We start from the raw sequence: 57,421 nt of genomic DNA, 5'->3' as shown, positions 1-57,421 counted from the left end.
CAGGCCGGAAGCTCCGACAGCGGTGCGCACCAGGTCGGCGAGCGGCCCGCTGCCCAGGACCGCGACTCCGAGCTGATCCACGAGCGCCAAGTCGCCGCGGGTGCGGCGGTGCACGGCCTCGGCAGGCACCCGACCGCTGGCGACGCCGACGCCCGCGCACCACTCGTGGAACGCCCCGGCGTCGGCACCGAAGGGATCGGGGTAGTCGCGGCGGAGGAGGTCGTCGTCCGCCCAGACAGCCGCTGTCCAGCGGGATCCGCCCGCGGTGCGCTGCCGGTCGTCGGCCGGGGCGCAGGCCCACTCCTTGAACGCCGAGGCTCCGTCGGGTTCGAACGGGCTCGGCGGTGCTTCCCCGTCGCCGAGCCAGACGTCGAGGTACTGGCTGCGGAGGCTGTCGGGCAGCAGGACACCGTCGGCCAAGGCTTCGAAGGGGTGCGGCTGTTCGCGGCCGTACCCGGCGTCGACCAAGGCGTTGCGGTAGCTCGCGCACAGCCCGGCCAGGACCGGGTTCTCCGACAGCAGCAGTCGCGGGTTGTCGGCGTAGTCGGTCGACAGCAGCCAGGGTCGCTGCGGCTGGAAGCCGTCGAAGTGCACGCTGCGCAGCACCGATCCGTCCACGACGTGCTCGCCGTCGGCGACGTCCAGTTCGCGCTGCGCGGCGTTGAACACCGACAGGCCGACGCCCGGATCGCGGATCACCTCGTGGTCGACGAGCGCGGGAGCGCCGTCGAGGAGGGGCGCGGTCATCGTGGGGTCGTGGCGCAGCTGCTCGATCCAGGTGGTCAGCAGGTCCTCGGCACCGGGACGGACCGCGAATGCGCTGGAGTCGAAGGTGCCGGATTCGACGAGGTCAGCCGGGCCGGGTCGAAGTCCGTCGGCGGCCAGCGGATGCAGCACGCGGGGAACCAGGGCGACCGGGCGTTCGGCGGTCAGCCCGGTGAGGAGTTCGGTGAACGGGCCGAAGACCTGCACCCACGGTTCGAAGTGCAGCACCGTCGAGCCCGACCGGAGCAGGTGCTTGAGCAGTCGCGGACGAAGCACGCCGCGCAGCTGCTCGGCGGTGCAGCCGATGGCCAGCCTGGCGAATTCTTGCGGGTCCACGCCGATGTCGGTGATCGACAGCGCGTCGGGCTCCTCGCGGACGGCGCCGGGATCGTCGACGACCAGCACGACGAACCCGGATCCGGGGTGGTGCTCGCGGAAGCTCTTGCGCAGCACGCGCGCCGCGGGCAGCTGGTCGCGACAGGCGAGTGTGCAGCCGAGCAGGGTGAGCGCGGAGGACCGGTCCGCGGACGGCTGCTCGGCGGGCCACTCCGGTTCGACGGACTCCGACGACTGCTCCGAAACGCCCGACTGGAGCTCGACGGCGGACTCGCCGGAGCGCGTTTCGTCGTGCTCGGGGTGCGGCTGCGAATCAGTCACATCCGCAACCTATCGCCCCACCCTCCTCAGGAGACTCTGCGGTCCCTTCGCTTGGCAGTGCGAGGTGGGCAACCCTGAGCGGCGCTGTGGGCGAGGCGTGCTCGCGCACAGCGCCGGTCAGAACCCAGCGGTGCGAGTTGCTCGGGTGGAGCGAGGAGGAACCGGCTTCGCCGGTCGCCTCACAGGCTGCCCTCCTACAGGACCGGGAGCATCGAGGAGAGCTCGTATGGCGTGACTCGGCTTCGGTAGCTGTTCCACTCCTCGCGCTTGTTGCGGAGGAAGAAGTTGAACACCTCCTCGCCGAGGGTTTCGGCGACCAGTTCGGAGTTCTCCATCTCGCCGAGCGCCTCGGTGAGGTTCTGCGGCAGGTTGGCGTAGCCGGCGGCCTTGCGCTCGTGCTCGGTGAGGCTCCAGACGTCGTCCTCGGTGGCGGGCGGCAGCTCGTAGCCCTTCTCCACCCCACGCAGGCCGGCGGCGAGGATCACCGCGTACGCGAGGTACGGGTTGCAGGCCGAGTCGGGGTTGCGGACCTCGACGCGACGGGACGAGGACTTGCCGGGCGAGTACATCGGCACTCTGACCAGCGCGGAACGGTTCGCGTGGCCCCAGCAGACCGCGGTCGGGGCTTCACCCCCGACGACGAGCCGCTTGTAGGAGTTCACCCATTGGTTGGTCACGGCGCTGATCTCGCGCGCGTGGTGCAGGATGCCCGCGAGGAACGCCCGGCCCGTCTCGGACAGCTCGTAGGGGTCCTCGGGGTGGTAGAAGGCGTTCTGGTCGCCTTCGAAGAGGCTGAAGTGGGTGTGCATGCCCGAGCCCGGCTGGTTGCTGAAGGGCTTGGGCATGAACGAGGCGCGCACGCCCTGGGTGATCGCGACTTCCTTGACCACGTAGCGGAAGGTCATCACGTTGTCGGCCATCGTGAGCGCGTCGGCGTAGCGCAGGTCGATCTCCTGCTGGCCGGGGGCGCCCTCGTGGTGGCTGAACTCCACGGAGATGCCCATCGCTTCGAGGGTTTCGATGGCGTTGCGGCGGAAGTGCGGGGCGGCGTCGTGGCTGGACTGGTCGAAGTAGCCGCCGGAGTCGGCAGGCTCGGGTTCGCTGCCGTCACCGGGAAGCCCCTTGAGCAGGAAGAACTCGATCTCGGGGTGCACGTAGCAGGTGAAGCCGGATTCGGTGGCGCGCGACAGGGTCCGGCGCAGGACGTGTCGCGGATCCGACCAGCAGGGCGATCCGTCGGGCATCTGGATGTCGCAGAACATCCGGGCCGAGTAGTGCTCGCCGTCGGCGGTCTCCCAGGGAAGCACCTGGAACGTGCTCGGATCGGGCTTGGCGACCATGTCCGACTCGTAGACGCGGGCGAAGCCCTCGATCGCCGAGCCGTCGAACCCGATGCCCTCGGCGAAGGCGCCCTCCAGTTCCGCGGGCGAGATCGCCACTGACTTGAGCATGCCGAGGACGTCGGTGAACCACAGCCGCACGAAGCGGATGTCACGTTCCTCCAGGGTGCGGAGCACGAACTCCTGCTGGCGGTTCATAGCCGCACTCTAACTTCCTGGCCCTGGGAACGTCTTGAGCGGCGTGGCCGGTACCGGAGGCGTTCACCAGAGCCCGGTCGCGACGGCCGTCAGCCCGTGCAGCGGGTCCCCTCGGGCGGCACTTCGAGGTCGACCAGGTACTTCGTCCCGGCGTCGTCCACGCAACTCACTCCCTGCAGGTACACGGTGTGCTGGGTGCCCTCGTAGGTCAGCAGCCTGCCGTGCAGCGCCTGCACGAGCTGCACACCGGCTTGGTACGGCGTGGCCGGGTCGGCGGTGGTGGAGATGACCAGCACCGGCGGCAGCTCTCCGACCTGCGGCTGGGTGGGCTCGCCGGTCACCGGGACCGGCCAGAACGCGCACATGTCGCGGGCCGAGCTCGGCGGGTTGCCGTCGTCGAGGAACGGCGCGGCCTCCCGGTAGCGGCGGTCGGCCTTCCGGACCTCCTCGGGATCCGTGACCCGCTTGTCGTCGACGCAGTGGATCGCGTCGAAGGCGTCGGTGGTGTTGCTGTAGCGGCCGCTGGAGTCCCGGCCGAAGTAGCTGTCGGCCAGGCTCAGCATGGTCTGGCCGCGGCCTTGCTGGAGTTCGGCGAGCCCGGTGTCGAGGGTCTCCCACAGCGTCGGCGCGTAGAGCGCTTGGATCGCCGCCATGGTGGCGTCCTGATAGGACAGCTCGCGGCCCTGGCCCGCCTGCACCGGGTCGTCGACCAGCGGGCGGGTCAGCTGCTGGAACCGGTGGACCGCCTGCTTCGGGTCGTTGCCGAGCGCGCACTGCGAGCGGTCCGCGCACCAGTCGGCGAAGTCGTCGAAGGCGCGCTGGAAGCCTGCGCCCTGCGCCACCAGTGCCTCCACCGTGGTCTGGCCGGGATCGATCGCGCCGTCGAGCACCATCGCTCGGACGTTGCCGGGGAAGCTCTCGGCGTACTCCGAGCCGATCCGGGTTCCGTAGGAGTAACCGAGGTAGTTCAGCTTCGGTTCGCCCAGCGCGGAACGCAGCACGTCCAGGTCTCGCACGACCTCGCGGGTTCCGACGTTGGCGAGCATGTCCACGCCCGTGCGCTCGGCGCACTTGCTCGCGTACTCGCGCTCCTCCTGCTCGGACTCGGCGACGCCGGGCGGGGAGGTGTCGGCATCGGAGTCGAGGCGTTCGGCGTCGCGCTCGGAGTCGCTCAAGCAACGCACCGCCGGTTCGGAGGCGCCGATGCCGCGCGGGTCGAAGCCGACCAGGTCGAAGCGCTCCCCGAGCTCGTTGTCGCTGACGCTCGTGGTCAGGCTCGCCGCCGCGCTCATCCCCGACGCGCCGGGGCCGCCCGGGTTGACCATCAGGGCTCCGATGCGCGACTGCTGGTCGGTGGCCGGTTTGCGCAGGACACCGATCCGGATCGTCTTGGCTTCCGGATGCGCGTAGTCCATCGGCACTTCCAGCCGCGCGCACTCCAGAGCCGGGTCCTGGAACGCGGACCGGTCGGCGGAGGTGGTCGCGTAGCCGGAGCACGGGCCCCACGCGAGTTCTTGGCCGTAGAACCGGTCCAGTCCGGTGGGGATCGGGCCGACCGGCCCCTTGCGCTCGTTGTGCGGTTGCAAGGCCTGATCGCCTTGGACGCCGCAACCTCCGGCGACCAGCACGAGCAGGGCCATCGCGGTGAGCACTCGGTGTGGTCGGGCCATTCCGAGATCGTGACATGAACATGCCCATGTGATTCATGTCGGGCAGGGGCACACCACCTTGGTGGGTGCGCGAAGATGGGCGCATGCCCCAGTTGCGGATCGCACTCGCACAGGTCAACACGTGTGTCGGCGACGTCGCCGGCAACAGCTCGATGGTCCGGGACTGGACGCGGCGGGCTGTGCAGGACGGCGCCCACGTGGTGGCGTTCCCGGAGATGACGCTGTCCGGTTACCCGATCGAAGACCTGACGCTGCGCAAGTCGTTCGCCGCCGCGAACCGCGACGCGCTCGAGCAGCTGGCTCGCGATCTCCAGGCCGACGGCTGCGGTGACGCGCTGGTCGTCGTCGGTCACCTCGGGCGGGACGACGAGGGGCCGCGCAACTCCGCGTCGATGCTCTACAGCGGCGAGGTCGTGGCCACCTACGACAAGCACCACCTGCCCAACTACGGCGTCTTCGACGAGGCGCGCAACTTCGCTCCGGGCTTCGAACTGCCGATCGTCAAGCTGCACGGCGTCGACGTCGGTGTCGTGATCTGCGAGGACATCTGGCAGAACGGCGGTCCGGTGGCGGCACTGGGCAAGGTCGGCGTGGACATGGTCGTGTGCATCAACGCCTCGCCGTACGAGCGCTCCAAGGACGACCAGCGGGTGCCGCTGGTGTCGGCCCGCGCGGTCGAGGCGGGTGCTCCGCTGGCCTACGTGAACCTGGTGGGCGCGCAGGACGAGCTGGTCTTCGACGGCGATTCGCTGATCGCCGACGCCGAGGGGCGGATCATCGCGCGGGCGCCGCAGTTCGCCGAGCACCTGCTGGTCGCCGATCTGGAGCTGACCTCGGGCGGGCACACCTCGACGACGGTTCCGGCCGAGCCGGGTCCGATCCGGATGCCCGCCTTCGACGTGAACCGGACCGTGCTGCAGCCCGAGCCGGTGCCGAGCTACGAGCCGCGTCCGCTGCCGGTGCCCGCCGAACCGCTGTCCGACGAGGCCGAGGTGTGGGGCGCGCTGGTCACGGGCCTGCGCGACTACGTGCACAAGAACGGTGCGCGGACGGTGACGTTCGGGTTCTCGGGCGGTATCGATTCCGCGGTGTGCGCGGCCCTGGCCGTGGACGCGCTGGGTCCCGATTCGGTCTACGGCGTGTCGATGCCGTCGGTGTACTCCTCGGAGCACTCGCGCTCGGACGCCGCCGACCTGGCTCGACGGCTCGGCTGCCACTTCGAGACCCACGCGGTCGCCGACATGGTCGAGGTCTACGTGCGGCAGCTGGACCTGACCGGGCTCGCCGAGGAGAACGTGCAGGCCCGGGTGCGCGGCGTGCTGCTGATGGCGCTGTCGAACCAGCACGGACACCTGGTGCTGGCCACCGGCAACAAGACCGAGCTGGCGGTGGGCTACTCAACGATCTACGGCGATGCGGTGGGCGCGTTCGCGCCGATCAAGGACGTGCCGAAGACGCTGGTGTGGAAGCTCGCCCGGTGGCGCAACGACGCCGCCGAGAAGCGTGGCGAGGTGGCGCCGATCCCGGAGAACTCGATCAGCAAGGTCCCCTCGGCCGAGCTGCGCCCGGATCAGACCGACCAGGACTCGCTGCCCGAGTACGACGTGCTGGACGTGGTCCTGGACGGCTACGTGGAGGGCGACAAGGGCTACCAGGACCTGGTGTCGGACGGTTTCGACGCGGAGCTGGTCGAGCGGGTGCTGCGGATGGTCGACGGGGCGGAGTTCAAGCGTCGGCAGTACCCGCCGGGCACCAAGATCACGTTGAAGGCGTTCGGCCGCGACCGCCGGCTGCCCATCACCAACCGCTGGCGCGAGATCGCGCCGTAGGCGCCTCGCCTCGGGTGGTGGCGGTTCTGGTACGAACTGACCGGTTCAGCCCAGAACTCCCTGCTCCCGCAGCCGCCACCCGAACTTGAGGGCAAGCGCGGACCCTAGACTCGCGAGAACTCGTTTCGGGGAGCCGCTGGGCGGCTGACCGTGTTCGTCCGAGCATTGGGGGCCGGTTGTGTGGGTTGTGCATGCGCTGTGCGACTCCCCTGACCGGCTGCTGGTGTGGGCGGAGGACTCGGAGCTGCCCGCCCGGTTGCCCGGCCGGGCTCCTGCCGGGGTCCTGGCGCATCCGTTCGCGGTCCCCGCGGACGAGCTGCTCGAGGCGCTTGCGGTGGAGGGCGTCGCCGCCGACGGCGCTGAGCTGGCGCTCCCGTCGTTCGCCGCCGCGCCGGTGGCGTCTCCGGAGCTGGTCCGGGATCCGCTGACCGCCGACGCCGCACCGCGCGGGAAGTTGCGGTTGCGGCACTGGCAGGTGCCCGTCGTGGCGATCCGGCCCTCCGCACTGCCCGAACTGCTCGCCGCCGAACTGCCCGGATGTCGGATCGGATCGGACGCGCGGTTCCTGCGCGAGCTCGCCGACTTCGCCGAAGCCCTGGTCGCGGGTGGGCGGGTGCTGCCCTCGCTGACCTCCGAAGACGAGCGGCCCGCGGCGCGCTGGACTCCAGCGCTGTCGGGTTCCGACTCGGCGCGGTTCGTCGCGCTCCGCGAGTCCATGCCGCACGCCCTGCGCGCAGCCGGCGGCGGCGCCCCGGAGGAGGTCCTGCACGCGGCGCTCAACGCGCTGGTCGACAGCATCGCGCGCAGCAGGCTCGCGGGTGAGCTCACCGACGGCAGGGGTGTCGCGGCGGGCTGGCTGAACGCGCTGTCCGGTGAACCGCACTTCGACGGCGACCGCGCTCAACTGCGAGAACTCGCCCATCAGCTGGAGTCCTGGCGCAGCGGGCTCGCCGGGCAGAGCCCGCTGCGCACCTGCTTCCGGCTGCACGCACCGGACGACGACGATCCCGATTGGATCGTGGAGTTCATGCTGCAGGCCGTCGACGACCCGGGCGTGCTCATCTCCGCGCAGGACGTGTGGGCCGACAACACCCAGGTGCTGCGGCGCTGGGTGGACCAACCGCAGGAACTGCTGCTCGCCGAACTCGGCCGGGCCAGCCGGATTTGCCCTGAGCTCGACACCGCGCTGCGCTCCTCGCACCCGACCGAGCTGGTGCTCGACACCGAGGGCGCCTACGAGTTCCTCAGCCGCGCCGCCCAGCTCGACCAGGCCGGATTCGCCGTCCTGCTGCCGTCCTGGTGGGGGCGCAGTCAGCGCCGGCTCGGCCTGAAGCTCAACGCCACCAGTTCCGGAACCGCGGGCACGGTCACCAAGGAATCCGGCATCGACAAGAACGCCTTGATCGACTACCGCTGGGAAATGGCGCTGGGCAACGAGACCCTGACCAAGGACGAGCTCGCGGAACTGGCCGCCGCCAAGGTCCCGCTGGTGCGGATGCGCGGCCGCTGGGTGCAGGTCGACCGCAAGCGGCTCGCCGCGGGGCTGGCGATGCTGGAGCGGGACGCGACCGGCCAGATGACCGCCCTCGACCTGCTCAAGCAGGCCGGTGGCGAGGGCGAGGAGCAGCGACCGCTGCCGGTGGTGGAGGTCAACGCCACCGGGTGGCTCGGCGAGCTGATGTCCGGCCTCGCCGACCAGCACCTCGAACCCGTCGACCCACCCGCCGGTTTCGGCGCGGCGCTGCGCCCGTACCAGCGGCGCGGGCTGGCGTGGCTGGCGTTCCTGAACCGCCTCGGCCTCGGCGGGTGCCTGGCCGACGACATGGGCCTGGGCAAGACCGTGCAGCTGCTCGCGCTGGAAGCCCTCGCCCGCCAGGAGGAGCCCCGCCCTCCGACGCTGCTCGTCTGCCCGATGTCGGTGGTCGGGAACTGGCAACGCGAGGCGGAGCGCTTCGCGCCCGGCCTGCGGGTGCACGTCCACCACGGCGGCCGGAGGCTCAGCGGCGAGGACCTGCGCGAGGAAGTGGAGCGCTACGACTTGGTGATCACCACTTATCCGCTCGCCGCGCGGGACTCCGACGCGCTGCGCGAGATCCGCTGGGAACGGGTGGTCCTGGACGAGGCGCAGAACATCAAGAACAGCGCTTCCCGCCAGGCCAGAGCGGTTCGCGGCCTGTCGGCCCGGCAGCGGATCGCGCTGACCGGCACGCCCGTGGAGAACCGGCTGGCCGAGCTCTGGTCCATCATGGACTTCGCGAACCCGGGAATCCTCGGTTCGCTGAGCACCTTCCGCGCCCGCTACGCCGTGCCGGTCGAGCGCGACGGCGACACCGACGCGGCGGCCAGGCTGCGCAGGGTCACCGGCCCGTTCGTGCTGCGGAGGGTCAAGACCGATCCCGCGGTCATCAGCGACCTCCCGGACAAGATCGAGGTGAAGCAGCTGTGCAACCTCACCTCCGAGCAGGCCACGCTCTACCAGGCGGTGGTGGACGACATGCTCGCGCGCATCGCCGAGAGCGAGGGCATGGAGCGACGGGGGCTGGTGCTGGCGACCATGTCCAAGCTCAAGCAGGTCTGCAACCACCCCGCCCAGCTGCTCAGCGACGGCTCGGCGCTGCCCGGCCGTTCCGGCAAGCTGGCGCGGCTGGAGGAACTGCTCGAATCCGTGCTCGCCGAAGGTGACAAGGCCCTGGTGTTCACCCAGTTCGCCGAGTTCGGCGGGCACCTCGTGCCGCACCTGTCGGCGCGCTTCGACACCGAGGTGCCGTTCCTGCACGGCGGGACGCCGAAGAAGGCACGCGACACCATGGTCGAACGGTTCCAGGATCCCGACGGGCCGAAGATCTTCTTGCTGTCGTTGAAGGCGGGCGGTACCGGGCTGACGCTGACCGCCGCCAACCACGTCATCCACCTCGACCGCTGGTGGAATCCGGCCGTCGAGGACCAGGCCACCGACCGGGCGTTCCGCATCGGGCAGCGCCAGGACGTGCAGGTGCGCAAGCTGACCTGCATCGGGACCCTGGAGGAGAAGATCGACAAGATGATCGAGGACAAGAAGGCGCTGGCGCAGCTGGTGGTGGGCAGCGGCGAGAACTGGCTGACCGAGCTGTCCACCCAGCAGCTGCGCGAGCTCGTCACGCTGGACGCGGAGGCGACCGGTGCCTGAGCAGTGGAAATTCGAGGCCCGCGGACCGATCCGGGTCACCGATGGCATCAAAGCGCGCAGCAAGCGCGGCACGATCGCGCAGACCTGGTGGTCGCAGCGGTTCATCGAGGTGCTGGAGTCCTTCGGCATGGGCGGCCGGCTGCAGCGCGGCAAGAACTACGCGCGCTCCGGCCAGGTGCTGAACATGACCTTGTCGACCAGCGTCGTGGTCGGCCTGGTGCAGGGCTCTCGGGAGGAGCCGTACCGGGCGCGGATCGGCATCAAGGCGTTCACCTCGCAGCAGTGGGCGCACATCGAGCGGGAGCTGGCGGGCCAAGCGCTGTACGCGGCCAAGCTGCTGGCCGGGGAGATGCCGACCGACCTGGAGGAGGTGTTCGCCGAGCTCGGGCTGGAACTGTTCCCGTCGACGATGCGCGAGCTGACCATGGACTGCACGTGCCCGGACTGGGAGATCCCGTGCAAGCACCTGGCCGCGACCTGCTACCTGCTCGCGGAGTCCTTCGACGAGGACCCGTTCCAGATCCTGGCGTGGCGCGGCCGCCGCCGGGAGGAGCTGCTCGACCGGCTGCGCGCCTCGCGCGGCACCCAGCAGGTCATACCCGAGGAGACCTCGGAGGAGGCGCCGCTGTCGGATCACCTGCACGACTTCTGGACCAGCCCCTCCCCCGCCGGAACTCCCGAATCCGCCACGAGCGGGACGCCCGTGCTCGACGAGCTGGAGCCGCTGCCGCTGAAGGTGAACGGCACCGCGGTCACCGACCTGCTGCGGCCCGCGTACCGGGCGTTCACCGGTTGAGCGGTGCGGGGAGGGGAGTACCCCCAGGTGGCTCCCCTCCCCGCCTCGGCACGACTCCCACGCGCTCCAACCGTTAGACGCCTCCCCGAGCACGAGGTTGCCTGCCGGAATTTCCCGTTATTGCCGAACCTCGCAGCCCCGGGGCTGGCCCTCGCGGCGTCGACGGGTTATGCCTTGTCCTGCACGAAGATCGGGAGGTCGCATGCGTTGGGTGGAGTTCAGCATCGGGTTGGTCATGGCCACGGCGGTGACGGCGGGGTGTTCCGCACCGCCGCCTGCACCGCCGCCTGCACCGCAACCGGCGCCGAACCGGCTGCAGGAGGTGGAGCAGCGCGGTGAGCTGCGGGTGTGCAGCACCGGCGACTACCGGCCGTTCACCTACCGCGACGCCGCCGGGGCGTGGAGCGGCATCGACATCGACATCGCCCGCGACATGGCCGCCAAGCTCGGCGTGCGCGCCACCATCGTGCCCACCACGTGGAAGACGCTGCTGGACGACTTCGTCCAGCACTGCGACCTCGCCGTCGGCGGTGTGTCGGTGACGTTGGAGCGGGCGCAGCAGGCGTTCTTCAGCACGTCGTTCGGGGTGGACGGCAAGACGCCGATCACGCGCTGCGAGAACGTCTCCCGCTTCCAAACGGTGGAGCAGATCGACCAGCCCGGTGTGCGCGCCGTGGTCAACCCGGGTGGCACGAACGAGAAGTTCGCCAAGCAGAACCTCGAGCGGGCCACCGTCGTCGATCACCCGGACAACAACACGATCTTCCAGCAGATCATCGACGGCCACGCGGACCTGATGATGACCGACGCCTCGGAGACCCGCTGGCAGGCGCGGCAGCACCCGGAGCTGTGCGCGGTGCACCCGGATCAGCCGTTCACCTTCGCCGAGAAGGCCTACCTGCTGCCGCAAGGGGACGTGGCCTTCCAGCAGTGGGTCAACCACTACCTCGACATCGCCCGCAACGACGGCACGTACCAGCGCTTCTCCGCGCCCTGGATCGGTTGACCGGCTGTGATGTGAGGCAGCAGTCATCGCCTCCCCGGGGTCCGCGTGCGACGCTGGCGAGTACAACCATCCGCAACGACCCGGGTACCCGTTTCGGGCCTCGAGGGAAAAGGACGGTCAACGATGAACGCTGCCCACAACCAGGGCGAGACCGCGGCCCCGTACGGATCGGGACCGACCCGGCGCAAGGTGCGCATCCACCACCTCCAGCAGCTCAAGGAGCGCGGCGAGCCGTGGCCCATGCTCACCTCCTACGACATGTACAGCGCCCGCATCTTCGACCAGGCCGGCATCCCGGTCCTGCTGGTCGGTGACTCGGCGGCCAACAACGTCTACGGCTACGAGACCTCGCTTCCGGTGACCGTCGACGAACTGCTGCCGCTCACCCGCGCCGTGACCGGCTCCGCCGAGCGCGCGCTGGTGGTCGCCGACCTGCCGTTCGGCTCCTACCAGGCCTCCCCCCAGCAGGCGCTGGAGACCGCGACCCGGTTCATGAAGGAAGGCCGCGCGCACGCGGTGAAGCTGGAGGGCGGTCGCCGCTTCGCCCCGCAGATCGAGGCGCTGACGTCGTCGGGCGTCCCGGTGATGGCCCACATCGGCTTCACCCCGCAGCACGAGCACGGCCTCGGCGGCTACCGCGTGCAGGCCCGCGGCGACCAAGCCGAACAGCTGCTCCACGACGCCCTGGCCGTGCAGGAGGCCGGCGCGTTCTCGGTGGTGCTGGAGATGGTCACCGCCGAAGCCGCCAAGCGCGTCACCAGCGAGCTGCGCATCCCCACCGTGGGCATCGGCGCCGGCCCGGACTGCGACGCCCAGGTCCTGGTCTGGACCGACATGGCAGGCATGAACACCGGCCGCACGGCCAAGTTCGTCAAGAAGTACGCCGACCTCGGCGGCATCCTCTCCGGCGCAGCCGAGCAGTTCGCCGAAGAGGTCAAGAGCCGCAGCTTCCCCGGCCCCGAGCACTCGTTCCACTGACCCGCTGGAGCCGGGGTGGGCTCGGCACGCCCCGGCTCCAGCCCTCAACGCGCCCGGTGGGCGAGGACGTCCGCGTGGCAGGCCCTGGGGGCGCACCAGCAGCCCAGCGCCCTGCCTGAGAGCTCTCCTCCGCGGAGGCGTTCGAGGAGGTCCGGTTGGCCGTCGAGCCATTGCTCGTAGTGCCGGACCATGGCTTCGCGGTCGGTCTTGGCCTCGGAGACGAACGGGCTGGCGAAATCCGACTGCGGCCACGAGTGCCTCGGGCCGGAATGTCCCACGTAGGTCAGCACGTCCTGCTCGAGGAGCCACGGGACCAGGTGCTTGTGCGGTCCGTCCTTGCGGACGTTGACCACCACCGCGTGCCCGTCGAGCAGAGCGTCCGCCCGCTCGCGCTCGTCATCGCTCCAACTGCTCGCTTCCTCCGGCAGCACCCGAACCACCTCCGCCTCCAGCCTGCCCTCCGTCACCGCCAACACCGATCACGGCCGCCACCACCACCCGGGGCGCCGCCGTGATCGGGTCGTCCCGGTCCTCGGGGGAGGTCTTGGTCCCGGTCCTTCCTCCGGCTCCGGGGGTGGCGTTAGACGTCTGTGATGCGGAGACCTGCGTGAGCCTTGTAGCGGCGGTTGATGGCGATGAGGTTGGCCGTGAACGCCTCGACCTGGTGGGCGTTGCGGAGGCGGCCGCCGTAGATGCCGCGGACGCCGGGGATGACGCCGGCCAGTTCGCGGACGGCGTCCGTGGCCTCGCGGTCGTCGCCCAGCACCAGGACGTCGAGGTCGACGTGGTCGACCGCGAGGTCGGCGAGGGTGACCGCGGAGACGTGGTGGAACGCCGCGGTGACGCGGGACTCGGGCAGGATCTGCTCCGCCTGCTGGGCAGCGCTCCCCTCCTCGACCGGCAGCGCGTAGGGGCCCTTCTCGTCGAATCCGAGCGGGTTCACGCAGTCGATGACGATCTTGCCCGCCAGTTCGGTCCGCAGAACCTTGAGCGTGTCGGCGTGGCCCTCCCACGGCAGGGCCGCCAGCACCAGGTCCGAGGTCGCTGCGCAACCCGCGTTGTCGGCGCCGGTGACGTCGCCGCCCGCGATCTCCTCGATCTCATCGGCGGCCTGCTGAGCGCGCTCCGCGTTGCGGGACCCGATCACGACCTTCAGCCCGGCCTTGGCCCAGCGGATCGCCAGCCCCCGGCCCTGAGCTCCGGTACCGCCCAACACCCCGACGGTCATCTCCCGCACGCCAGCCACCTTCACGGCCCCTCTCGTCGCCATCGACCTTCACGATCCACAATCGACCCACTGGCCACGAGAATGCCACGAGGTGTGCCTCAGGCCACTTCGAACTCGACGTCGCGACGCTCCGGGTCGGCGGTCACCAGCCGCACTCGAACCTGCTGCCCCTCGCCCAGGCCGCTGCCGGTGCAGCGGGCGATGATCGGCGGATCGGCGACGAAGACCTCGCCCGCGACGCCGTTGGGCACCCGCAGCACCGTCGCCGGGAACTCCTCACCGAGGCGGGAGACCAGCGACCACGCCTGCGTCTGGGCGATGCAGGCCCGCTCGACCTGCGCGGCGACCCGGTCCGAACCGCCCATCGCCGACGGGAGTTCGCCCAGCGCCTCGGTGACCCACTCCGGGATCTCGCGCCCGGCCGTCACGGCCAGGCAGATCTCCGCGCAGTACCGGTCCACCAAGCGCCGGATCGGCGCGGTCACGTGCGCGTACGAGGCGCCGATGCCCGCGTGCCCGGACTTGGCGGGCGCACCGGAGTCGAACGCCGTGTAGCCGGCGCCGCGCAGCAGCCTGGTGGCCGCCACGTGCACCGCGAGCGCTTCCGGGCGTGCCGGGTCGAGCTCGGCGAGCGCTTCGGCCGCCGGCAGGCCGACCGGCCAGTGCACCCCGAGCTGGTTGGCCGAACGCCGCAGCACGTCGACGGTGCCGGAATCGGGTTCGGGCACAGTGCGCAGCACACCGACACCAGCCTCCAGCATGATCTCCGCCGCGCACATGCCGGTGAGCAGCGAGATCTCGGCGTTCCACTCCTCCACGACCAGCCTCGGCCGCAGCGCCAGCCGCCAGCCGCCTTCGCCGTCGGATTCCACCTGCTGCTCGGGCAGCCCCAGCTCGATCGCGCCGCGTCGCAACGCCTGCTCCCGGCGCAACCTGCCGATCTCCGGCAGCAGTTCGATCGACGGGTGCGCGCAGCCCTGAGCCAGGGAGCGCTGCACCCCGTCGTAGTCCAGGCGGGCGACCGAGCGCACCACCGCCCGGCGCACGTCCACCCGCTGCGGAGAACCGTCGGAATCGAGGTCGATCGTCCACAGCACCGCCACGCGCACCTGGTCGGGCAGCAGGCTCGCGGCGTCCTCGCACAGCCGGGTCGGGTGCAGCGGGATGTTGCCGTCCGGCAGGTAGAGCGTCTGCCCCCGGCCCCGCGCCTCCAGGTCCAGCGCACCGCCGGGTGGGATGAACGCGGCGACGTCGGCGATGGCGTAGTGGACCCGATATCCGCTGCCGCGGCGTCGCAGCAGCACCGCCTGGTCGAGGTCCTTGGCACCCGACGGGTCCACCGTCACCAGCGCAAGATCGGTGGCGTCGTTGCGGAAGCCCGTCGGCAGCGGCTGCGCGACGGTCTGCTCGACCTCGGCGAGCGCGCTGGTCGGGTAGTCGCGGGGCAGGTTCAGCTCACGCCGGACAGCGGCGAAGTCCAGGCCCCACGGGTGCGCGGCAACGGGAGGAACAGCGTGGACGCCGTCCGGGGACCTCTCCGCCGCCGCCACGAGAACTCAGTCCTCTTCTTTCCAGCGGCGGTCGGCCTCATCGGCCGCCTGCTTGCGCTCCTCGGCTATCTCGAGCGCGCGAGCAGCGGTCTGCTGGTCCTGGTACGGGCCCAAGCGGTCGGCGGCACGGCAGCCCGATCTGGGCTCGACCTGCCGATGCTTCAAGCAGAAGTACCAACCTCCGCGGGCCATGCCTCGAGCCTCGCACGACATCGCCCGCCTGTCACGCTTCGCGCGCCGGTTCGACCGAGATGTTCGAGCGGCCGTCACGACTCGTCACCAGGCCGGCGGTGGTGGCGGAGCCGCCGGGGGCTGGACGCCGCGCGGTGGGATCGGGTCCAAGCAGGACACCAGCACCTGGTGGTTCTCCGGGTTCTCGATCCGGCGACCGTCGCGCATCCGGTACTCCAGGTCGCCGTCGTCGCCGACCTCCACGGTGCAGCCGACCTCGGCCAGCTGGTCGTCGTCGAGGTTGGCCAACCGCTCGTAGCGGGACGGCAGCACCCGGTAGACGGGCCACTGCACGTGCCCGAACGCCTGGTGGAACTCCGCGAGCAGGTTGCGCATCTGGTGCTGCCACGGGAGTGGCATCGCCTCGGCGAGCGAACGCGGTAACACCGCGTAACCCGACGAACTCCCGGGCGGAGTCTGGTTCAAGTAGTCACCGAGCGGTGTGCTCGACGCGGGCGGACCGGTCGGCCGCGGGATCGGGTCCGGCGTGAACATTGAGCATCCTTTCCGGAGTCTCAGCAGGCCCACGCCATTCTTACCTAACGGGCGCCTCCGGCGGCGGGTACCGCGCCGGGCGGCGCGGGCGTGTCCGCTGCGGGCCGGACGACCGTCGGAAGCAGCTGCCCGCCGTCCCACAGCTTCGTGACCTCGACTGATTCGCCCGGTTGCGGCGCGTGCAGCAGCTGATCATCGCCCAAGTAGAGCCCGACGTGGTGAATTCCGTTCGGATCGCGGCCGTATCCCCAGAACACGAGATCACCCGGTTGGGCCTGTGCGAGCGGCACGTGCACGCCGCCCTGGAAGTACTGGGTCTGCGAGTACTTCGGGATCTCGACGCCCGCCGCCTTCCACGCCTGCTGCGTCAGACCCGAGCAGTCGAACGACGCCGGACCCGCCGCTCCCCACACGTAGGGCTTGCCGAGCTGGGCCTTCGCGTAGGACAGGGCCTGTCCTGCCAGCACGCTGGACCCGGGGAGGTCCTCGCAACCGGAGATGCCGGGAACGTTGCCCTCGACGCTGACCAGGTGCGCCGCCATCGGCTCCCAGCGGTGGTAGCGCAGCGGGAACGCGGAGCGCTCGACGCGCTGCGCCGCGGTACCGGGCCGAAGCTCCTCCCAACCGGGAACGGCCAGCAGGACGTCGTAGAACTTGTTGATCTGGTAGTCGACGTCGGTGACCTGCGCGACCGTTCCCCAACCCATCGAGGGCCGCATCTGGAAGATGCCCAGCGAGTCGCGGTCGCCGTGGGTCAGGTTGGCCAGGTTCGACTCGGTCTTGCCCGCCTGGATGGCGATCTGCCACGCGCGTGGGGGCAGTCCGCGCTGCTTCCCGACCTCGATGATGCGCTTGGCCAGCCCGACGGACTCCGGCTTGAGCGAGCCGGCGTCCTGCTCACCTCTCCCGGCGCCGTTGCCCCACGGCCCGAGGTTGGCGCTGCAGTTGGACCAGCCCTGGTTGCCGCCGCTGCTGCTGATCAGCATCGTCAGCGCTCCGAGACCGATCATCCCTGCGAAACCCGCGAGCACGATGAAAGCGACCACGAGCTTGCGCATGCGCGTCAACCTTCCTTGTCGTACTGAGCCACCCGCCAACCGGCCGGGGTCCTGTTCACGGTCACGTTCAGCACCCCGATGTCGCTGGGCAGCTGGACGACCATCGAACCCTCGGTCGAGGTCACCGCGGTGGGCGCTCCAGTGATCACGTTGCCCGCGTTCACCGGATCGACGGTCGACAGCTCGGTGAGGAATTCGTCAGTGGTCAGCGGGCGCAGGCCGTTCAGCCACTGCTGGCGGTCGGCGCCGACCGGGTGGTTCACCCAGGCCTCGCCCCACTTCTCCACGATCGCGACGCCCGCCGGGTCCGGCGCGGTCGGGGTCGGGCCGGCCTGCGGCACGTAGATCGTCGGCGGTCGCTTGGTCGTGGGCACCACGGCGGAGCGCTGCGGCGGGAGGGTGTACTCGGTCGTCCGCCCACCGGCGGCCTCGTTGCGGCTCGGCGGTGGTTCGGGCAGCAGGAGTCCGACGACGGTGGCCACCGCGCCCACCACGACCAGGGCGGCCGCCAGGTGCTTGGGCGAGCGCAGCGGCCAGCCCCAGAACCTGCGGTACACCGCGGCTCGCCCGCGGTGCGTCCGGATCGGCATCAGCTCCCCCTCGTGTGGTCAGCCATCGGCCACTTCCAGTCCCCGGGACGGCCGGTAGATCACGTGCACCGGACGTCCCTGCACGACCTCGCGATCGGCCAGGCGCGGCGAGTCGGGGCCAGCCGGTTGGTCCGACACCCGCTCGACGGTCGCCCGCGACGGGATCAACACCGGATCTTCGTCGTTCCCGTCCCACTTGGCATCCGCCACCGGGTTGGTGTCGACCACCCGACTGGCCGCCCGCATCTCCGGGACGCCCCGCATGCCACCCGGTCGGCGCGGCGAACCGCCACCGGCGGGCAGCGCTCCGGCCACCGCACCGCCCGAGCGGATGGAGTCCTGCGGTGCGGAGTCGTCGTCGCGGTCCAGCCGCTGGGCGACGGCCGGCAGCAGCGCCTCCGGGCGCCTCCGGCGCGGCCGGTCGCCGTACTCGTCATCGGGATCGCTGTCGCGGACCTGGTCCCAGAACTCCCCGCCGGACGGGTTCTCGCCCCGCCTGCCGAAGCGGGCGAAGATCCCGCCCTGCGCGCGGGGTGCCGCGCGTCCGACCGTGCCCACCGACAGCTCGACCATCTGCGCGATCCGCCGGATCGGCCTGGCGATCATCAGGAACACGATGGTGATCAGCGCGGCCAGCAGGATCTGGGTGAGCGCGGAGAAGCCGCGGGTCGGGTCGAAGATCCAGGTCAGGATGAGGGTGTGCAATCCGGCCAGCGCCGACACCATCACGACGTTGAGCACCGCAGCACCCGCTACGCGGCCGATCATCCGCAGGATCTGGTGGTAGACCAGCGCGATCAGGCCGATCAGCGGACCGGCCAGGATCAGCACCCGCAGCAGCACCTGCGCCAGCAGGATGGTGGCCTTGGCCAGCAGCTGGAACGAGGCGTAGGCCAGCGACTGCACGCTGCCCAGCACACCCGCGCCGACTCGGCTGCCGTCGATGCCCTGGAAGTAGCCGTAAGCGCTGCCCATCTTGCCCGCGACGTCCTCGAACGCCTGCTTCTTGGGCTCCGGCGAACCGCCGTCCGCCCCGGCGTTGACCTCCTGCTTGGTCCACGCCTGGGCGCGCAGCAGCTCCCGGCCCAGCTGCTGGGCCTGCGGCGAATCCGGCGAACCGAACTCGCCGCGCAGCCAGTTCCGGTAGATCACCTGGTCGTGCAGCAGCGTCGGCAGCGCGTTGGCCTCGTCGACGCCGACCTCGTGCAGGAAACCGGCCTGCACCGCCGAAGTCCCGGTGATCACGATCTCGTCGAGCGCGTGGGTGTAGACCAGCGGCGTCAGGTAGGTCGCCGAGGCGAACCACAACGCCGCCAACGCCCACATGCCGCGCTTGCCGATGCTGGCCAGGTCGCCCTGCCAGATGTAGCGGAACAGCACGACCGCCAGCACCAGCGCGACGATGCCGAACCAGGGCGCGAACACGCTGTCGTAGAGAGCGACCGTGCCGGTGGCGATCACCTCGTCCAACGGGTCCATCAGGTCGCCGTTGAGCAGCGCGTAGTGCAGCCCGTTGGTGGCGCCCACCAGGTTCTTGGCGAGGTTGAACAGCTCGTTGCCGACCCAGGTGTCGACCAGCGCGTTCGGGTTGGTCACCCCCTGGGGGCCGCAGCCGAGGTCGTAGGTGTGCCAGATCAGACCTGCGTAGCCGACCTCGTCGTAGGCGCTGCCCGGGTTGCCCGCGCCCATCGGCGCCGGGTCCAGCGCGCCCACCATGCCCGAGCCGGGACGCTCCGGGTTCGGAGCCTCCTTGCAGTCCAGGCCCTGGCCCCAGGCCGGGGCCGCCATCAGCGACTGGATCGCCAGCAGGCCCGCGATCAGCAGGTAGGCCCTACGACGACGGGACGTCAGCACTTCCGCCGAACGCGTCCGGCGATTGACCACCAGCACGGCGACCACCGCTGCGAGCGCAGCGGCGATCACCACGAAGCTCACGACCGCGCCGCTCACCTCGCGTCGTCCCCACCCCGCTCGCCCGGCCGGCGGGTCGAGCTCTCGGTGCCGTCATCGAAACCGATGCCGACGCTCTCGAGTTCAAACTCGTCGAACGATTCGAAATCGTCCCCGTAGTCGTCCTCCGCCGGGTTCAGCGCGGACGTGGCGGAGTCGGAGTTCACGCCGTCGCCGTCCGGCGCGGGGCTCAGCGCCCGCGGTTCGGCGTCGGGCTCGGAGGCCGGGGTGGTGTCCAACGAGTCGCGCAGGTGCTCCAGGTGCGGGCCGGAGAAGTCGATGCGGATCTTCTCCACGCCGCCCGCGCCGTCGCCGAAGATGAACTGTCGCGGCGCGCGGTCCCGCTGGGTGGCGTTGCGCGCCGGGCCGGGACGGCGTCCCAGCGCCGAGACGACCTGCTCGTAACCGGCGTCGACCGGCACCTTGAGCAGCCGCAGCGCGTCGGCCTGGGCGCTCTCGTCGTCGAGCCGGCCGATGAACACCGAGTCCAGCAGCGACACGAAACCCTGGATGCGCAGGAAGTCCGCCGGGATCTGGCTGGACAGCAGCACTCGCACGTTCCACTTCCGCGAGTCTCGGGCGAAGCGGTTCATCAGGACTCGACCGGTCGGCACCTCCGAGAGGAAGAACGCCTCGTCGATCCAGACGCCCTTGCGCTCGCCCTTGGGTCGCTCGTAGATCGACCGCTGGGTCAGCCAGGCCGCCAGGTTGAGCATCTCCACGCCCAGCGCTTCGGCGTCGGTCCAGTGCTCGCGGCCGACGCCGTCCTTGGGCAGCGTCAGACCGGCCATGGTCAGCACCGTCAGCCGGTCGTCGCGGGTCTCCGAGTACGGGTCGGCGTTGTTCTCCGGGATGAGCAGCGCCATCCGCTCCCGGATCTCGTCGAGGAAGTCGGCGACGACCACCGCGTGCTCGTGGTGCTCGCTGGCGTCGCGGCGCAGCGCCTCGAAGACCATGCCCGGGTGCGCGTCGACCCGCCCGCCGACGGCGCGGACCGCGCGCAGCAGCACGATCCGGGTCTGCGGCAGCTTCGCCACCTCGTAGGGCAGCAGGCCGGTGAGAACGTCGAGCACCAAGCGGCGCCGGGTCGCGGCGGCCAGCGCGCGTTCGCGCCGCCAGCCGCGCTCCGGGTCCTCCTCGTCGACGAAGTGCTCCAGCTCTGGTTCCGCGACCACCCGGTACGGGTTGAGGATGCCGGGCTGGGCGTTGAGCAGGTTGATGTTGCGCGCGTAGGGCTTGAGCTCCGGGAGGTTGCACAGCTCCGAGAGCGGCCCCGACGGGTCCAGCAACGTCCAGTGCGCGCCGGCCCGCAGCGTCTTGTAGACGATGCCGCCGCCGAGGAACGACTTCCCGCCACCGAGCCCGGCGACCATCGCCGTGAGACCGGAAGCGTCGCGGACCTCCTGCGCCATCCACGGGTCCCAGGCGACGGGACGCCGGGTGGCGGTGCAGGTCTCGCCGAGCAGGATGCCGCGCCGATCACCGACCTCGGCGGTCGCCTGCGGCACAGCCGAAGCCGCCCACACCACCGAACCGCGCCGCAGGTAGGCGGTGTTGGCCAGCGGCTCGCCCGGGATAAACTCGCGCGCCATCGCGTACTGCGCCTCGGGGTGCTCGATGGCGACCTTCGGCTTGTACAGGTCGAGGATCTGCTGGGCCAGCCGCAGCGCGTCGCGCTCGGTCGGGCCGGACACCGCCATCCGCCACCAGGACTTGACCCGGGTGGCCAGGGCGGTGAAGCCGGAGGTCATCTCGTCGTCGATCTCCAGCACCCGGCCCGCCTGCCGGGCCAGCGAGGTCGGCGGCTCCAGGCCGTGCTCCTCGGTGTAGTGCCGGACCTGGGAGCGGACCTTGTTCATCTGCCGCTGGAGCTCGCCTCCGACGTCCTCGGGACGCCGCACGTAGATTCGCGCCGACCACTCCACCGGGGCGGGCAGCCGGTCGGAGTGCTGCATCCACGGATCGTCGATCTCCGGGATCTGCAGGCCGTGCGTCTGACCGACGGTGAGCACCGCGACGTGCCGGGTGACGCCGGCGTTGGAGCCGGTCCGGCCGCGCACGGTCACCGTCGGCGCGTACGGGTCCTGGTGCATGTCGGAGGCGTCGGTGAACGACGCGAGGTCCTCGGGCTCCCACGGCGCGCCGGGCACCGCGGGCAGGTTGCGCGGAGCCGGGAGGCCCAGCGAGCAGGACCGGTGCATCAGCCAGGAGATCTCCTCGGCGGTCACCGGGCGGCCGTCCAACCCGGCGGACCCGATCACCTGGTCCAAGTGCTCGATCTCGCTGTCGAGCGCGACGAGCTCGGCGTCGACGGCCTCCGGGAAGACCTTGTGCAGCAGCGGGGCGGCACGTTCCACCGCGCGGTCCACGACGTTGCGGGTCTGCACCTGGACTCCCAGGTAGACCTCCTTCTCCGCCATGGACCGGCCCATCAGCTGCTGCTGCTCGCCGACCATGTAGTCGTCGAAGGACAGCGCGCCGTCGGCGTCGGGGAGCGGGTTGCGCGCGTTGTGCACGTGCGCTTCGGCCCACATCCGGATCGGGTAGGGCCGGTTGGTCACCCGCAGGTGCAACCAGCGCCCTTGCAGTTCCGCGTACTGGCCCGCGATGGCCGCGACGAGGTCCTGGCGCTGCGAGTCGGAGCGGAAGGACCAGCGCTGGGGGGAGAGCCGGTACCAGGCGAAGACGTCCTGGCCGGTTCGCAGCAGGTGCCCGTCGATGGTGCGCGCGGCGATCGACGGGGTGTAGGTCGGGATGGACTGCTCATCACCCAGACCTCGTGCGCGCTTGCGCGGCTTGCCGTTGCCCTTGGCACCGCGGACCTTGCCGCTGGAGCCGCGGGGTACCTGCTGCGGCTGCTGCTCACCGCCTCGACGGCGACCGAACACCGCGAACCTCCTTGCTACGCGTGCGCCTGCTTCCGACCTGCTGCCCGGTCCGGGTGGTGCGCGGCTGCGCCTGCCGGGCTTGTTGCCTCCTGGCCTGCGACTGTCGCGGGGCCTGCCCCTGCCGCTGCTGTCCGCGGCGGGGGCGCTTGTTCTTGGGCACGGGACGACGCCGCCGGACCCGGACTCGGGCGGCGCTGGCCGCCCCGCCGTTGGCCTGCGACTTCTCGCGGGGCGCGGTCAGCTCTCGCATCCACATGACCAGCACCGCGCCGAGCGGGCGTTCGTGCCCGATCTTGGAGCAGATGAGCCTGGTCAACGCCACCGTGATGACCAGACCCCAAGCCGTGGAGAAGAACCCGAAGCCGATGTTCATCCGGCGTTCGATGGCCAGCACCAGCAGGAACACCACCGTGCCGACGCCCCACGCCACGTAGCGAGCACGCCAGGGGAAGGTCGCCTTCGGCGGGCCGAGCCAGACGGCGTCTACCCGGTAAACCTCGTCATCGGTGCGTATCCGCACTGGACATCACCCGTTGGTGCTGAAGAGCTGTGCGATGAAGGTGCCGATGTCGATTCCCGCGTTGGTGACCGCGATGCCGACGATGGCCAGGGCGACGAGCACACCACCGACGCGGCGCATCACGCCGGCGTTGTCGCCCTTGCCGCCACCGAGCCACAGCAGCAGGATCGCCACCGTGAGCAGCAGCAGCGGTAGCACGTTGTTCAGGATCCAACCGCGGATGCCGTCGGTGCCCAGTTGTGTCTGCTGAGCGAGTACGTCCAGGTGCGCCAGTGTTTCCAGCGGCATGGCGGTCATCTCTTTACCCCTGAGTACGCGGAGTGTCTGCGGGCCGGTACCTCAACGCGTCGCGGTGATCCGCAACGCGCAGATACGAGTAGAACATGACATGGTCACCAGAAGTAGTGGTTGCGAGCTCGGGTGTGGCGGGTTGCAGCGCGACGGCGAAACGGACATCACGCGGCGAATAGGCCATTCGAGCAAGCCACCACTGGCTGGTCATCGCGGAATAGACGCCCCTTCGGCCGGTTTCGAGCCTGATCCTCGTGGCTGTTCACCCGCTTGCGAGCCCCTTCGTAACGCACCGTGAACGCTCCGGTGGTCCAGTGGATTTCCGCACATCGCGCCAGGAAGCACCCGACCGGATCACTCGACGTGATCGCCGAACCCGAAAGAACGAGGTGATCTTGACGCGCACGAACCAGGGTAACGGCACCCACACGCGGAGTTCCCCCCAGGGCATGGGTTTTGACCCCTAGGCCAGAAGCACGAGAACCACTGCGGGGAACGGCCCAACAGCCACCGGGCGGCACCGAAGGTGCTTGCTCTTGCACCACCCGAGCAACCGGCACCGCCGTGGGTTGAGCGGCTCTCCGGGGAGGACAGCCGCAACGCCGTGTGCTGGCGCGCATGGTTCGCGGGTCCCGGAGCCAGAACGTCGCTCCGGTTCCGCTTCTCGCACCGCGAGCGAGACGACCACTGAGCAGTTGATCAGTACAACGGGTTCGGCCCGCCAACCGGAACGCCCGGAACCGGGAAGACGCCCCCGAGGCGCGAAGAACGAGGAGAATGCGGAAGAGACGGTCTGTAAGCCGGATTCTGTTCCCGGTGGTCTCACGACCGAACCGTTCGGTGACCATCTATCTAGGCCCGCCGTCGCCGACGAGCTCGTGCGGCCTACCCGCGAACCTCGGGCGAGCAACCCTCGAACGTCCGCGCAGGCGTCGGAACGCCCATCTTGGCCTTGCTCCAGGTGGGGTTTACCTAGCCACCTCGGTCACCCGAGGCGCTGGTGGTCTCTTACACCACCGTTTCACCCTTACCCGGCGCGAGCGCCGGGCGGTCTGCTTTCTGTGGCACTGTCCCGCGGGTTTCCCCGGGTTGCCGTTGGCAACCACCCTGCTCTGTGGAGTCCGGACTTTCCTCGACGGGTCGTGACCCGCCGCGGTCACCCGACCGACTCTTCCGCACCGGCCATTTTACCGCCGTGCCCGCTCCCCGTTCCGGCCAGCCCGGAGTTCAGGCCCAGTGGGAGATGTCGTTGACCAGCCGGACCGAGGCGTTGCCGTCCGGGTAGAACTCCACGATGGACAGCGACGCCAGGTCCAGGTGCAGGCGGTAGAAGACCTCCGGTCCCACGTCCAGGCCCATGCGCAGCAGGGACTTGATCGGGGTGACGTGGCTGACGACGATGATCGTCTTCCCCGCGTAGCGCTCGACGAGGTCGTCGCGGGCGGCGGTGACCCGCTGGTGGACGGCCGCGAGGCTCTCACCTCCGGGCGGCACGACGGCGGGGTCGCCGATCCACTTCCGGTGCAGGTCGGGGTACGCGTCGGCGGCTTCGAGGAAGGTGAGGCCCTCCCACTCGCCGAAGTCGGTCTCGATCAGGCCGTCGTGGAGCTCCAGCTCACCACCGGTGGCCTCGGCGACGGCCTGCGCGCTCTCGCGGGTCCGGGTCAGGGGTGAGGCGACGATGGGGGCGTTGCCGTCAGGGGTGACGACGCCGTCCATGGCGGCGAGGCGCTTGGCGGCGGCCCGCACCTGCCGCTCCCCCAGCTCGGTCAGTTCGACGTCGCCGCGACCGGAGTAGCGCCTGTCGACCGACATCGCGGTCTGGCCGTGCCTCAGCAGCAGCATCTTGGTGGGTGCGCCCCGCAGGTTCTGCCAGCCGGACGGGCGGGTGCGCGCCAAGGCGCTCTCGGTCTCGGTGACCTGCCCGGTTTCGACGGTGTTGCCGTCCATCGCGTCGTTGGCGAGCTTGTCGGCGGCGGAGTTCTCGGCGCGCGGGATCCACTCGTAGTCGATCCGCTCGAAGTCGGCGGCGAGCTCTCGCGCCACGGCGTTGAGCGGCTGGAGGTTGGCGTGCTTGACCTTCCACCGCCCGGCCATCTGCTCGATGACCAGCTTGGAGTCCATCCGCACCGACACCTGCGCGGCACCGAGCTCGCGAGCAGCGCGGAGTCCGGCGATCAGGCCCTGGTACTCGGCGACGTTGTTGGTGGTCTCGCCGAGTTCGATGGCGCGTTCGGCGAGGACGGCACGGGTGTCGGCGTCGAGCACGACCGCGCCGCAGCCGGCGGGGCCGGGGTTGCCGCGCGATCCACCGTCTGCCTCGACGACGACTCTCACTTGTTCTCCCGCACCAGGATCGCGCCGCATTCCTCGCAGCGGACCACGTCGTCGGCGGCGGCTTCGCGCACCTCGTTGAGGGCGTGCCGGTCGAGTTCGATGCGGCAGGCTCCGCAGCGGGCGCCCTGCAGCAGCCCGACGCCGATCCCGCGCTGGGCGCGGACCCGCTCGTAGAGGGCCACGAGGTCGTCCGGGAGGGACTTGGTGATGAGGTCGCGCTCGTTCTGCCTGCGGGTCTCGGCGACCTCGAGCTCGCTGAGCGCCTCGTCGCGGCGGGACTGGATGTCGCCGAGCCGCTGCTCGGCTTCGCTGACGGCCTCGCGGGACTTGGTCACGTTGGTCTCCAGCGCTTCGCGCTGCTCCATGACCTCCAGCTGCTCGTCCTCGAGCACGGCCTGCCTGCGGGCGAGGGTCTGCAGCTCGTGCTCCAGCTCCTCCTGCTGCTTGGCCGGTCCGCCCGCGGCCATCAGATTGCGGTCGCGGGCTTCGCGCTTGCGGACGTTGTCGACCTCGGTCTCCAGCCGCTTGACCTCGCGGTCGAGGTCGTTGAACGCGGTCTGGGCGACCACCAGCTCGTCGCGCTTGGTCTGGACCTCCCGCTCGGCTTCACCGATCTGCTCGAGTTCTGGCAACGTGCGCCTGCGGTGCGCGACGCGGTTGATCTCCGCGTCGGCTTCCGCGAGATCGAGCAGCCGTCGTTGTACGGCGGGGTCGGCTTTCACGCGAGCGCCCTCCCTGGGTCTGGTGTCGCACCGGCGTGCACGGTCCACGGGTCGGTGCGTCGGGTGGATACGAGGACTTCGACTGTATCCGGCAGCGCGGCGGACACGAGGTCCGCGGCCTGCTGGCACCAGGGCCATTCGCTGGCCCAGTGCGCCACGTCGACCAAGGCCGGCACCGAGGCGCCGGGCACGTCGGCCTGGGCGAGGTGTTCCCCAGCGGGGTGGTGGCGCAGATCGGCGGTGACGTAGGCGTCGACCCCGGCTTCGGCGGCGGTGGCCAGGAACGAGTCGCCGGCTCCGCCGCAGACCGCGACGCGGCGGATCTCGCGGTCCGGGTCACCGGCGCCGCGCACGCCCCACGCGGTGGTGGGCAGGCCGTCGACGACGCGGCGGACGAAGGCCCGGAACGGTTCGGGCTGGGCGAGTTCACCGATGCGGCCCAGGCCGGTGTCGGCGCCGGGCGCGGTGGGCACCAGCGGCTGGGTGGCCGTCAGGCCGAGCGCACCGGCCAGCGCGTCGGACACACCGGGGTTGGCCTTGTCGGCGTTGGTGTGGGCGCAGTAGAGGCCGATGCCGGAGCGGATCAGCCGGTGCACCACGCGTCCCTTGTGGTCGTCGGCCGGGACGCCGTGCACGCCGCGCAGCAGCAGCGGGTGGTGCGAGATCAGCAGTTGCGCGCCGAAGTCGATGGCCTCGTCCACCGTGGCCTCCATCGGGTCGACGCAGAACAGCACGCGCTGCACCACCGAGTCGGGGTCTCCGCAGACCAGGCCGACGGCGTCCCAGTCCTCGGTCAGCCCGGTGGGGTACGCCTCCTCCAGCGCGCCGATCACGTCCCGAATACGCACCGCTTCACCCACGTTCCACAGCATCTCGAAGGGCTTTGACGAACAACGAGTTCTGCTCCGGCGCGCGCACCGCGACCCGGAGGTGCCCGGTGTCGAGCCCGGGGAACGTGTCTCCCCTGCGCACCGCGACGCCGCGGTCCCGCAGCGCCTCCCGCACCTCCTGCCCGTCCGGCACCCGCAGCAGCAGGAACGGTGCCTCAGCCGTGCGCACCACGTCGATGCCGGGCAAGTCGGCGAGCTCGGCCAGCAGCCCGGCCCGGTGCTCGGTGAACTCGGCCGCCGCGCGCTGCGATTCGTCGATCGCGTGCGGTTCGCAGCAGGCGCGCACCGCGGTCAGCACCAGGGAGTTGACCGGCCAGTGGGGGCGGTTCCGGCCGAGCTCGGCGAGCAGTTCCGGGGCGCCGAGCGCGTAACCGGCGCGCAGGCCGGGCAGACCCCACATCTTGGTGAGGCTGCGCAGCACCAGCAGTCCCGGTTCGGCGAGGTGCGCGAGGGATTCGCGTTCGCCGGGCACGGTGTCGATGAACGCTTCGTCGACGACCACGATCCGGCCGGGCCGCAGCAGCTTCCGGATCTCGTCGGCCGGGTGCAGCACCGAGGTCGGATTGGTGGGGTTGCCCAGCACGACCATGTCCGCTTCGTCGGGGACCTGGTCGGCGTGCAACCGGTAACCGTCGGCGGGGTCGAGGACGACGCGCTCGACTTCAACACCGGCGTTGCGCAGGGCCAGCTCGGGTTCGGTGAACGAGGGGTGGATCAGCGCGGCCAGCTTCGGGCGCAGCGCGGGCAGCAGTGCGAAGCCCTCGGCGGCGCCCGCCAGCACCAGGACCTCGTCGGGGCGCCGGTCGTGCCTGGTGGCGACGGCTCGGCGGGCGGCTTCGTCGGCTTCGGCCGAGGGGTAGGAACCGAGGTCGTCGAGCGCTTCGGCGAGGCGGGCGCGCAGCCACTCCGGTGGCCGCTCCAGCCGCACGTTGACGGCGAAGTCGGCGAGTCCGCGCGCCGCGTCCACATCGCCGTGGTGGCGCAGTAGTTCTCGATCGTCCCCGCTCATCGGGGGCAGTTTAAACGTGCTCGTCGGAACGCTTCAGAGCGCGGGGCACGCTCGTCCGTACCCTCGAGGCGTGCATGTGTCTTTCGTCTGTACGGGCAACATCTGCCGGTCGCCGATGGCGGCGCTGATCTTCGCCGAGGAACTGCGCCGCGCTGGGCTCGACTCGCAGGTCGAGGTTTCCAGCGCGGGCACCGGTCCGTGGCACGTCGGCGAGCCCGCCGATCCGCGCACCGAGAAGGTGCTGGCCGCCAACGACTACCCCACCGATCACGTCGCCGCCCAGATCGACGAGCGGCACCTGGTTGCCGACCTGCTGGTCGCGATGGACGAGGGGCATCTGCGCGCGGTGCGCAGGCTGGCCGGGGATCCGGACCGGGTGCGGCTGCTGCGCTCCTTCGACCCTGACGCGGACGGGACCGAGGTGCCCGATCCTTACTACGGCGGGCCGAACGGGTTCGACGACGTGCTGGCGATGGTGGAGGCGGCGATGCCGGAACTGGTGGCGTGGGTGCGGGAGCGGCTGTGATCGTCGACGAGGTCTCCCTGATCACCGGGCGCGGCGTCGCCGAGACCCGTCGGCTCTCGGGCGGGGACACCGCGGCGGCGTTCGCGGTGCGCCTCGACGACGGCACCGAGGTGTTCGCCAAGTCGGCCTCGCCGTCGATGCCCGGCGCGGCCGAGGCGGAGGCGGCCTCGCTGCGGTGGCTCGCCGAGCCCGGTGTCGTCGCGGTTCCCGAGGTCTTCGGCGACGGCGCGAACTGCCTGGTCACCGAGCACGTCCCCGCCTCGTCACCGACGGCGCGGGCGGCCGAGGAGCTGGGTCGGGGTCTCGCCCGGTTGCACTCCTCCGGGGCTCCGGCGTTCGGGAGTCCACCTCCCGGTGGCCCAGCCGACGCCTGGATCGGGCTGGCGCCGATGCGCAACGAACCCGAGGACGACTGGCCGACGTTCTACGCGCGGCACCGCGTCCAGCCCTACGTCCGCCGCGCGGTCGACGAGGGAGCGCTGAGCTCGGAGTCGGCGAAGGTGCTCGACCAGGTCTGCGAGGACATCGCCGAGCTCGCCGGCCCGGCCGAACCGCCGTCGCGGCTGCACGGAGACCTGTGGAGCGGGAACGTGCACTGGGGAGCGGAGCGGGCGTGGCTGATCGATCCCGCGGCGCATGGCGGTCATCGCGAGACGGACCTGGCGATGCTGCACCTGTTCGGCTGCCCGCACCTGGAGCGCATCGTCGCCGCTTACGAGGAGGTCAGTCCGCTGGCCGCGGGGTGGCGGGACCGGATCGCGCTGCACCAGCTGTTCCCGCTGCTGGTGCACGCGGTGCTCTTCGGCTCGAGCTACGGCGGTCAGGCCGCCCGGTCCGCTCGGCGGGCGCTGGCGTCGCGGTCACACTGAGACGGGGTCTCAGACCCTCCCCCGGCAGGGCCGCCTACCGTGTGGGTGTGCGTCTCAAGTTCTTGCTGCGGCCCGGGTGGCTGGGTGCGATCGCGCTGGTGGCGGTGTTCGCCGCGTTGTGCTTCACGACGCTCGCGCCGTGGCAGTTCGGCCGCAGCGAAGAAACCGAGATCCGCAACAACGCCATCGCGGAGTCCTTCCACGCCTCGCCGAAGCCGCTGAACGAGGTGCTGCCCGCGGGCCGGGCGCCCGACGTCACCACCGAGTGGTCCCAGGTGCTGCTGACCGGCCAGTACCTGCAGTCGGCCGAGACGCTGGCCTGGCAGCGCACGGTGCTCGGCGAGCCCGCGTTCGAGGTGCTCACGCCGTTCCGGCTCGACGACGGGACGACGGTGCTGGTCGACCGGGGCTTCGTGCGCCCGGTCAACGGCACCCGGGCACCCGACTACGCCGCCGCGCCCTCGGGGCCGGTGACGATCACGGCGCGGATCCGGGGCGACGAGACCGACAGCAAGCAGCGTCCGCTGTTCGACCACGACGGGCACCGCTGGGCCTACGCGGTCAACGCCGGGACGATCTCCGAGGGCACCGGCGTCGCGCTGCGCCCGGGGTACGTCGCGCTCGCCGAGGGACAGCCGGGCGTGCTCGGCGCGCTGCCGCTGCCCCGGTTGGAGTCAGGACCGTACTTCTCCTACGCCCTGCAGTGGATCGCCTTCGGCATCATGGCGATCATCGCCATCGGCTACCTCATCTACACCGAGCTCCGGCCCGAGGCTGGCCCGGCCTGGCGCCGGGACGCCGATGAGGAAGCCCGCAACGACGGGGGCGGGGGCACTGACTCCGAGCCCGGTTCCGGCGCCGGGTCGCGCTACGCGGGAGCTTCCACCTCGACCCGGAAGCGCCGCCGCAAGCTCTCGGTGGCCGAGGCCATCGCCGAGGAAGAACGCCGGGAAGCCGAAGCCCTCGACAAGCCCACCGACTGACGGCCTGGACGGTTCGGACCTGGACCTGCCCTGCTGGGACGCACCCGAGTGCGGCGGGGTCAGCGGTCGCGGCGGAGGACGGCAGCGGTGGCTGCGACCGCTCCGGTGACCGTGCCGATCAGGCGGGAGAGCTCGACGCTGCGCGTGACGTCGCCGGCGTCGGCGGTGCGGCCCTCACCCATGATCGGGCGCTGCTCCGTGACGTACCCGTAGGTGGTGCGTCCTCCGAGGCGGATCTCCAGGGCACCGGCGAAGGCCGCCTCGACCTGCCCCGCGTTCGGGCTCGGGTGGGCCGCCGCGTCGCGCCGCCAGGTGCGCCAGGCACCGCCGCCGGATCCGCCGACGACGGGTGCGCACACCGCGGTGAGCGCGGCGGCGAAGCGGGACGGCAGCAGGTTCAGCAGGTCGTCCAGACGAGCCGACGCCCACCCGAACTCGCGGTAGTGGGGCGATCGGTGGCCGACCATCGCGTCGAGCGTGTTGGCCGCGCGGTAGGCCACCAGCCCGGGAATCCCGGCGACGGCTCCCCACACCAGCGGAGCCACGACGGCGTCCGAGGTGTTCTCGGCGATGGACTCGACGGTGGCGCGGGCGAGGCCCTGCCCATCGAGGACGGCGGCGTCGCGCCCGCAGAGGTTGCCGAGCCGGTCGCGCGCGGCGTCGATCTCACCTGCGTCGAGCAACCGCGCCATGGCGGTCCCCTCATCGGCCAGCGACGTGCCGCCCAGAACCGCCCAGGTGACCACCCCGGTCGCGGCCGCCTCCAGCACGGGGCTGCGGCGAACGGCGCGCTGCACCAGGGCTCCGAGCACGGCGGTGCCGCCGACGAGCACACCGGTGTAGACGACGCCTGCGGAACGGTGGTCCCGGTAGAGCACCTCCTCCACGGTCTGCGCCGCGCGTCCGAACAGCGCGACCGGATGTCCGCGCCGTGGGTCGCCCAACGCCGCGTCCGCCGCCACGCCGAGCAGCAGCCCGACCGCTCGTCCCGCGCTCACCGGCACCTCCAGCACCCGAAGGGAAGGATCTCGACCACCTCTAAGAGCAGCACCGCACGCTACCCCGCGAGCGGCTGTGACCGATCACGGCATCCCAGCTGACTTCGCGCAGCCGGAGCAGGGACTTCCCACAGGGGGAACGATGCTGGCTGACCGAGTGGAAGGGACCGATGAACTCGCGTTGCTGTCTGCGGTTTCGTCCATGCCGTTGCACCAGACGTTGCGGCACCGGCACGCTGCCTGCACCGGGTCGCGCTCGTCATCCCGGAGCCCCGGGGGTAGCCACCAGTCGGCGCACCTTGCCCGGCGTGCGTTCCGCATGCGCAGAGACGACCTGACCCTCGAAGGATCGATCCTCGCAGCGGTCCCGTCCGCTTCGCGACGTGCGGCGCGACCGGACTGCTCGTTCAGGGTTCGGGGAGGCCCGGCACTCGTGCGCCGTACTCATAGGACACTGGTAGCAGAGCCATCTGACACCCGGAGGGAGAGCAGGCGTTGCAGGGCACTACCCGGCCGCGGAGGCCCAGGATTCCACGCTTCGGCGAAGCGGTGACCGGCTGTGTCCGGGCGACGGGATATCGTGGCGGACCGTGACGGCCCCTGATCACGAAGCCGATGTCCTGCGCGCCGGTGTCGCGGGAAACGCGACCGACGTGCCGCCACCTGCTGCCGAGACGCCGCTGGACGACGCCCAGCGCCTGCAGCTGTACGTCTACCTGCAGGCTCCGGAGCACCGCACCTACCTGGCGATCATGCGGCTGTTCACCTCGACGCTGCTCGCGGACCTGTCGGCCGGTGAGGTCGCCGCCGCGCTGGCCGCGGCCGAGCGCGAGGGCCGGGTCGCAACCGGGGAGTCCGATGTGGACACCGTGATCGACCGGCTCAAGCAGCTTGTCAAGTGGGGCAACCTGGTCGTCGGCCGCAGGGAGACGATCGCCTCCAGCATCGCCGAGTTCCAGCACGGCAGCGTCCGGTACCAGGTCAGCAAGCTCGCCGTCCGCGTCCAGCGGGACGTCGACGCGCTGCTGCGGGTGCCCGAAGGCGCCCGCGAGGTCTCCCGCGAGCTGCTGCCCGCGATCGACCGCGGCCTGGCCGGCATCGGCAAGGCCTTGTCGGACGCGCTGGCCGCCGAGGGCCACGACCCGAGGACCAAACCCGCGCGCCAGGCCCGCGAGCGGCTGGCGGAGCAGGTCACCACGGTCTTCCTGCAGCACGCCGAGCTCGCCGCCACGGTCCGGGATTTCTACGCCTACCTCGGCCAGGTCGTCACCCGCCACCAGCTGGCGCCGGACGAGATCTCCGGGTTCCGGAACCTGCTGGTCGAGTACATCCAGATGGTCGTGGAGGACGTGCTGCGGCACACCGAGACCATCGCCGGTTCGCTTGCCGGGCTGACCGGCGTGCGCGGCGAACTGCTGCGGCTGCTCGGCCCGGCCGACCAGCTGGGCACCGACGTCGAGCGGGCGCGCGGGCGCACCCCTGCCGACTGGCAGGAGCTGACGGACTGGTTCGTCGACGCCCCCGGCCGCCCCAGCCAGGTCGCCGCGCTGCGCGAGGCGACCGCGCGCGCCATCGGGTCGCTGCTGGCCAGCGTCAAGCGCGCCACCTCCGGCGGAGGCCTGGTCCCCGGCAGACGCGGTGAGCTGCTGAAGCTGGCGAAGTGGTTCGACCGGGCCGACGAGAGCACCGCGCACCGGCTCTACGCGGCGGCCTTCGGCCTGCACTCCGCGCGGCACCTGCAGCCCGCGCCCGACTACGACTCCGACAACGACAAGGTGCCGTGGCGCGACGGCCCGGTCCAGGACGTGACCGTCAGCGTCCGCAGCAGGGGCGACCGAGGAGCGCGTGGCCGCACCTCGCGGGTGCTCGACGACCCGATGACCGAGGAGACGCTGCTGCAGCAGGCCCGCCAGGCCGATCAGCGGCGCAGCGCGGCGGTGGCCGAGCTCGCCGAGGCCGGGGCCGACGTCGGCCAGCGCACGCTGTCGCCGGACGCGCTGGGCGTGCTGTGCGAGCTGCTGACTCTGGCGATGGCGCAGCGCGACGGCTCCGACGACGAGGGCTCGGTGCTGGACCCGGTGCACCGGCTGCGCGTGACCATCCGTCCCGAACCCGGTCAGGACACCCGGATCAGCAGCGCGGCAGGCGAGTTGAGGCTGCGCGACACGGTCCTGGTGCTGGCCGGTGACGGCGGATTGCCCGATCCCGAGGCACCTGCCCGAGGAGCCGCCCGATGATCTCGACGTTCGAAGAGCTCCCCGACATCGACGCGGCGAACGTGGTGCGCTGCGCCCGAGTGCTGCTGCGCAGGCCGCTCCTGCGGGCCGACGGCCCGGACGGCGACCTGCTGCCGATGATCTACCGCCAGCGGACCGCGCTGCAGGACGTCTTCTCCGGACTGCTGGGCTACCGGCTGGTGGTGGAGCGCCGCTTCGCGCGGCTGCACAAGTCGGGTCCGGGCGAGGACGCCGGGCGCGGCGTGGAGTCGCTGAGCCCGCGCGGCTACGCCTACTTCGCGCTCACCCTGGCCGCGCTGACCGGCATCGGCCGTCAGGTGCTGCTGTCGCGGCTGGTCAGCGACGTGCGCGCGGCGGCGTCCGAGGCCGGCGTCGAGGTCGCCGACGGCCCGGCCGACCGACGAGCGCTGACCGCCGCGTTGCGGCACCTGGTCGCGCTGGGCGTGATCACCGAGACAGAGGGCTCGGTGACCGCCGATTCCACCGCCGAGGCGCTGATCACCATTGACACCGACGTGCTCGGCCAGCTGGTGGCCGGCCCGCTGGCGGAGGCGAGCGGTCCGCAGGAGCTGGTGGAGCTGGCCTCGGCGGCGGGTCCGCGCCGGACCGAGCACGCGGTGCGGCGCAAGCTGGTCGAGGACCCGGTGGTGCTCTACGCGGATCTGCCGCCGGAGCAGGCGACGTGGCTGCGCGAGCACGTCATCAACGAATCCCGCCTGCTGGAGCGGTTCTTCGGCCTGGTCGGCGAGGCCCGCGCCGAGGGCGTGGTGGTGTGCGACCCGGAGGACTACCTCACCGACCTCGCCTTCCCAGGCCCCGGGACGGTGGCGCGCATCGCGCTGCTGGCGCTGCCAGAGCTGCTGGACCGGGGCGAACCGGACCCGGCGGGCAGGCATCCGGTGAGCTGGCAGGACTTCGCCGACGTCTGCGAGGACCTCGTCGAGGCGTACCCGTCGGCGTGGTCGCGGGCGGCCACCGAGGACCGCCAGGACCTGGTGCGAGCGGTCATCGACCTGCTGGGGAGGCTCGGCCTGCTGCGCGGGTCGGACGGGGTGTGGCTGCTCAGCCCGGCGGCGCACCGCTGGCTCCCGCAGCCGGACGCTACGCCGGCGCAGCAGCAACGCGAATCCGAACCACCCGCGCCCGAGGCACCGGGCTGGTCATTGTTCGACGAGATGGAAGAGGCGGCCCGTTGAGCGCACACAACACCGAAGCGGCCGGTGCGGAGACCGCCAACCGGTGGCGACTGCACCGCGGCGGGATCGTCAACATCTGGCAGTACGCCGAGACGACGTTCGACCTCGATGGCGGGCGCGCGATCTTCCAGGGCACCAACGGGTCCGGCAAGTCCCGGACCCTGGAGCTGCTGCTGCCGCTGTGCCTGGACGGCGACCTGCGGCAGCTGGGTTCCAAGGGGTTCGACACGGTCAGCATCCGGCGGTTGATGCTCGACGAGTACCCGGGCGGACCGAATCGCATCGGCTACTCCTGGATCGAGCTGCGCCGCGAAACCCCTGAGGGCGGCGAGGAATTCCTCACCTGCGGGCTCGGCGTCAAGGCGTCGAAGACCTCGCAGTCGATCAGCGACTCGTGGCGGTTCATCACCAGCCGCCGGGTCGGCATCAACCTGCACCTGGTGGGCGCTGACCGGGTGCCGCTGGGCGCCGCTCAGCTGCGGGAGCTGCTGGGCGCGGACTGCGTGCTCGACGACCAGTCGTTCCGCGCGAAGGTGGCCGCCACGGTCTACGGCGTGCCTGCCGCGCGCTACGGGGACCTGCTGCACCTGCAGCGCACGCTGCGAAACCCCGACGTGGGCCTGAAGGTGCTGGAAGGGCAGCTGGAGCAGATCCTGTCCGACGCGCTGCCGCCGCTGGACGCGGGCTTGATCGAGCGGCTGGCGACCTCGTTCGACGACCTGGAGTCGATCCGGGAGAACATCGTCCGGCTCACCGGAGCGGACAAGGCGCTGACGGCGTTCCTGTCGACCTACTCCGGTTACGCGTTCGGCGCCCTGCGCGACCGCGCGGAGGCCATGCGCACCGCGCAGCAGAAGTTGGCGTCGCTGCGCAAGGAGCTCGCGAGCCTGGACAAGCAGTTCACCGGCAAGCGCGAGGACCGGGAGACCGCGCAGCGCACCATCGCCGAGCTGGAGCAGCGCGAGGGCGAGCTGGAGTCGAGCATCGACGCGCTGCGCTCCCACCCGGCCTACTCGGAGCTGCAGAACCTGCGCGACCGCGAGAAGCTGGTCGAAAGCTCGCGCGCCGCAGCAGTTTCCGCGCTCGACACGGCGACCCGGCATCGGGCGCAGGAGACCCGCTCGGCGGAATCGGTGCTGGGCGTGCTGCGCAGGCTCGCCGGTGACGCCGAAGCCGCCGGGCAGGCGGCGACCCGCGCCCGGCAGCAGCTGGGCACCGCGGGGCTGGGCGGTGCGGGCGTGCCGCAGCCCCCGCCGGTCCCGGCCGCCGAGCTGGTCTCCGAGTCCGATTCGGTGCGCACCTCACCGGAACCGGACGCCGAACCGACCGATGTGGACCGCTACCAGCCGCCGCAGCTGGACGCCGACGCGCTGGCGGCCCAGTTCCGCGCCGTGGTGGGGAGTTCGGCTCAAGCCGCTACCGAGGCCCGGGAACGCGCCGCGCTGACCCTCGCGCTGCACCAGCGGGCCCGCGACCTCGACGCCGAGCAGGCGCAGGTCGCCGAGCTCCAGCGCAACGCCCGCCAGGCGCAGCTGACCTCCACCGAAGCCGCCGGCCGCCGCAACCAGGCGCAGCAGGAGCTCGCCGACGCCGCCGCGGTGTGGGCGGAGCTGGCCCGCAAGTGGGCCACCGAATGGCCAGCCGCGTCCGAGCAGCCTGCCCCGGAACCGCCGAACGTCGAGGACCTGATCAACGACCGGGCCGCCAGCCGCAAGGCCCGAGAGCAGGCCCGGCAGTGGGCGCGTCCCCAGCTGCACGACGCGCGGCGCGCGGTGTCGGCGGTCGAGCAGGAGATCACCGAGCTGCGCGCCGAGAACCGCATGCGCGAGGGCGAACTCGCCGAGCTGCGCGCCGGTCACGAACGCCGCCCGGACCTGCCTGCCTGGGCCGAGGCCGAGCGCGACCCGTCGCAGGGCCGGGCCTTCTACGAGCTGGTCGACTTCGCCCCGTCGCTGAGCGACGCCGACCGCGCGGGCCTGGAGGCGGCGTTGCAGTCCAGCGGGTTGCTCAACGCCTGGGTCACCGCCGACGGCCAGGTGCCCGGCCTGGCCGACCTGCTGGCGGCCCCGGTCGCTCCGGTCGACCCGACGACCGGGGGAACGCTCGCAGCGCTGCTCTCCCCCGCCGCCGTGGCGGATTCGCCGGTGCCCCGCGAGCGGGTCGCCGGGCTGCTGGCGACGGTGTCGACCGGCGGTGGAGCAGGACTGTCGGTGTCCACCGACGGGTCATGGAAGGCCGGTGTCCTGAGCGGGACGTGGCACAAGGACGCCGCCGGGTACGTCGGTGCCGGTGCGCGCGAGGACGCCCGGTCCCGCCGGATCACCGAGCTGGAGGACGAGCTGGCCCGGTTGCGCGAGGCGATCGGCGAGGCCGAGCGACGCCAGCGCGAAGCCGGCGAGCACGCCGCCGCGCTGGAGCAGCACCTGGAGGTGTTCCCGGACGACGGCGAGCTGCTGACCGCGCAGGCGAAGCTGACCACCGCGATCGAGACCGCGGAGGACGCCGAACGCCAGGTCGTGCAGCTGCGCGAGCAGCACTGGGAGGTCGAGCAGCGCTGGCAGGCCTCGCAGTCCGAGCTGGTGCGCTCCGCTGGTGAAGCCGGGCTGCCCGCCGAGACGCAGGCGCTCGACGCGGCGCACCGGGCGGCCGTGGAGGCGCGTTCCGGCATCGACGCGCTGCGCGAGGCCATCGAGTCGCGCTGCCTGCCGACGCTGGCCGACCTGCGCGAGCTCTCGCTGCACCACGACGTCGCCGTGGCCGACCGGATGGAGGCCGAATCGCAGGCAGAGCGACGGTGCGCCGAGTACGCCGAGCAGGCGGGCGGTCTCACCGAGCTGACCTCGGCGGTCGGCGGGGCGGCGCAGGAAGTCGCCGACAAGGTCAGCCGTTTCGAGCGCGAGCGGGCCGAGCTGCGGGAGAAGCTGCCGCAGGAGCGCGAGCGGATCAGCACCTTGCGCGAGGCCGCGGCCCGGTTGGGAACGCAGCTGGAGAACAAGCAGGCGCAGTGGGCCGGACGCGAGCAAGACGCCGACTCGGCGACCACCGCTTTCCGCCAGGCGCTGGGCATCCCGGGTCTGTGGACGGCGGCCGACGTCGCCGAAGACGTGCCCGGCGAGCTGGAGGAGGCGGCCGAGCTGCTGGCCGGCTCCGACCGCAAGGGCTCGACGGAGTCGACGGTGCTCAACCGGTTGCAGACCCTGCAGCACTCGCTCAGCGGCAACTACGACATCACCGCCTCCGACCAGCACGGGTTGCTCACCGTGACCGTCACCGGCGAGGAGGGCCCGCAGCCGGTCGCCGAGGCCGCGCGCCGGGTTTCCGAGCGGCTCGGCGAGCAGCGCGGTTACCTCAACGAGCGCTACCAGTCGATCTTCGCGGACTACTTGATCCGAGATCTGGCGGAGCGGCTGCGCGGGCAGATGACCATCGCCGAGGACCTGTGCAACCGCATGAACGAGGTCCTCGACGGCGCCCGGTCCAGCCAGGGCGTGCACGTCCAGCTGGACTGGCAGCCGTCGGCGGCTCTGGGCGACGACATCAAGCAGGCCATCGATCTGGTGCGCACGCCGTTCGCGAACCGCAGCGATGACCAGGACGCGTTGCTGCGCAAGGTGTTCACCGATCTCATCGAGTCGGAGCGCGACAGCGCCTCCGGTGGCTACGCGGAGATCCTGTCGCGGGCGCTGGACTACCGGTCGTGGTTCGCCTTCACGGTGCGCGTGCGCGACACCGGACCGGACAGCAAGCCCCGCGTCCGCCGCCTGCGGCAGCTGTCCTCCGGCGAGACCCGGCTGATCTCGTACGTGACGCTGTTCGCGGCCGCGGCGGCGTTCTACGACGCGGTCAGCGTGGCCTCGGAGGGACGCGGTCCGCTGCGCCTGGTGCTGCTGGACGAGGCGTTCGAGCGGCTCGACGACCCGACGATCGCGCGGATGCTGGGCCTGCTGGTGGATCTGGACATGGACTGGCTGATCACCTGGCCCAGCGGCTGGGGCGTGTCGCCGAAGATCCCGAAGATGCACATCTACGACGTGCTGCGCCCGCGCAGCGGCCACGGCATCGCGACCACGCACACCACCTGGACCGGCACGGACCTGCAGCGTCCGAACGCCTGACAGGGATTTCGATCGGAGGTTCGCCGTGACCGGCATGGACGAGGTCCGCAACGCGCTCGACGTCGCGGAGTTGCAGGGCCTGTGGGCAGCTGCGCGGGAGGCGATGTCGGGGTCGAAGCCGACGTTCCGGCTGGAGCTGCCCGACGACGCCACCCGCGCTGCGGTCGGTGAGCTCTACGGGCGCCCGATGTGGGGCGAGGGCACCCGGATCAGCGTGTCCAAACTGGACGAATCACTGCGGAACCGGTTCGGCGTCGGACTTTCCCAGGTGATCGAGGCGCTGCACGGATCGGTCGCGGTGGTTGCACCCGCGCCGGAGTCGGCCGACGAGCTGCTGCCGGTGCTCGACGAGCACGGGCTCGCGGGCGCGTCCTGGGCGGCACCGTGGCTGCGGTGGATGCGGCAGTACGGGCGAATCGCCGAGTCCGAGCTGACCGGCATCACGCACGCCGCCGCCCGGGTGCTGACGGCGATGTCGCTGACCGAACCGCCGCGCTCCTGGACTTCGCGGGCGGCGCTGGCGGGGCGGACCGGGTTCCCGCACTCGCTGGACGACGGAACAGCGCTGAGCAGGGTCGTGCTCAAGGCCGCCGCGCTGGCCCAGGGCATCGAGCCTCCCGGCAACGAACGCGACCGCCGGGCCCTCTGGGAGCGCTGCGGCGTCGCGCCCGACGCCGTGTCGTCCACGGTTCTGACCTGGGCGCTCCCGGTCACCGGCGACGACGCCTGGTCGGCAGGGGTCCGCGCCCGCACCGAACTGGGGCTGCCGACGCACCTGACGCACCTGGACCTGGACGCCGCCCCGGCCCGGCTGGTCGCGGGCGGTACCGCCGTCGCGGTCTGCGAGCACCCCCGCGTCCTGGAGGCGGCCGTCCGGGAGGGCCTGCGCCACCCGGTGATCTGCCTGTCGGGTCTGCCCTCCACGACGGCCCGCGAACTGCTCGACCGGTTGTCCGGCGACGGAGCCGTCCTGCACGTGCACACCGACTTCGACTGGCCGGGCATCGCCGCCGCCCTCACGGCCCAACGCCACGGCGCCACGCCGTGGCGCATGTCCGGCGATGACTACCGCGCGGCCCTCGACCGAGCGGCCCAGGACCGCACGGACCTCCCGAACCTCATCGGCAGCCCGGTCCCCACCCCGTGGGACCCCCAACTCGCCGATCTCATGTCCACCACGTCCAGGGCCATCGAAGAGGAGCAAACCCTCCAACCCCTCCTCGCCGACCTCCGGAACGGCCTCTGACCTAGCCCGCCGGGATGGCTGCCGCCTCGTCCCCCACTTGGTGCGGGCTCAGAACAGCCGGTACATCACGTGGAGGCCGACGTGGCCGTGGGCCGGGTGGTGGAACGCCTCGGGCAAGGTCGCGACGATCTCCATGCCCAGTGAGCGCCACAGCTCGACGGCACGGGTGTTGGTCTCGACCACGGCGTTGAACTGCATCGCCCGGAACCCGTCCGCTTCGGCACGCTCCATCACGTGACGCCCCAGGGCGCGGCCGACACCGCGTCCGCCGGCGTCCGGGTCGACCATGAAGCTCGCGGTCGCCACGTGCGCGCCCGGTCCCTCCCGGTTCGGACCGGAGATCGCCGTTCCCAGCACCCGGCCGTCCTCGACGGCCACCACGGTTCGCCACGGTGGGGCCGGGAACCACCGCACCCGGGCCCGCTGCTCGTCGAGGTCCCGGTCCCATGCGAACGTCTCCCCCGCAACCACGATCCGCCGCATGAACGGCCAGATCGCATCCCAATCAGCCGCTGCGGCCTCCCTGATCTCCATGCGTCCAGCCTCGACGATCGACCGCTCGGGTGCCAACCGCTTTCCGACGCGGCTTCGGCGTCCGCTTCGGGTAGTTTCCCGGTATGCCGTTGGTGGTGGAGTTCGCCGCGCAGGAGCCGGGGCGGTTGGCGCGCTGGTGGGCCGAGGTGCTCGGCTGGACCGTGGTGGGCGAGGCGGAGGTGCGGCCCGACGGACCTGGCGTTCCGCTGCGGTTCGTGCCCGCGTCCGAACCCAAGAGCGGGCAGAACGACGTGCACCTGGACCTGCGCAGCGAGTCGCACGGCGACCAGACCCACATCGTGGAGCGCCTGTTCAACCACGGCGCGCGGTTCGCCGACATCGGGCAGAGCATCGAGGTTCCGTGGGTGGTGATGGCCGATGTCGAGGGCAACGAGCTGTGCGTCCTGGAACCGCGCAAGGCCTACGCCCGCACCGGTCCGCTGGCCGCGGTGGTCGTCGAGGCCACCGACCCCCGCGAGCAGGCCAGGGCGTGGGCCGAGGAGCTCGAATACGACATCGTCGCCGAGCACGGGGAGTTCGCCTCGTTGCGCCCGCCCACCGGCGAGGGCCCCTACCTGGAGTTCCTGCACAACCAGGAGCCCCATCCCGGCATGCTCCGAACGCTCTCGCACTGAGCGGGTCGCGCCAGGACCTCTTCAGCGATGCGGCGCAGCCGCTGTTCCAGGTGCGGGACTCGGCTCGCACCACCGGGTACGCCCTTCTGGGGTCGCTACCCGCACCGACACGCAGGAGGAGCGTGGACGGCCTAGGCGGGCTCGATGATCTTGACTCCGTGGAGTCGGCGGATGAAGTCCCGGCCGAAGGCGGTCGAAGGCGTGTGCGCTCCCGGGGTCGGGGAGTCGGCCGCGAGCGCGTTGACCGCGCGGAGCACCGAGTCGGCGGTCATGTCGTAGGTGTCCGGCCCGATCAGCGCGGCCGACACCGAGCGCCCGGCGTCGTCGGTGGCTTCGGCGTAGACCTCGACCCAGCTGTGCGAGCGGGTCGCCCGCCCCGGCCCCTTGACCAGGGCACCGATGGCCGCCTTGCCCGCCCGCTGGACGGGAACCGACCCCAGCACCGACTGGCTGACCTTCCCGAGTCCCGCGCCGAGGTCGGGGATCGGCAGCCGCGTGAACGTCGTGATCGTGCCGATGCCGGTGCTGCGGTAGGCGGTCGCCACGTCACCCCAGGGCAGCGAGGTCACCTGGCGCGGTCCGGACGGGAACGCCACTTCGCGGCGCCGCCACGCCAGCGGAACGGTGCGCAGTTCGCCGTCGACGCGGGCGCGCCCGCCGAGCGCCGCGCCTTCGAGCGCGCTCTTGAGCGTGCCGGGGCTGATCCGCCCGCCCGCCTGGAAGGCCAGGTCGAGGCTGGTGGCGCCGGGCAGCTCGGCGGAGACCATGGCGGCGAGGCAGTCGGTGGGCACCACGTCGAATCCCGCGCCGGGCAGCAGCACCACACCGGCGTCGCGGGCCTCCGCGCTGCGGGCGAAGATCGACTCGAAGACGTCGATCTCCCCGGTGATGTCCAGGTAGTGGGTACCCGACCGCAGGCACGCCTCGACCATCGGCGCGGAGGTCGCTGAGAACGGCCCGGCGCAGTGCGCGACGACGTCGATGTCGTGCAGCACCTCGGCGACCCGGGCCGGTTCGGAGAGGTCGAAGATCCGCGATTCCAGTCCGCGCGGAGCGGCGAGCGCGGCGACCTTGCCCGGGTCGCGGCCGGCGACCACCGGACGTTCACCGCGGTCGACCGCCAGATCGGCCACCAGTCGTCCGGTGAAGCCGTTCGCGCCGTAGATCATCCAGGTCATCGCGGTCCTTTCGCCGTGCCCACCCCGCTAACGAACACCGCTGCGCGGAGTCACGGGTTGCCCGGCGTATCGCCGATCACCCGTTCAGCGCGACGAGGGAGTCGACGATCAGGTAGCCGCCGAAGATGACGAACAGGGCCGTGGCGCCGTAGCGGACGGCCTTCTCCGGCAGGTGGCGTCCGAGCAGCAGTCCGACACCGATCGCCAGCGCATCGGCCAGCACCATCCCGATCGTCGAGCCGATCCAGGTGCCGAGCCAGTCGTGGTGTGTGGCGAGGGTCACGGTCGCGAGCATCGTCTTGTCGCCGAGCTCGGCGAGGAAGAACGCGAGCGTCACGACCACCACCGCGGAGCCGAACCACCGGTTGGCCTTGCGCTTGTCGTCCTCGGTGAGGTGGTCGCCGCGCAGCGTCCACGCCGCGAAGAACAGGAAGGCGATACCGGCGATCAGCGCGATCCACTCGGCAGGGAGCAGTTCGCCGAGGCCGAATCCGAGAGCCACCGAAATGGCGTGCACGACAGTGGTGGCGACGGTGATGCCGAGCAGCACCTGCCACCACCGATAGCGAGTGGCGAACGTCATCGCCATCAATTGCGACTTGTCACCGAGTTCTGCCACGAAAATGGCAGCGGAGCTCAGCGCAACACTACCCAGCATGATGGGACACACCTTCCAGCGATTCCGAAGGTCTCGCCCACCTCGAACGCAAGGCTCGCGACCGGGTGCGAGAACGGCGCACCATCATGTCGACCGCGAATTCGCGGACTACTCCCCTTCAAACGAGGATGACCTTACCGAAAACAGTGGGAACGTAAAGCGCGGGGCGCGGAGGAACTCCTATTTCCATTTCACCAAACGAACTTTTCGGCGTTCCGCAAAGTTGAATGCGCTGGAGCTATGAGAGCCGGGTCACCGCTCGGTCCGGAACAACACCGCGGCGCGGTCCGTTGAACCGGTTGGTCGATGCGTTCCGTGTCCCCGGGCCTCATCAACCGCCTTCGCGGAATACCGTCCGGCTGGAGCCGCGTCGCGCCTATCGCCGAGAGGCGACCGGCGCATCGACCCCTACCAACGACGAGGTCGTCGCTCCCGCTCATCGGAGCGACGGCCTCGTCCGGTTCGGCAACGGACCCGCAACGACCGGTCAGAACGGTCCCGGTTGGCAGACCTCGCCCGGCCGCGGGACGCGCAGGTCGATCAGGTCGGCGGCACGGCTGTCGGCGGTGCAGTCGACCGAGAAGACGAGTCGTCGACGTGAGACCCCTCGTCAGCGCAGCTGAACGAATTTCCGTTCCCGTGACCGGAACTTCCCGAAGCGCGGCCCGGTCACCCAGGGCACCGGGGACGCCTGCGCCCCGACGTACCCGCGAACACGGTGGTCCCCGTGACCAGCGCACTCGCCGCGACGGCAAGCGTTTGAGGAACTTCGACACCGCAGAACGCACGAATCCTGTTTCGCGACAACACGGTCTGATCACCGTCCCGGTAGCCTCTTTCGGGTACCGATCGCCCCGAGTTGGTCTCAAACACGTGATCCGCCCCTAGGATCACGCCGCGTGATGCCTCCGTTGAAAGCTGTTGCAGAGGGCCACCGGCGGCTGCTCGGCCTCACCGCCATGCTCACCGACGAGCAGGTGGCCGCCCCCTCACTCCTGCCGGGCTGGTCCCGCGGGCACGTGCTGGCACATCTGACCGACAACGCCAGGGCCTTCGCGCGGGTCTGCTCGCTGGCGCTGAACGGCGAACTCGTCGACGCCTACGAGGGCGGGCAGGCCGAGCGCGACGCCATCATCGAAGGGCTGTCGGGCGGGAACGCCTACTCCCACCACGACGGTCTGAACCGCCACATCGGCGTGCTGGAAGCCGTGTGGTCGCACGCCTCCCCCGCTGACTGGGAACGTCCGGTGCGCTTCCGCAACGGCGAGCTGTCCGAGATCGTGCTGATGCGCTGGCGCGAGGTGTGGATCCACCTGGTCGACCTGGACCTGGGTGTCGGACCGCAGGAGTGGACCGAGGAGTTCTGCCACCACACCATCGAATTCCTGCTCCCCCGCCTGCCGACGGGTGTCGCGCTGCGGCAGACCGACGGCCCGCGCCGCTGGTCCGCCGCCGGCGAGATCAGCGCGGTGGCCGATACCGAGATCACCGGCAGGGCGCACGACTTGGCGGCGTGGCTGGCCGGGCGTCCCGCCCAGCGACTGCCCACCGGCGACCTGCCCGAGCTCGGTCCGTGGCCACCGCACCCCGCACCCGCCGACCGATCCCGGCTCGCCGCCGGATAGGAGGAGTTCGGGAGTTGCTCCGCCTCGCGGCGCTCGGAACCCCAGCGGCGGTGCGAGCTGAGTCCCACACCTGAACCAACGGCTGCGCCGCTCTTCTGATCAGTTAGTCGAGGCCGGAGAACAGGTCGGTCTCCCAGCCGAAGGGGCCTTCGCCCGGCCCCCGCTCACCTCGGACCAGGAGGAAGTGCTCGCGGCCGAACTCGGGATCGTTGACCATCTTCGCGAAGAAGCCGTCGTCGTCGATGTTGACCTGGCTACGGTAGGTGCGCAGGGCCGCGAGCTTGTTGGCGTGGAACTCGCGACCGTCGATCTGCGTGGTCAGGTCTTCGTCGGGGACGGTGCTCGGCTCGAAGGCGGCGACCACGTCCTCGGACAGCAGGCCCTCTTCGACGGCGCGCGTGAGCAGCGAGCGCGGCATCGCCGTCCAGTACACCTTGGGAACGTCCCACGCCTCGCCGAGCTCCGGATCGTAGTCCGCGTCGGCGGCGGGGCCGAGGGCGCCCATGAGCGCCTTGTGGGCGGCGATGTGGTCGGGGTGGCCGTAGCCGCCGTTCTGGTCGTAGGTGACGGCCACCTGCGGGCGCTCGGCGCGCAGGACCGCCACCATCGCGCGGGTCACCTCCGCCGGGTCTGCGGTGGCGAAGGCACCCGCGGCGTTGTTGGACTCCTCCCCGGCCATGCCGCTGTCGTGGAAGCGGCCTGGGCCGCCCAACCAGTGCTGGCGGATGTCGCCGAGTTCGACCAGGGCGCGCTCGATCTCGCCGCGCCGGTACTCCCCGAGCGCCTGGGGGTTGTCGCGCAGGTGGGCGAGGTCGTCGGCGATGACCTCGCCCAGTTCTCCGCTGGTGCAGGTCACGAGGCTGACGGTGGCGCCTTCGGCGCTGTAGCGGGCCATGGTGGCGCCGGTCCCGGTGGCCTCGTCATCGGGATGGGCGTGAACCAGCAGCAAACGGCGATCGCTCATGCAACCCGAGAGTAGCGACTGACACCGGCAGGGGCGTGCGATGTGGCGTTCGTCGCGCTCACGGGCCCTTCGGCACGAGCACGACCCACACCTGGCCGGGCGCGAACTGCATCGGCTCGCCCGCCTCGGTGGTCAACGACGTGCCCGCTTCCGGCGCCGGGCGGTTCCAGTGGGCGTTAAACTTCAGCCCGTCGCGCAGCACCACGGCCCGACCACCGCCGACCGTTTCGGCGAACGGCGAGACGTTGCCCGACACGTCCTGGAACGGCGAGCTGAACACCGCGACCTCTTGCAGCACAACGGTGCTCGCGGCACCGCGGCCGCTGTCGGTGGTCACGTAGGGCCGCCCGTCCATCGACACCAGCCAGCGCGCGCCGTCCCAGTCGAACCCGACGCGCGCGAAGCGGTAGGCGATCTCCTCGTGCCCGGTGGGCACCCCTCCCGCCGGGGCGGGCCCGAACACCAGCGGCGAGGCCGGTGACCAGCCGGCGCCGGGCGGCAGCCGGTCGGTCCGGGCGAACAGGTTGTGCGGCGCCACGCCCGAACCCCGGTAGAACGCACCGGGAATCGTCTGCTGCGAGGCGTTGTTGACCGAGGACCGCCCGATCTCGGGCAGCAGTTCAGGCGCGGCACCGGAGAAGGCGAGCGTGGGCCGGCCGAACTGGGGAAGCAGGCGCAGGTCGGTCTGCCGCGCGCTGCGCACCGGGCCGACCACGGGCGGCGTGCGCGAGGCGAAGATGCCGATCAAGCGGCTGATCCCGGCCTCGACCGGTTCGACGTAGATCACGTCCGCCGCACCGGTCCCGGTGTGCGGGCGGGCCCGCGGCGCGTTGTCGATCTTGACCGCGAGCACCGGAGGTCCGGGCGGCGGTGGCGGTGGAGGCGGCGGTTCAGGAGAGGGTTGCGGCACCGGGTCGACGATCGGCAACGACACGGTCTCGGTCGGCTGCAGCGCCAGTCCCGCGACGACCAGCAGACCTGCCGACACCAGGGTGCCGACCACGCGCACAATCCACATCGCCCCTCCACCGCGTAGCCTCACCCGGCCGGCGGAGGAGAACAAGCGGCCGAATGGCCCAGCTTCAGGGCTGCTGGCGCACGATCTCCTCGATGATCGCGGTGATCCGGGATTCCGACGTCCGCTTCTCGACGCCGAAGCCGGACAGGACGCCGTCGCCGTCCTCGTGCTCCAGCAGCGCGAGCAGGATGTGCTCGGTGCCGACGTGGTTGTGGCCGAGCCGCAGAGCTTCGCGGAGGGTCAGCTCCAGGACCTTCTTCGCGGAGGCGTCGAAGGGGATCAGCGCGGGCATGGTCTCGACGCGGTCGGGAAGCGCGGCGGTGGCGGCCTCGCGGACGGCGTCGAGGTCGACGCCCTGGGCCTGGATCACCTTGGCGGCCACGGCTTCTGACTCGCCGAGCAGGCCGAGGACCAGGTGCTCCACCCGGATCTCGTCGTTGCGGGCCTCGTGGGCGGCTTCCTGCGAGAGCACGACGACGTTGCGCGCGCGTGGGGTGAACCTGCTGAAACCGGCTCCGGAGTCGAGCCCAGGATCGTCGGAGCCCTTGGCCACGAAGCGCTTCTGCGCGGCCTGCTTCGACACTCCCATGCTGCTCCCGATGTCGGTCCAGGACGCCCCGGACCGGCGGGCCTGGTCGACGAAGTGGCCGATGAGGTGGTCGGCGAGCTCACCGAGGTGGTCCGCGACGATCACCGCGCCTTCCAGCTGGGAGAGCGCGTCGTCGTTGGCCTTCTTGATGCCCTCGATGAGGTCGTCGAGTCGGATGGTTCCCGGGAGTTGCTGCTCGTCCGTCATCCGTCAACCATAGGTTGACGCAGCTGGCTCGTCAACCAGAGGTTGACGAAATCGACGAGGTGGGTCGACCGGCGGTAGCGTCGGTGCGACGGAGGTGAGCGCGGATGTCCGAGGAAGAGGTCTCGGAATGCCGAGGGTGCAGCGGCACCGGGAACATCAAGGTGGCCCGGCGGTTCCTCGCGCTCGACACCGGCGAGGTGTCCACGGTGATGGCCTTGGGACGCTGCCCCTACTGCCGGGAGAACCCGGGCCGACAGCGGGGCGGCGGGCCGCCCGTGTGAGGATCAACCCCATGTCGGACGAGGGTGGCGACGACGCCGGTATCGAGGCCAACGGGCCCAACGCCCTGTGCTTCACCTGCGGCGGCCTCAAGAAGATCAGCGATCCACGCCTCTACATGATCCAGGCGACCGAGGAAATGCAGACCGGCATGACCATGGCCGAGTGGCGCACCTGCCCACAGTGCACGGGCAAGGGCTACATCCGAGGCATCGAACCCCCTGCCTGAGCGGCGAAGCCGCCCCTCCTCGCAACCGTCGTCCGGGGAAGCGCCGCGCACATAGCCGCAGGAGGTGAGCGGGCCGGATCGGAGGTCGGGGGAATCACCCCGTCCGGCCCGCTCGATCCCCACTGGCGGGGTTCGAGCAGTGCGGGCACCCGGCGAACCAGGCGCCCGCAGCGCGAAAGCGCTTGTCAGAGACCGCAGTCCGGCGCGGACCAGGTGTCGGCTCCGCCTGCGAGGTGCACGTGGTCGTCGTGGCCGGGGTAGCCCGGTCCGAGGATTTCCCCGAAGCCGTGGTCGCGGGCCTGCAACGCCAACGCGCAGAAGCCCTGCGACCCCGCGCCGAGGTCTGCGGCGTCGCCGTAGAGGTGGCGGCTGTTCGGGGCACCACCGACGGAGTCGTTGCAGGAGACGCTGCGGAAACCGCCGTTCACCTGGATCGCCGCGTCACCCATCGCGTGCCGCATGGCCTGCAGCTTCCACATGGTCACCAGCGCGTTGGACTTGGCTTCCTCGGCCGAGACCTTGCCGCCGGACCAGTCGGAGTTGCAGTTGTTGAGCTCGGAGTAGTCGAAGTTGACCGGCGAGCAGTCGTCGTCCTGCAGCTCGTAGATCTTGGCGTAGGTCGACTCGCCCGCGACACCGTCCGCGGGCAAGCCGTAGGCCTGCTGGAACCGGACGACGGCGTCCTTGGTGCCGGAGCCGAAAACGCCGTCGATGGCGAGGCTTCCACCGCTGCCGGGATATCCGGCCACCCTGATCTGCAGGTGGCGCACGTCGTCACCGGAGGCGCCCTCGCTGAGCGTCTTGTTCCAGGAGTAGCAGCCGTCGGCGGTCGGCGCGGGAGCGGCCGGGGACGAGACCGCCACGGGCGCGACGAAGGATGCGACGGCACCGGCCACGAGGGCGGCGGTCACACCGGCTGATCGGGTCTTCATGCGGGACACCTCTCGCTGCGAAGGATCATCTGCAGCTGCGGATGCTCCCGGAAGTGCCCTGCGAACTCGCCTCTCTGTCAGGAATTCACCAAAAAAGCCACGCTCCGGTCGAATCCCGCCGTCCAGACGGACGATCCGCCGCGGCACCGCCGGCCCACACCCCACCCCGCAGCAACCACCAGTGCGGGGACGCCGCTCAGGTCGTCAGCGGACGCACGGTGAGGATCTGCTCCGCGTGACCCACCGGGCCGTTGACATCGTGCAGGTCGGTGCTGGTCAGGCCCTGACCGCTGGACCCGAAGGTGACCTCGGTGTCGAGACCGGTCCATTCGCCCTCGGGCTGGCGGTGGAGGTGGATCGTGAGGTCGACGTTGGGGAACATCCACTTGGTGGGTTCCTGGCGCACCGCGATGCCGTTGGCGGTGTCGATCAGCGCGACGAAAGAGGCGAGCGGGCTGACCTCCTCCCCCTCGACGAGGTCGTGGCCGGTGGACACCCACGCGGTGGTGCGGCCGGGCTGCGGTCGACCGACGACGCGGGTGTGCAGCGACTCGATGAAACCGCCGGACCACACCGAATCCATGGCCCACGGCTCCAACTGCTCCGGCGGGGTCAGCGCGACCGGCGCGCCACCGGCGACGATGTCGGTGTCCACGGCCGCCAGCAGCCAGGCTCGGGCTCGGACGACGGCCCGCCCACCGATGACCACGGTGGCCTCGGTGAGCTCGATGGTCTTGCCGGGACGGACGGTCTCGACGTGGACGTCGAACTCCTCCAGCGCGATCTTGCCGAGGATGTCGAAGCTGATCCGGCTCATCAGCAGTTCCGGACGCCCCTCAGCGGCCCGGGCCTGTTCGATGGCGTGCACGATGAGGCCGCCGAGCGGGCTGAAGTGCTGCTCATCGGCTCGCCAAGCCCCGCCCACGTGCGCAGTCGGCTTGTACCGGCCCTCCCCGGTGCGCTCGAAGTACCCGGACCTGACCCCAACCGTCTCGACCAACGAACTGCGCTCCCCCGTTCAGCGGAATGTGCCGCCCCAGGATATGGGCCAACCGCACGCGCAGAACCCGAACAGGACCGGAATCACGACCCGGGGGTCGATCCACGTGAGCGCGCGTCGAACAGCGCGAGCGCACCCGCCATTCGCAGCTGCAGGCCGGCCGGGACTGATCTTCGGCATGTCCTCGTCCCCAGTGGGAATTCCTCCGCACCGGGAAGCGGGGTTCGGTAAACAGGGTGATGAACTTCGCGCGGGACCCGACGTACCACAGGAGGATTCGAACCGTGACCGATGACCAGCACCTGCCCGAGCGCAGTCGCCTCGTGCAGCAGCAGCTGTCCGACGCGGGGGTGGCCGCTCGGGTGCGCGAACTGCCCGACGCCGCGCGCACCGCCGAAGAGGCGGCCTCAGCGCTGGGATGCGAGGTCGGCGCGATCGCCAGCAGCCTCCTCTTCCTCGCCGACGAGCAGCCCCTGCTCGTGATGACCAGCGGGCGCCACAGGGTCGACACCGACCTCCTCGCCGCGAACGTCGGCGCCCGCGAGGTCCGCATGGCCTCCGCGAAGCAGGTCCGCGCCGTGACCGGCCAAGCCATCGGCGGGGTGGCGCCGGTGGGGCATCCCTCCCCGGTGCGCACGGTCATCGACGAGGCGCTCAGCGACTACTCGACGATCTGGGTCGCCGCGGGCACGCCGCACACCGTCGTCCCCCTCGACCTCAACCAGCTCATGATGCTCACCGGCGGCGAGAAGGTCCAGGTCGCGACCGATTGAGCAGGGGAACAGCCGGCGAGTGATCCGCCGGGTCCCGAGCGGCCGCCAGAGCCGGTTCTGGACCGTCCGTGATCGAGGTCCGTCATGCCCGGTCAGTTCCGACCAGAACCGTCGATGCCGGACGTGATCACCGCTCCCCGACCAGGGCGCGGATCATGTCCCTGGCTTCGTCGAAGGCGTCGGTCATCCCGCCGACGGTGAGGTTGACCATGGCCCCCTCGTAGACCATGTGGACCCGGGCACCGACGGTTTCCGCGTCGGGAACCCCGCCTTCGGCGAGCAGGGCGATGAACATCGCGCGGGAGCGGCGCTTGCTCTCGTGCAGCACTGCTCGTCCAGGGTGGTCGCTCTCGCCGAGTTCGGCGTGGGCGTTGACGAACGCGCAGCCCCGCCTGCTGCCCGCCCACCACGCCTCCTCGGCGTCGAGCACGGCCAGCACACGGTCGAGACCCGACTCCGGGTGGTGAGCGCGCATCCACTCGTCGAGGAACTCCTCCCAGCGCTGCTCGCGACGCTTGAGGTAGGCCGCGACCAGTGCGTCCTTCGAGCCGAAGCGGTCGTAGAGGGTCTTCTTGGTCGTGCCCGCCTCCTCGGCGATCAGGTCGACCCCGACCGCCCCGATGCCTCGCTCGTAGAACAGCACCCCCGCGACTTCGAGGATCTTCCTCCCCGCGGGTGTGTCCGGATTCGCCGTCCTCGCCATCGTCAGCACCCCCTCCCAGAACAGGACACTGCGAGTATACCCACCGGTATGGTTACTTGGCGACATGCGAGCACTGCTTCCGGTCGCCTTCGTCGTCTTCTGGAGTTCCGGTTTCGTCGGCGCGGGCATGGCGGCCGACACCGGCGCCTCCGCCAACACGAGCCTGTTCTGGCGCTACGCGGTGACGACCGCGGTCCTGCTGGGAATCGCGGTCACGAGACGCCGCCGGTACGGCCGCGCGTTCCTGGTCCACGAGATCGTCCTCGGCGTGCTCGGGCAGGCCGTCTACCTCTCCGGCGTCTTCCACGGCGCGTCGCTCGGGGTTCCGGCCGGCACCAGCGCGCTGATCGCATCGCTGCAACCAGTGCTCGTCGCCGTGATCACCAGCAGAACCAAGCACGAATCACTCGGCGCGCGAAGGGGTCTCGGTCTCGCGGCCGGGGTCACCGGTGTCGGGCTGGTGGTCGTCGCCGACATCGGCGCGGGAGGGGGTGCGCTCGGCGTGCTCGTGGTCGTCGCCGGCATGGTCGCCCTCACGGCCGCGACGCTGCTCGGCGACCGCCGACCCCGTCCCAGCGGCTACGACCTGCTCGACTCGCTGACCGTGCAGTCCGCCGCCGCCTTGGCAGGCTTCGGCCTCGTCGCCACCGCGGGCGGCGGATTCGTCCCGCCTGCCACACCCGAGTTCTGGACCGCCGTCGCCTTCCTGGTCCTGCTGCCCTTCGTCGGCGGCTACGGCTGCTACCTGCTGGTCTTGGACCGCTCGGGATCGCTCGCCGTCAGCGCCCTGCTTTTCCTGACCCCGGCGGTCGCCGCGACCTGGAGCGCACTCGCCCTCGACCAACCCTTCCAGCTCACCACGATCCCCGGCTTCCTCCTGGCCCTGATCGGAGTCCTCGCCCTCCGCGGGAACGATGACCGCGGCACGTCAGGTCGGACCAAAGCCTCTGGTCGCTCGGTGGGGGCAGGCACATGCTCGGTGCATGACGGAACTCCTGCCGAGCGTGGTGTCGAACGAGCGGGCGTCCGGACTGCCGGAGCGGTTCCGGATGTCGGCCGGACGACGGGCGTCCGGCCGGGTCCTCGACATCGGCGCGGGCCACACCGATGACCTGCCCGCTTACGCGCACATCTGCCACCTGGCGCTCGTCGGAGCGGGCGAGGTCCGGGACGCGGAACTCCCGCTGCAGGCGGAGGAGGTCGACGCCGCACCGGAGGACCTCCCGTTCCCGGACCGGGCTTTCGACGTCGTGGTCTGCCGCTTCGCGCTGACCCGCGCGAAGCATCCGTCCCTCGCGGCGCGGGAGATCGCCAGGGTGCTCCGCCGGACCGGACAGCTGCTGTTCCTGGACACCGCCCCCGCCACGCGGCTCGACGTCGACGCCCTGATGCACCTCCGGCACGGCGGGCTCATCACGCACGACGTCGAATGGTCCTGGCCCCGTGCGGAACCACCACTGGTGCGGGGCGTCGCAACGTATCCGAATCCGCAGTACGTGCGCGAGGCCGCGTGGCTGCGCGGAGCAGAATGAGGAGGGAACCACGATGACGAGGAAAGTAGCGGACTGCCGCAAGACGCCCAGTGACATCAACTGCTCGCTGACCATCATCGGCGAGGAGGACGAGGTGGTGCGCGCGGCCGTCGAGCACGCGGTGTCCACGCACGGCCACGACGACACCCCGGAGCTGCGCGAGCAGGTGCGCAGCATGATCGAGGACGAGACCGCCTCGTCCAAGGGCGCGATGGAGTTCGTCCAGCTGATCGAGTTCAAGACCCACCGGCGCGAGGAGCTCAGCGAGCTGCTGACCGAGTGGGAGGACCGCACCGGCGGCAAGCGCACGGCGACCCGGGCGGTGCTCGCCGAGGACCACGAGCAACCGGACCTGTACTACGAGATGGTCGAGTTCCCCTCCTACGACGAGGCGATCCGCAACTCGCACCTGCCGGAAACCGAGGAGCTGTCGGAACGCATGCGCAACCTCTGCGAGGGCGAACCGACGTTCCACAACCTCGACGTCGTCCGCGCCGAAGCGCTCTGAGGAGAGACCGAACGCGCCTGGCACCCGCTTCGGGTGCCAGGCGCGTTCGGGTTCAGAGCGGGCGGTAGTTGAGCAGGACGTTGCCGGAGCGAAACGACGTGGTTCGCCGCGATGTCCCCGATCCGGTCTGCGTGCCATCGTTTCCAGTAGGACCACTCTTGAGATCGGAAATCATGGATGGCGCGGGTCGCCCTCGCCTGTCGGGGCCCCGCCCGAACCTGTGAGCCGAGGAACAGCCGGGGCTTCCGGGATTTGTCTCTCCCCCAGCGCCGGGGATCATCGTGCTGTCGGCACGAAGGGTGCGCGGGAGACGAGGGGGTATCGGGTGTCCGGGCAGTTGCTGGCGTTCGTCGGAGCGTGCTTGGCCGTGATCGTCGTACCAGGCCCTGACCTGGCGTTGCTGCTGCGCAACGCCGCCGTAGCGGGAAGATCCGCGGCGATCGCCACCGCCACCGGGATCATGACGGGCAACACGATCCTCGCCGCGGCCGCGGTCGCGGGGCTGACCGCACTGCTGCGAGCTTCCGGCCCCCTCTACGACGTCATGCGCCTCGCGGGCGCGGCGTACCTGATCTACCTGGGCGTTCGCGCGCTGATCAGCCTCATCCGCAAGGGCGGACCGGCGCGAGGTGCCGAGGAGGCACCGGCCCGTCCGGACCTCCACAGCCGTCACGCGTTCCGACAAGGCCTGCTCAGCAACCTGCTCAACCCGAAGGTCGCCGCCTTCTACCTCGCCCTGTTCCCCCAGTTCACGTTGCCAGGGATGCCGACGCTGGCACAGCACACCTTGCTCGCCGCGCTCTTCTGCTTGCTCTCCCTGATCTGGTACGTCCTGCTGATCGCGGTCCTCGGTCAGGTCCAGACCTGGCTGCAGCGCCGCGAGGTCCAACGAACCATCACCGGCGCCTCAGCCGCTGCCCTCATCACCCTTGGCACGGGTCTGGCGGTCCAGAACTGAGGAGCGATGAGTTCCGCGCCGTGTTCCGGTCCTCATCTCCGAGACGCGAGACGACTGCGCTGGGAGAACTGCTCATGACTGCGACCTGCACGTTCGACGTCTTCTCCAGCCTCGACGGCTTCGGCGCTGCCGGAGGCGACTGGACCGGCTACTGGGGCAAGCAGGGACCTGAGCTCCTCGACCACCGGCGCGCCCTGCACGAGGGCGAGCAGCGGATGGTCCTCGGCGCGAACACGTATCGGGTGTTCGCGCAGATGCTCGCCGCGAGCGACGAGGATTCCGACGTGCGCGACGCCTGGGTCAACGCTGATGCGGAAGAAGCCCGCGACGGTCGTGTCGAACACGCTGCAGGAACCGCTCGACTGGCCTGACGCGCGGATCGCGAGAGGAGATGCCGTCGATGTCGTCGCCCGACTCAAGGAGGAGTCCGATGTGCGCTTCGCTCGCACGGCAGCCTCTCGATGAACCGCGCGCTGATGGCCGCCGGCCTCGTCGACCGCGTCCAGGTCACGCTCTTCCCGGTGATCACAGGCCGCACCGGCCTGGACCCGATCTTCGAGAACGCAGCCGACTTCGACTCGGAACTCCTCGCACACCGAACCTTCGACGAGCACGTCCAAGAACTCGTCTACCGGCCCCAACTGCACCCCTGAGCCAGCGTTGGGAGCAGCACGTCGCGCAACGCGGCGGAGGTCTCGTCGGCGCTCCCCGGTGGTGTCCAGCACCTCTTGTGCGGAACGGGCTCAAGGCAACGTTGGCGTCAGGTGCTGTGCGCTGCGCGACGCCGGCGAGCACCACGCAGGTCACCCGGACGGCGTCGGTACGGGTGAGCGCGCGGGCTCCGGCACCGAAACGGCGGTTGAAACCGGCCACGGCGAGACGATCAGGTGATTCGGCGGTGTGGAGCCGAAGGGGGCGGAGCGTGAGCGAGGCAACGAGCTGGGTCGGTGGCAATCTCCACGTCGAGACGCCGAACGCGGCCAGGATGTACGACTACTACCTGAGTGGTTCGCACAACTTCACCCCCGATCGCGCAGCTGCCGCACGAGCGGTTCAGGTGACTCCCACGATGATTCCCGGCGCCCGTGCGAACAGAGCTTTCCTGCAGCGCGCGGTCAGGTTCTGCCTCGACGCCGGCATCCGGCAGTTCCTCGACCTGGGATCTGGCATTCCCACGGTCGGGCAGGTCCACGAGATAGCGCACGCGGTCGACCCGTCGACGCGGGTGGCCTACGTCGACATCGAGCCCATCGCGGTGGCGCACACCGAGTGCATGCTGTCGAACACCTACACCGTCACCGTCACGCAAGCCGACCTGCAGAATCCCGCGAGAAGTGCTGAACGGGCCCGGGATGGCCGGGCTGCTGGACTTCAACCAACCCGTGGCGGTGCTGGCCGTCGCAGTGCTGCACTTCGTCCCGGACGCCAAGGACCCCGCCGCGATCCTGGACGCCTACTGCCGAGCCGTCCCCTCAGGCAGCTACCTGGCCGTTTCGCACACCACCGACCACTACGACACCCCGGAGAAGGTGGTCGAGATCGATCGCGGAAGGCGCACGAACCGCCTTCCTGGCGGCCTTGGCCCACGTCGCGTGAGTGCGCACCCGAGTCAAAACAACAGCTGAAGCGCGCAACGGGTCGTAGGGAATCGCGGTGCAGGCAAGAACACCTCCTCACCCGCCATGGATGCTGACCGTGCGTGCCTGTGATCTCCCCGGACTGCGACCTGGTATGCCGAACATCAAAGTCCGTAACGACACAGGTCGAGACCGCAGGCACTCCCCGCAAGGGGTCGCTCGGTGGCTGGGACACCCGGCCGCACCAGCAGCTCGGCGGAGAGGCCAAAGGCCCTGCCTCATCCCGTCGACGGCTGCTGCACTGTGCTGACCAGGGGTATGCGCGGCCGAGGGGACGTGACCTCGATGAATTTCTCCACCGGCACGGCTGCGGCTCTCGGGTGCGCGGCCGTGTTGTTCGCGAGCTCGGCGTGCTTCGGGGGTGACGCGGCTCCAGGGCCGCCTCCACCAGCCCCACCGGCGAGCACCACGGCCCCGGCGCCTGCCGTCGCCCCGCCGCCTCCCGTGACCGAGCCTGCGGATCCGCCGGCCGAGGATCCGGCGGAACCGCACGCGCCCGAGGAGTCGACTTCCTCGCCTGACGAATACGTGCCCTACGAGCCGGAGTGGCCCGAGACCGACTACCAGCAGTTCCAGGACTACAAGCAGGACACGGGCTACCCCTACAGCTACGAGGAGTACGACCAGCTGCCCGGCTATCAGCAGTGCGGCACCGCCTGCGGCCAGGAGCAGACCTCCGGCGAGACCCAGCAGCAGTGGCTCTGCGAACAGGGCATCACCACCGAAGGCTGCTGACCGCCAGAAGCGATCCGGACCGAACGGCTTGCGCCGCGCCGCCTTCCGCGACGAAGCACCAGCTCGCTCCCGGTGGTGTCACGCAAGAGGGTCCTCCTACGTGACACCGGGTTTCCCGCAAATAGCGCCTAATGCGCGGCAAACCGGGAGTCCCACGACGACGCGCCTAACTTGCTGCTGGCTGCAGGCCGAGCTGCTGACGAACCAGCCGCAGAGGCGCGCGTAGCGCCACGTGGGTGGTTTGGCAACCACCTCGACGTTGATGTCCCCGGGAACCCGTGGTTCAGGCCGGCGGAGCGAGCACGACCGCGGAGTTGTGGCCGCCCATGCCGAGCGAAGACTTCAGGGTGAGGCCGTCGGCGGGGGTGGTGGGGCCGTTCAGCAGTCGCGGGT

Annotated in this window: 51 protein-coding genes, 1 other RNA gene and 2 pseudogenes (1 of these 54 cut by a window edge); 25 read left to right on the top strand and 29 right to left on the bottom strand. The window is 70.8% G+C overall.

The window, feature by feature from the left end; translation table 11 throughout:
* The 3 genes from E1161_RS21565 to E1161_RS21555 form a co-directional block, all read right to left on the bottom strand.
* On the bottom strand, window positions 1-1,422 hold the 5' end (the start) of the coding sequence (locus E1161_RS21565) for an FkbM family methyltransferase (protein WP_132626144.1). It extends 2,280 nt beyond the left edge of the window; the window shows 1,422 of its 3,702 coding nt (coding positions 1-1,422); the start codon lies at window positions 1,420-1,422; its stop codon lies off the left edge, out of view.
* A gap of 194 nt (window positions 1,423-1,616) precedes the next feature.
* Window positions 1,617-2,960 (bottom strand): glutamine synthetase family protein, encoded by a 1,344-nt coding sequence (locus E1161_RS21560; RefSeq protein ID WP_132626142.1) that lies wholly within the window; start codon window positions 2,958-2,960, stop codon window positions 1,617-1,619.
* 89 nt (window positions 2,961-3,049) lie between these two features.
* Window positions 3,050-4,630, bottom strand: a complete 1,581-nt coding sequence (locus tag E1161_RS21555) for an alpha/beta hydrolase (RefSeq protein ID WP_132626140.1) — start codon at window positions 4,628-4,630, stop codon at window positions 3,050-3,052.
* Window positions 4,631-4,713: 83 nt separating this feature from the next.
* On the opposite strand from E1161_RS21555, the gene E1161_RS21550 reads away from it, so the two are divergent.
* The 5 genes from E1161_RS21550 to panB all read left to right on the top strand — a co-directional run bounded on the left by E1161_RS21550 (window position 4,714) and on the right by panB (window position 12,405).
* Complete coding sequence (locus E1161_RS21550; protein ID WP_132626138.1) at window positions 4,714-6,459, top strand: NAD+ synthase; 1,746 nt, start codon at window positions 4,714-4,716, stop codon at window positions 6,457-6,459.
* Between the two features lie 178 nt (window positions 6,460-6,637).
* Window positions 6,638-9,625 carry a DEAD/DEAH box helicase gene (locus E1161_RS21545; protein WP_132626136.1) on the top strand — a complete coding sequence of 996 codons (2,988 nt, stop codon included), beginning with the start codon at window positions 6,638-6,640 and terminating at the stop codon, window positions 9,623-9,625.
* Complete coding sequence (locus tag E1161_RS21540) at window positions 9,618-10,421, top strand: SWIM zinc finger family protein (RefSeq protein ID WP_207920332.1); 804 nt, start codon at window positions 9,618-9,620, stop codon at window positions 10,419-10,421. The genes E1161_RS21545 and E1161_RS21540 overlap by 8 nt, the downstream gene beginning before the upstream one ends.
* A 202-nt stretch (window positions 10,422-10,623) precedes the next feature.
* Window positions 10,624-11,427, top strand: a complete 804-nt coding sequence (locus E1161_RS21535) for a transporter substrate-binding domain-containing protein (protein ID WP_132626134.1) — start codon at window positions 10,624-10,626, stop codon at window positions 11,425-11,427.
* A 123-nt stretch (window positions 11,428-11,550) separates the two neighbouring features.
* Window positions 11,551-12,405: a 3-methyl-2-oxobutanoate hydroxymethyltransferase gene (gene panB, locus E1161_RS21530; protein ID WP_132626132.1), complete on the top strand. Its 855-nt coding sequence runs from the start codon at window positions 11,551-11,553 to the stop codon at window positions 12,403-12,405.
* A 44-nt stretch (window positions 12,406-12,449) separates the two neighbouring features.
* On the opposite strand, the gene E1161_RS21525 is transcribed toward panB, so the two are convergent.
* The 16 genes from E1161_RS21525 to cobC form a co-directional block, all read right to left on the bottom strand.
* On the bottom strand, window positions 12,450-12,872 hold the full coding sequence (locus E1161_RS21525; protein WP_235875199.1) for a DUF4326 domain-containing protein: 423 nt from the start codon (window positions 12,870-12,872) through the stop codon (window positions 12,450-12,452).
* 113 nt (window positions 12,873-12,985) lie between these two features.
* A complete protein-coding gene (npdG, locus tag E1161_RS21520) occupies window positions 12,986-13,651 on the bottom strand; it encodes an NADPH-dependent F420 reductase (RefSeq protein WP_235875201.1) in 666 nt (221 codons plus the stop codon).
* 80 nt (window positions 13,652-13,731) lie between these two features.
* Entirely contained in the window at window positions 13,732-15,183 is a 1,452-nt protein-coding gene (locus E1161_RS21515; protein WP_132626128.1) for an RNB domain-containing ribonuclease, read from the bottom strand.
* Between the two features lie 6 nt (window positions 15,184-15,189).
* A complete protein-coding gene (locus E1161_RS21510) occupies window positions 15,190-15,375 on the bottom strand; it encodes a hypothetical protein (RefSeq protein WP_132626126.1) in 186 nt (61 codons plus the stop codon).
* A gap of 84 nt (window positions 15,376-15,459) precedes the next feature.
* Complete coding sequence (locus tag E1161_RS21505) at window positions 15,460-15,909, bottom strand: hypothetical protein (RefSeq protein ID WP_132626124.1); 450 nt, start codon at window positions 15,907-15,909, stop codon at window positions 15,460-15,462.
* Window positions 15,910-15,953: 44 nt separating this feature from the next.
* The gene (locus E1161_RS21500) at window positions 15,954-16,967 is read right to left on the bottom strand and encodes a C40 family peptidase (RefSeq protein WP_132626122.1); all 1,014 of its coding nucleotides are present in this window, start codon (window positions 16,965-16,967) and stop codon (window positions 15,954-15,956) included.
* A 5-nt stretch (window positions 16,968-16,972) separates the two neighbouring features.
* Complete coding sequence (locus E1161_RS21495; RefSeq protein ID WP_132626120.1) at window positions 16,973-17,557, bottom strand: hypothetical protein; 585 nt, start codon at window positions 17,555-17,557, stop codon at window positions 16,973-16,975.
* Window positions 17,558-17,575: 18 nt separating this feature from the next.
* Window positions 17,576-19,492 carry a type IV secretion system protein gene (locus tag E1161_RS21490; protein ID WP_165939900.1) on the bottom strand — a complete coding sequence of 639 codons (1,917 nt, stop codon included), beginning with the start codon at window positions 19,490-19,492 and terminating at the stop codon, window positions 17,576-17,578.
* Between the two features lie 11 nt (window positions 19,493-19,503).
* Window positions 19,504-22,395: an ATP-binding protein gene (locus E1161_RS21485; protein WP_408012009.1), complete on the bottom strand. Its 2,892-nt coding sequence runs from the start codon at window positions 22,393-22,395 to the stop codon at window positions 19,504-19,506.
* Window positions 22,370-22,915 (bottom strand): hypothetical protein, encoded by a 546-nt coding sequence (locus tag E1161_RS21480; protein ID WP_132626118.1) that lies wholly within the window; start codon window positions 22,913-22,915, stop codon window positions 22,370-22,372. The genes E1161_RS21485 and E1161_RS21480 overlap by 26 nt, the downstream gene beginning before the upstream one ends.
* A gap of 6 nt (window positions 22,916-22,921) precedes the next feature.
* Complete coding sequence (locus E1161_RS21475; protein WP_132626116.1) at window positions 22,922-23,212, bottom strand: hypothetical protein; 291 nt, start codon at window positions 23,210-23,212, stop codon at window positions 22,922-22,924.
* Between the two features lie 774 nt (window positions 23,213-23,986).
* An RNA gene (rnpB, locus tag E1161_RS21470) (RNase P RNA component class A) lies at window positions 23,987-24,378 on the bottom strand.
* A 55-nt stretch (window positions 24,379-24,433) separates the two neighbouring features.
* Complete coding sequence (locus E1161_RS21465) at window positions 24,434-25,573, bottom strand: bifunctional RNase H/acid phosphatase (protein ID WP_132626114.1); 1,140 nt, start codon at window positions 25,571-25,573, stop codon at window positions 24,434-24,436.
* Window positions 25,540-26,265: a zinc ribbon domain-containing protein gene (locus tag E1161_RS21460; protein ID WP_132626112.1), complete on the bottom strand. Its 726-nt coding sequence runs from the start codon at window positions 26,263-26,265 to the stop codon at window positions 25,540-25,542. The genes E1161_RS21465 and E1161_RS21460 overlap by 34 nt, the downstream gene beginning before the upstream one ends.
* The gene (locus E1161_RS21455) at window positions 26,262-27,125 is read right to left on the bottom strand and encodes a Nif3-like dinuclear metal center hexameric protein (protein WP_235875198.1); all 864 of its coding nucleotides are present in this window, start codon (window positions 27,123-27,125) and stop codon (window positions 26,262-26,264) included. The genes E1161_RS21460 and E1161_RS21455 overlap by 4 nt, the downstream gene beginning before the upstream one ends.
* Window positions 27,118-28,164, bottom strand: a complete 1,047-nt coding sequence (cobC, locus tag E1161_RS21450) for an Rv2231c family pyridoxal phosphate-dependent protein CobC (RefSeq protein ID WP_132626108.1) — start codon at window positions 28,162-28,164, stop codon at window positions 27,118-27,120. The genes E1161_RS21455 and cobC overlap by 8 nt, the downstream gene beginning before the upstream one ends.
* A gap of 70 nt (window positions 28,165-28,234) precedes the next feature.
* Here cobC and E1161_RS21445 point away from each other — a divergent pair, with 70 nt between their 5' ends.
* The 3 genes from E1161_RS21445 to E1161_RS21435 are packed head-to-tail and all read left to right on the top strand — an operon-like array spanning window position 28,235 to window position 30,542.
* Window positions 28,235-28,690: a low molecular weight protein-tyrosine-phosphatase gene (locus tag E1161_RS21445; protein WP_132626106.1), complete on the top strand. Its 456-nt coding sequence runs from the start codon at window positions 28,235-28,237 to the stop codon at window positions 28,688-28,690.
* A complete protein-coding gene (locus E1161_RS21440) occupies window positions 28,687-29,559 on the top strand; it encodes a fructosamine kinase family protein (protein WP_408012008.1) in 873 nt (290 codons plus the stop codon). The genes E1161_RS21445 and E1161_RS21440 overlap by 4 nt, the downstream gene beginning before the upstream one ends.
* Before the next feature lie 47 nt (window positions 29,560-29,606).
* On the top strand, window positions 29,607-30,542 hold the full coding sequence (locus tag E1161_RS21435) for an SURF1 family cytochrome oxidase biogenesis protein (RefSeq protein ID WP_132626104.1): 936 nt from the start codon (window positions 29,607-29,609) through the stop codon (window positions 30,540-30,542).
* A gap of 59 nt (window positions 30,543-30,601) precedes the next feature.
* Here the strand turns inward: E1161_RS21435 and E1161_RS21430 are convergent, their stop codons facing one another.
* Entirely contained in the window at window positions 30,602-31,540 is a 939-nt protein-coding gene (locus tag E1161_RS21430; RefSeq protein ID WP_132626102.1) for a cobalamin biosynthesis protein, read from the bottom strand.
* Window positions 31,541-32,130: 590 nt separating this feature from the next.
* Between E1161_RS21430 and E1161_RS21425 the strand changes: the two genes are divergently transcribed.
* From E1161_RS21425 to E1161_RS21410, 4 genes are read left to right on the top strand one after another with little or no spacing between them, the layout of a single operon-like run.
* Window positions 32,131-33,777, top strand: a complete 1,647-nt coding sequence (locus tag E1161_RS21425) for a TIGR02677 family protein (RefSeq protein ID WP_132626100.1) — start codon at window positions 32,131-32,133, stop codon at window positions 33,775-33,777.
* Complete coding sequence (locus E1161_RS21420) at window positions 33,774-34,973, top strand: TIGR02678 family protein (protein WP_132626098.1); 1,200 nt, start codon at window positions 33,774-33,776, stop codon at window positions 34,971-34,973. Before E1161_RS21425 ends, E1161_RS21420 begins: the two co-directional genes overlap by 4 nt.
* Window positions 34,970-39,088, top strand: a complete 4,119-nt coding sequence (locus E1161_RS21415; RefSeq protein ID WP_132626096.1) for a TIGR02680 family protein — start codon at window positions 34,970-34,972, stop codon at window positions 39,086-39,088. The genes E1161_RS21420 and E1161_RS21415 overlap by 4 nt, the downstream gene beginning before the upstream one ends.
* A 34-nt stretch (window positions 39,089-39,122) precedes the next feature.
* The gene (locus E1161_RS21410) at window positions 39,123-40,334 is read left to right on the top strand and encodes a DUF2399 domain-containing protein (RefSeq protein WP_207920333.1); all 1,212 of its coding nucleotides are present in this window, start codon (window positions 39,123-39,125) and stop codon (window positions 40,332-40,334) included.
* A gap of 48 nt (window positions 40,335-40,382) precedes the next feature.
* On the opposite strand, the gene E1161_RS21405 is transcribed toward E1161_RS21410, so the two are convergent.
* Complete coding sequence (locus E1161_RS21405) at window positions 40,383-40,868, bottom strand: GNAT family N-acetyltransferase (protein ID WP_132626092.1); 486 nt, start codon at window positions 40,866-40,868, stop codon at window positions 40,383-40,385.
* Window positions 40,869-40,951: 83 nt separating this feature from the next.
* On the opposite strand from E1161_RS21405, the gene E1161_RS21400 reads away from it, so the two are divergent.
* The gene (locus E1161_RS21400; RefSeq protein WP_132626090.1) at window positions 40,952-41,503 is read left to right on the top strand and encodes a VOC family protein; all 552 of its coding nucleotides are present in this window, start codon (window positions 40,952-40,954) and stop codon (window positions 41,501-41,503) included.
* Between the two features lie 131 nt (window positions 41,504-41,634).
* Here E1161_RS21400 and E1161_RS21395 read toward each other — a convergent pair whose 3' ends face one another.
* Together E1161_RS21395 and E1161_RS21390 are read right to left on the bottom strand one after the other, a co-directional pair.
* Window positions 41,635-42,681, bottom strand: a complete 1,047-nt coding sequence (locus tag E1161_RS21395; RefSeq protein ID WP_132626088.1) for a saccharopine dehydrogenase family protein — start codon at window positions 42,679-42,681, stop codon at window positions 41,635-41,637.
* Between the two features lie 76 nt (window positions 42,682-42,757).
* Window positions 42,758-43,339: a TMEM165/GDT1 family protein gene (locus tag E1161_RS21390; RefSeq protein WP_132626086.1), complete on the bottom strand. Its 582-nt coding sequence runs from the start codon at window positions 43,337-43,339 to the stop codon at window positions 42,758-42,760.
* Window positions 43,340-44,241: 902 nt separating this feature from the next.
* Here E1161_RS21390 and E1161_RS21385 point away from each other — a divergent pair.
* Window positions 44,242-44,964 carry a maleylpyruvate isomerase family mycothiol-dependent enzyme gene (locus E1161_RS21385; protein WP_132626148.1) on the top strand — a complete coding sequence of 241 codons (723 nt, stop codon included), beginning with the start codon at window positions 44,242-44,244 and terminating at the stop codon, window positions 44,962-44,964.
* 103 nt (window positions 44,965-45,067) lie between these two features.
* Here the strand turns inward: E1161_RS21385 and mshB are convergent, their stop codons facing one another.
* From mshB to E1161_RS21370, 3 genes are all read right to left on the bottom strand, one after another.
* Entirely contained in the window at window positions 45,068-45,910 is an 843-nt protein-coding gene (mshB, locus tag E1161_RS21380) for an N-acetyl-1-D-myo-inositol-2-amino-2-deoxy-alpha-D-glucopyranoside deacetylase (RefSeq protein ID WP_132626146.1), read from the bottom strand.
* Window positions 45,911-45,986: 76 nt separating this feature from the next.
* Window positions 45,987-46,946: a DUF3048 domain-containing protein gene (locus tag E1161_RS21375; protein WP_132626084.1), complete on the bottom strand. Its 960-nt coding sequence runs from the start codon at window positions 46,944-46,946 to the stop codon at window positions 45,987-45,989.
* A 64-nt stretch (window positions 46,947-47,010) separates the two neighbouring features.
* Window positions 47,011-47,742, bottom strand: coding sequence for a Clp protease N-terminal domain-containing protein (locus E1161_RS21370; protein ID WP_132626082.1), 732 nt, complete (start codon window positions 47,740-47,742; stop codon window positions 47,011-47,013).
* Window positions 47,743-47,846: 104 nt separating this feature from the next.
* On the opposite strand from E1161_RS21370, the gene E1161_RS27330 reads away from it, so the two are divergent.
* Both E1161_RS27330 and E1161_RS21365 read left to right on the top strand, forming a co-directional pair.
* The gene (locus E1161_RS27330) at window positions 47,847-48,023 is read left to right on the top strand and encodes a hypothetical protein (protein WP_165939899.1); all 177 of its coding nucleotides are present in this window, start codon (window positions 47,847-47,849) and stop codon (window positions 48,021-48,023) included.
* Between the two features lie 11 nt (window positions 48,024-48,034).
* A complete protein-coding gene (locus E1161_RS21365; RefSeq protein WP_132626080.1) occupies window positions 48,035-48,250 on the top strand; it encodes a hypothetical protein in 216 nt (71 codons plus the stop codon).
* Window positions 48,251-48,435: 185 nt separating this feature from the next.
* Here the strand turns inward: E1161_RS21365 and E1161_RS21360 are convergent, their stop codons facing one another.
* Together E1161_RS21360 and E1161_RS21355 are read right to left on the bottom strand one after the other, a co-directional pair.
* Window positions 48,436-49,182, bottom strand: coding sequence for a D-Ala-D-Ala carboxypeptidase family metallohydrolase (locus E1161_RS21360; protein WP_132626078.1), 747 nt, complete (start codon window positions 49,180-49,182; stop codon window positions 48,436-48,438).
* 196 nt (window positions 49,183-49,378) lie between these two features.
* On the bottom strand, window positions 49,379-50,182 hold the full coding sequence (locus tag E1161_RS21355; protein WP_132626076.1) for a thioesterase family protein: 804 nt from the start codon (window positions 50,180-50,182) through the stop codon (window positions 49,379-49,381).
* Window positions 50,183-50,466: 284 nt separating this feature from the next.
* On the opposite strand from E1161_RS21355, the gene E1161_RS21350 reads away from it, so the two are divergent.
* On the top strand, window positions 50,467-50,955 hold the full coding sequence (locus E1161_RS21350; RefSeq protein WP_235875197.1) for a YbaK/EbsC family protein: 489 nt from the start codon (window positions 50,467-50,469) through the stop codon (window positions 50,953-50,955).
* A 127-nt stretch (window positions 50,956-51,082) separates the two neighbouring features.
* On the opposite strand, the gene E1161_RS21345 is transcribed toward E1161_RS21350, so the two are convergent.
* Entirely contained in the window at window positions 51,083-51,658 is a 576-nt protein-coding gene (locus tag E1161_RS21345) for a TetR/AcrR family transcriptional regulator (RefSeq protein ID WP_132626072.1), read from the bottom strand.
* Window positions 51,659-51,722: 64 nt separating this feature from the next.
* On the opposite strand from E1161_RS21345, the gene E1161_RS21340 reads away from it, so the two are divergent.
* From E1161_RS21340 to E1161_RS21310, 8 genes and pseudogenes are all read left to right on the top strand, one after another.
* A complete protein-coding gene (locus tag E1161_RS21340) occupies window positions 51,723-52,769 on the top strand; it encodes a DMT family transporter (protein ID WP_132626070.1) in 1,047 nt (348 codons plus the stop codon).
* Entirely contained in the window at window positions 52,708-53,190 is a 483-nt protein-coding gene (locus E1161_RS21335; protein ID WP_165939898.1) for a class I SAM-dependent methyltransferase, read from the top strand. The genes E1161_RS21340 and E1161_RS21335 overlap by 62 nt, the downstream gene beginning before the upstream one ends.
* Window positions 53,191-53,203: 13 nt before the next feature.
* Window positions 53,204-53,698 carry a DUF1059 domain-containing protein gene (locus tag E1161_RS21330; RefSeq protein WP_132626066.1) on the top strand — a complete coding sequence of 165 codons (495 nt, stop codon included), beginning with the start codon at window positions 53,204-53,206 and terminating at the stop codon, window positions 53,696-53,698.
* Between the two features lie 325 nt (window positions 53,699-54,023).
* The gene (locus tag E1161_RS21325; RefSeq protein ID WP_165939897.1) at window positions 54,024-54,656 is read left to right on the top strand and encodes a LysE family translocator; all 633 of its coding nucleotides are present in this window, start codon (window positions 54,024-54,026) and stop codon (window positions 54,654-54,656) included.
* A 74-nt stretch (window positions 54,657-54,730) separates the two neighbouring features.
* Window positions 54,731-55,309, top strand: a pseudogene (locus E1161_RS21320) (dihydrofolate reductase family protein).
* A gap of 332 nt (window positions 55,310-55,641) precedes the next feature.
* Window positions 55,642-55,935, top strand: a pseudogene (locus tag E1161_RS28725) (SAM-dependent methyltransferase); the annotation flags it as partial.
* 55 nt (window positions 55,936-55,990) lie between these two features.
* Complete coding sequence (locus E1161_RS28170; RefSeq protein ID WP_235875196.1) at window positions 55,991-56,281, top strand: SAM-dependent methyltransferase; 291 nt, start codon at window positions 55,991-55,993, stop codon at window positions 56,279-56,281.
* Window positions 56,282-56,737: 456 nt separating this feature from the next.
* Window positions 56,738-57,028 carry a hypothetical protein gene (locus E1161_RS21310; protein WP_132626062.1) on the top strand — a complete coding sequence of 97 codons (291 nt, stop codon included), beginning with the start codon at window positions 56,738-56,740 and terminating at the stop codon, window positions 57,026-57,028.
* The last annotated feature ends 393 nt before the right edge of the window (window positions 57,029-57,421 follow it).

Origin of the sequence: Saccharopolyspora aridisoli (genome assembly GCF_004348445.1) — a bacterium.
Lineage (GTDB): Bacteria > Actinomycetota > Actinomycetes > Mycobacteriales > Pseudonocardiaceae > Saccharopolyspora > Saccharopolyspora aridisoli.
This window is presented reverse-complemented; position numbering and strand designations above follow the sequence as displayed.

Bases quoted from the DNA above. Each gene is read 5' to 3' on its own strand.
- E1161_RS21560 (WP_132626142.1), bottom strand. From the start codon at position 2,960: ATGAACCGCCAGCAGGAGTTCGTGCTCCGCACCCTGGAGGAACGTGAC.
- E1161_RS21555 (WP_132626140.1), bottom strand. From the start codon at position 4,630: ATGGCCCGACCACACCGAGTGCTCACCGCGATGGCCCTGCTCGTGCTG.
- E1161_RS21550 (WP_132626138.1), top strand. From the start codon at position 4,714: ATGCCCCAGTTGCGGATCGCACTCGCACAGGTCAACACGTGTGTCGGC.
- E1161_RS21535 (WP_132626134.1), top strand. From the start codon at position 10,624: ATGCGTTGGGTGGAGTTCAGCATCGGGTTGGTCATGGCCACGGCGGTG.
- panB (WP_132626132.1), top strand. From the start codon at position 11,551: ATGAACGCTGCCCACAACCAGGGCGAGACCGCGGCCCCGTACGGATCG.
- E1161_RS21510 (WP_132626126.1), bottom strand. From the start codon at position 15,375: ATGGCCCGCGGAGGTTGGTACTTCTGCTTGAAGCATCGGCAGGTCGAG.
- E1161_RS21505 (WP_132626124.1), bottom strand. From the start codon at position 15,909: ATGTTCACGCCGGACCCGATCCCGCGGCCGACCGGTCCGCCCGCGTCG.
- E1161_RS21500 (WP_132626122.1), bottom strand. From the start codon at position 16,967: ATGCGCAAGCTCGTGGTCGCTTTCATCGTGCTCGCGGGTTTCGCAGGG.
- E1161_RS21495 (WP_132626120.1), bottom strand. From the start codon at position 17,557: ATGCCGATCCGGACGCACCGCGGGCGAGCCGCGGTGTACCGCAGGTTC.
- E1161_RS21475 (WP_132626116.1), bottom strand. From the start codon at position 23,212: ATGACCGCCATGCCGCTGGAAACACTGGCGCACCTGGACGTACTCGCT.
- E1161_RS21465 (WP_132626114.1), bottom strand. From the start codon at position 25,573: ATGCGGCGCGATCCTGGTGCGGGAGAACAAGTGAGAGTCGTCGTCGAG.
- cobC (WP_132626108.1), bottom strand. From the start codon at position 28,164: ATGAGCGGGGACGATCGAGAACTACTGCGCCACCACGGCGATGTGGAC.
- E1161_RS21420 (WP_132626098.1), top strand. From the start codon at position 33,774: ATGATCTCGACGTTCGAAGAGCTCCCCGACATCGACGCGGCGAACGTG.
- E1161_RS21410 (WP_207920333.1), top strand. From the start codon at position 39,123: ATGGACGAGGTCCGCAACGCGCTCGACGTCGCGGAGTTGCAGGGCCTG.
- E1161_RS21405 (WP_132626092.1), bottom strand. From the start codon at position 40,868: ATGGAGATCAGGGAGGCCGCAGCGGCTGATTGGGATGCGATCTGGCCG.
- E1161_RS21400 (WP_132626090.1), top strand. From the start codon at position 40,952: ATGCCGTTGGTGGTGGAGTTCGCCGCGCAGGAGCCGGGGCGGTTGGCG.
- E1161_RS21395 (WP_132626088.1), bottom strand. From the start codon at position 42,681: ATGACCTGGATGATCTACGGCGCGAACGGCTTCACCGGACGACTGGTG.
- E1161_RS21390 (WP_132626086.1), bottom strand. From the start codon at position 43,339: ATGCTGGGTAGTGTTGCGCTGAGCTCCGCTGCCATTTTCGTGGCAGAA.
- E1161_RS21385 (WP_132626148.1), top strand. From the start codon at position 44,242: ATGCCTCCGTTGAAAGCTGTTGCAGAGGGCCACCGGCGGCTGCTCGGC.
- E1161_RS21375 (WP_132626084.1), bottom strand. From the start codon at position 46,946: ATGTGGATTGTGCGCGTGGTCGGCACCCTGGTGTCGGCAGGTCTGCTG.
- E1161_RS21370 (WP_132626082.1), bottom strand. From the start codon at position 47,742: ATGACGGACGAGCAGCAACTCCCGGGAACCATCCGACTCGACGACCTC.
- E1161_RS27330 (WP_165939899.1), top strand. From the start codon at position 47,847: ATGTCCGAGGAAGAGGTCTCGGAATGCCGAGGGTGCAGCGGCACCGGG.
- E1161_RS21365 (WP_132626080.1), top strand. From the start codon at position 48,035: ATGTCGGACGAGGGTGGCGACGACGCCGGTATCGAGGCCAACGGGCCC.
- E1161_RS21360 (WP_132626078.1), bottom strand. From the start codon at position 49,182: ATGAAGACCCGATCAGCCGGTGTGACCGCCGCCCTCGTGGCCGGTGCC.
- E1161_RS21345 (WP_132626072.1), bottom strand. From the start codon at position 51,658: ATGGCGAGGACGGCGAATCCGGACACACCCGCGGGGAGGAAGATCCTC.
- E1161_RS21340 (WP_132626070.1), top strand. From the start codon at position 51,723: ATGCGAGCACTGCTTCCGGTCGCCTTCGTCGTCTTCTGGAGTTCCGGT.
- E1161_RS21335 (WP_165939898.1), top strand. From the start codon at position 52,708: ATGTCGGCCGGACGACGGGCGTCCGGCCGGGTCCTCGACATCGGCGCG.
- E1161_RS21330 (WP_132626066.1), top strand. From the start codon at position 53,204: ATGACGAGGAAAGTAGCGGACTGCCGCAAGACGCCCAGTGACATCAAC.